The sequence below is a fragment of the Ralstonia sp. R-29 genome, assembly GCF_049913345.1.
Taxonomy (GTDB): Bacteria; Pseudomonadota; Gammaproteobacteria; order Burkholderiales; family Burkholderiaceae; genus Ralstonia.
Genome location: NZ_CP184377.1, coordinates 3,577,770 through 3,633,149, shown reverse-complemented (window position 1 = coordinate 3,633,149; position 55,380 = coordinate 3,577,770). Strand labels below are relative to the sequence as shown.

Annotated in this window: 55 protein-coding genes (2 of these 55 running past the window's edge); 27 read left to right on the top strand and 28 right to left on the bottom strand. The window is 65.0% G+C overall.

Annotated features, from left to right (window positions below; all coding sequences use genetic code 11):
* The 5 genes from ACN9M1_RS17110 to ACN9M1_RS17090 all read left to right on the top strand — a co-directional run.
* Positions 1-368, top strand: the 3' portion of a protein-coding gene (locus tag ACN9M1_RS17110; protein WP_426396263.1) for a helix-turn-helix transcriptional regulator. Its footprint begins 211 nt before the window's first position; only the last 368 of its 579 coding nucleotides appear in the window; its start codon lies off the left edge, out of view; the stop codon is at positions 366-368.
* On the top strand, positions 352-726 hold the full coding sequence (locus ACN9M1_RS17105; protein ID WP_426396261.1) for a hypothetical protein: 375 nt from the start codon (positions 352-354) through the stop codon (positions 724-726). The genes ACN9M1_RS17110 and ACN9M1_RS17105 overlap by 17 nt, the downstream gene beginning before the upstream one ends.
* Positions 727-876: 150 nt before the next feature.
* Positions 877-1,263 carry an NUDIX hydrolase gene (locus ACN9M1_RS17100; RefSeq protein ID WP_426396259.1) on the top strand — a complete coding sequence of 129 codons (387 nt, stop codon included), beginning with the start codon at positions 877-879 and terminating at the stop codon, positions 1,261-1,263.
* A gap of 4 nt (positions 1,264-1,267) precedes the next feature.
* A complete protein-coding gene (locus ACN9M1_RS17095) occupies positions 1,268-1,615 on the top strand; it encodes a low molecular weight protein tyrosine phosphatase family protein (protein ID WP_426396257.1) in 348 nt (115 codons plus the stop codon).
* Between the two features lie 52 nt (positions 1,616-1,667).
* Positions 1,668-2,645 (top strand): metallophosphoesterase, encoded by a 978-nt coding sequence (locus ACN9M1_RS17090; RefSeq protein WP_426396255.1) that lies wholly within the window; start codon positions 1,668-1,670, stop codon positions 2,643-2,645.
* A gap of 22 nt (positions 2,646-2,667) precedes the next feature.
* On the opposite strand, the gene ACN9M1_RS17085 is transcribed toward ACN9M1_RS17090, so the two are convergent.
* Both ACN9M1_RS17085 and rpsU read right to left on the bottom strand, forming a co-directional pair.
* The gene (locus ACN9M1_RS17085) at positions 2,668-2,922 is read right to left on the bottom strand and encodes a hypothetical protein (RefSeq protein WP_426396253.1); all 255 of its coding nucleotides are present in this window, start codon (positions 2,920-2,922) and stop codon (positions 2,668-2,670) included.
* Between the two features lie 439 nt (positions 2,923-3,361).
* Positions 3,362-3,574 (bottom strand): 30S ribosomal protein S21, encoded by a 213-nt coding sequence (gene rpsU, locus ACN9M1_RS17080; RefSeq protein ID WP_003262970.1) that lies wholly within the window; start codon positions 3,572-3,574, stop codon positions 3,362-3,364.
* Positions 3,575-3,799: 225 nt separating this feature from the next.
* Here rpsU and ACN9M1_RS17075 point away from each other — a divergent pair, with 225 nt between their 5' ends.
* On the top strand, positions 3,800-4,885 hold the full coding sequence (locus ACN9M1_RS17075) for a DNA topoisomerase IB (protein ID WP_426396251.1): 1,086 nt from the start codon (positions 3,800-3,802) through the stop codon (positions 4,883-4,885).
* A gap of 37 nt (positions 4,886-4,922) precedes the next feature.
* Here ACN9M1_RS17075 and ACN9M1_RS17070 read toward each other — a convergent pair whose 3' ends face one another.
* The 3 genes from ACN9M1_RS17070 to ACN9M1_RS17060 are packed head-to-tail and all read right to left on the bottom strand — an operon-like array spanning position 4,923 to position 10,888.
* Positions 4,923-6,464: an efflux transporter outer membrane subunit gene (locus ACN9M1_RS17070; protein ID WP_426396250.1), complete on the bottom strand. Its 1,542-nt coding sequence runs from the start codon at positions 6,462-6,464 to the stop codon at positions 4,923-4,925.
* A 2-nt stretch (positions 6,465-6,466) separates the two neighbouring features.
* On the bottom strand, positions 6,467-9,619 hold the full coding sequence (locus ACN9M1_RS17065; RefSeq protein WP_426396248.1) for an efflux RND transporter permease subunit: 3,153 nt from the start codon (positions 9,617-9,619) through the stop codon (positions 6,467-6,469).
* Positions 9,620-9,634: 15 nt separating this feature from the next.
* Positions 9,635-10,888, bottom strand: a complete 1,254-nt coding sequence (locus ACN9M1_RS17060; protein ID WP_426396247.1) for an efflux RND transporter periplasmic adaptor subunit — start codon at positions 10,886-10,888, stop codon at positions 9,635-9,637.
* 581 nt (positions 10,889-11,469) lie between these two features.
* Between ACN9M1_RS17060 and ACN9M1_RS17055 the strand changes: the two genes are divergently transcribed.
* The 4 genes from ACN9M1_RS17055 to ACN9M1_RS17040 all read left to right on the top strand — a co-directional run bounded on the left by ACN9M1_RS17055 (position 11,470) and on the right by ACN9M1_RS17040 (position 15,530).
* On the top strand, positions 11,470-12,129 hold the full coding sequence (locus ACN9M1_RS17055) for a TetR family transcriptional regulator (protein ID WP_426396245.1): 660 nt from the start codon (positions 11,470-11,472) through the stop codon (positions 12,127-12,129).
* Complete coding sequence (locus ACN9M1_RS17050; RefSeq protein WP_426396243.1) at positions 12,126-13,019, top strand: patatin-like phospholipase family protein; 894 nt, start codon at positions 12,126-12,128, stop codon at positions 13,017-13,019. The genes ACN9M1_RS17055 and ACN9M1_RS17050 overlap by 4 nt, the downstream gene beginning before the upstream one ends.
* Before the next feature lie 80 nt (positions 13,020-13,099).
* Positions 13,100-14,518, top strand: a complete 1,419-nt coding sequence (locus tag ACN9M1_RS17045; RefSeq protein WP_426396241.1) for a dihydrolipoyl dehydrogenase family protein — start codon at positions 13,100-13,102, stop codon at positions 14,516-14,518.
* Between the two features lie 109 nt (positions 14,519-14,627).
* A complete protein-coding gene (locus ACN9M1_RS17040; protein ID WP_426396240.1) occupies positions 14,628-15,530 on the top strand; it encodes a DODA-type extradiol aromatic ring-opening family dioxygenase in 903 nt (300 codons plus the stop codon).
* Positions 15,531-15,546: 16 nt separating this feature from the next.
* Here the strand turns inward: ACN9M1_RS17040 and ACN9M1_RS17035 are convergent, their stop codons facing one another.
* Positions 15,547-16,575: a D-2-hydroxyacid dehydrogenase family protein gene (locus tag ACN9M1_RS17035; RefSeq protein WP_426396238.1), complete on the bottom strand. Its 1,029-nt coding sequence runs from the start codon at positions 16,573-16,575 to the stop codon at positions 15,547-15,549.
* Between the two features lie 446 nt (positions 16,576-17,021).
* Here ACN9M1_RS17035 and ACN9M1_RS17030 point away from each other — a divergent pair, with 446 nt between their 5' ends.
* From ACN9M1_RS17030 to ACN9M1_RS17020, 3 genes are all read left to right on the top strand, one after another.
* Positions 17,022-18,890 carry a phosphoenolpyruvate carboxykinase (GTP) gene (locus ACN9M1_RS17030; RefSeq protein ID WP_426396237.1) on the top strand — a complete coding sequence of 623 codons (1,869 nt, stop codon included), beginning with the start codon at positions 17,022-17,024 and terminating at the stop codon, positions 18,888-18,890.
* An 853-nt stretch (positions 18,891-19,743) separates the two neighbouring features.
* The gene (locus tag ACN9M1_RS17025; protein WP_426396235.1) at positions 19,744-20,586 is read left to right on the top strand and encodes a winged helix-turn-helix domain-containing protein; all 843 of its coding nucleotides are present in this window, start codon (positions 19,744-19,746) and stop codon (positions 20,584-20,586) included.
* A 110-nt stretch (positions 20,587-20,696) separates the two neighbouring features.
* A complete protein-coding gene (locus ACN9M1_RS17020) occupies positions 20,697-21,167 on the top strand; it encodes a DUF3617 domain-containing protein (RefSeq protein ID WP_426398891.1) in 471 nt (156 codons plus the stop codon).
* 71 nt (positions 21,168-21,238) lie between these two features.
* Here ACN9M1_RS17020 and otnI read toward each other — a convergent pair whose 3' ends face one another.
* The 6 genes from otnI to ACN9M1_RS16990 are packed head-to-tail and all read right to left on the bottom strand — an operon-like array spanning position 21,239 to position 27,015.
* Positions 21,239-22,033 carry a 2-oxo-tetronate isomerase gene (otnI, locus tag ACN9M1_RS17015; RefSeq protein ID WP_426396234.1) on the bottom strand — a complete coding sequence of 265 codons (795 nt, stop codon included), beginning with the start codon at positions 22,031-22,033 and terminating at the stop codon, positions 21,239-21,241.
* Between the two features lie 32 nt (positions 22,034-22,065).
* Positions 22,066-23,382 carry an MFS transporter gene (locus tag ACN9M1_RS17010; protein ID WP_426396232.1) on the bottom strand — a complete coding sequence of 439 codons (1,317 nt, stop codon included), beginning with the start codon at positions 23,380-23,382 and terminating at the stop codon, positions 22,066-22,068.
* Positions 23,383-23,420: 38 nt separating this feature from the next.
* Complete coding sequence (locus tag ACN9M1_RS17005) at positions 23,421-24,065, bottom strand: aldolase (RefSeq protein ID WP_426396230.1); 645 nt, start codon at positions 24,063-24,065, stop codon at positions 23,421-23,423.
* Entirely contained in the window at positions 24,062-25,375 is a 1,314-nt protein-coding gene (otnK, locus tag ACN9M1_RS17000; RefSeq protein ID WP_426396228.1) for a 3-oxo-tetronate kinase, read from the bottom strand. Before otnK ends, ACN9M1_RS17005 begins: the two co-directional genes overlap by 4 nt.
* On the bottom strand, positions 25,372-26,283 hold the full coding sequence (gene ltnD, locus ACN9M1_RS16995; RefSeq protein ID WP_426396226.1) for an L-threonate dehydrogenase: 912 nt from the start codon (positions 26,281-26,283) through the stop codon (positions 25,372-25,374). The genes otnK and ltnD overlap by 4 nt, the downstream gene beginning before the upstream one ends.
* Positions 26,284-26,298: 15 nt before the next feature.
* Entirely contained in the window at positions 26,299-27,015 is a 717-nt protein-coding gene (locus ACN9M1_RS16990; protein ID WP_426396225.1) for a FadR/GntR family transcriptional regulator, read from the bottom strand.
* A 127-nt stretch (positions 27,016-27,142) separates the two neighbouring features.
* On the opposite strand from ACN9M1_RS16990, the gene denD reads away from it, so the two are divergent.
* Positions 27,143-28,126, top strand: coding sequence for a D-erythronate dehydrogenase (gene denD, locus ACN9M1_RS16985; protein ID WP_426396224.1), 984 nt, complete (start codon positions 27,143-27,145; stop codon positions 28,124-28,126).
* Positions 28,127-28,137: 11 nt separating this feature from the next.
* Here the strand turns inward: denD and ACN9M1_RS16980 are convergent, their stop codons facing one another.
* Positions 28,138-28,770 carry a response regulator gene (locus tag ACN9M1_RS16980; RefSeq protein ID WP_426396222.1) on the bottom strand — a complete coding sequence of 211 codons (633 nt, stop codon included), beginning with the start codon at positions 28,768-28,770 and terminating at the stop codon, positions 28,138-28,140.
* Positions 28,767-30,203, bottom strand: coding sequence for a cache domain-containing protein (locus tag ACN9M1_RS16975; RefSeq protein WP_426396221.1), 1,437 nt, complete (start codon positions 30,201-30,203; stop codon positions 28,767-28,769). The genes ACN9M1_RS16980 and ACN9M1_RS16975 overlap by 4 nt, the downstream gene beginning before the upstream one ends.
* Before the next feature lie 335 nt (positions 30,204-30,538).
* Here ACN9M1_RS16975 and ACN9M1_RS16970 point away from each other — a divergent pair, with 335 nt between their 5' ends.
* Both ACN9M1_RS16970 and ACN9M1_RS16965 read left to right on the top strand, forming a co-directional pair.
* Complete coding sequence (locus ACN9M1_RS16970) at positions 30,539-32,593, top strand: carbon starvation CstA family protein (protein WP_426396219.1); 2,055 nt, start codon at positions 30,539-30,541, stop codon at positions 32,591-32,593.
* A gap of 8 nt (positions 32,594-32,601) precedes the next feature.
* Positions 32,602-32,796 carry a YbdD/YjiX family protein gene (locus ACN9M1_RS16965; protein WP_426396218.1) on the top strand — a complete coding sequence of 65 codons (195 nt, stop codon included), beginning with the start codon at positions 32,602-32,604 and terminating at the stop codon, positions 32,794-32,796.
* 82 nt (positions 32,797-32,878) lie between these two features.
* Here ACN9M1_RS16965 and ACN9M1_RS16960 read toward each other — a convergent pair whose 3' ends face one another.
* The 6 genes from ACN9M1_RS16960 to gabT form a co-directional block, all read right to left on the bottom strand.
* Positions 32,879-33,592: a tetratricopeptide repeat protein gene (locus ACN9M1_RS16960; RefSeq protein ID WP_426398890.1), complete on the bottom strand. Its 714-nt coding sequence runs from the start codon at positions 33,590-33,592 to the stop codon at positions 32,879-32,881.
* A 136-nt stretch (positions 33,593-33,728) separates the two neighbouring features.
* Positions 33,729-34,376: a methionine biosynthesis protein MetW gene (gene metW, locus ACN9M1_RS16955; protein ID WP_426396217.1), complete on the bottom strand. Its 648-nt coding sequence runs from the start codon at positions 34,374-34,376 to the stop codon at positions 33,729-33,731.
* Positions 34,373-35,587: a homoserine O-succinyltransferase MetX gene (metX, locus tag ACN9M1_RS16950; RefSeq protein ID WP_426396215.1), complete on the bottom strand. Its 1,215-nt coding sequence runs from the start codon at positions 35,585-35,587 to the stop codon at positions 34,373-34,375. The genes metW and metX overlap by 4 nt, the downstream gene beginning before the upstream one ends.
* Positions 35,588-35,824: 237 nt before the next feature.
* Positions 35,825-37,210: a GABA permease gene (gene gabP, locus ACN9M1_RS16945; RefSeq protein ID WP_426396213.1), complete on the bottom strand. Its 1,386-nt coding sequence runs from the start codon at positions 37,208-37,210 to the stop codon at positions 35,825-35,827.
* A gap of 112 nt (positions 37,211-37,322) precedes the next feature.
* Complete coding sequence (locus ACN9M1_RS16940) at positions 37,323-38,816, bottom strand: NAD-dependent succinate-semialdehyde dehydrogenase (RefSeq protein WP_426396211.1); 1,494 nt, start codon at positions 38,814-38,816, stop codon at positions 37,323-37,325.
* A 4-nt stretch (positions 38,817-38,820) separates the two neighbouring features.
* Entirely contained in the window at positions 38,821-40,113 is a 1,293-nt protein-coding gene (gabT, locus tag ACN9M1_RS16935) for a 4-aminobutyrate--2-oxoglutarate transaminase (protein ID WP_426396209.1), read from the bottom strand.
* 155 nt (positions 40,114-40,268) lie between these two features.
* On the opposite strand from gabT, the gene ACN9M1_RS16930 reads away from it, so the two are divergent.
* The 6 genes from ACN9M1_RS16930 to ACN9M1_RS16905 all read left to right on the top strand — a co-directional run bounded on the left by ACN9M1_RS16930 (position 40,269) and on the right by ACN9M1_RS16905 (position 47,029).
* The gene (locus ACN9M1_RS16930) at positions 40,269-41,810 is read left to right on the top strand and encodes a PLP-dependent aminotransferase family protein (RefSeq protein ID WP_426398889.1); all 1,542 of its coding nucleotides are present in this window, start codon (positions 40,269-40,271) and stop codon (positions 41,808-41,810) included.
* Between the two features lie 36 nt (positions 41,811-41,846).
* Positions 41,847-42,548, top strand: a complete 702-nt coding sequence (gene creB, locus ACN9M1_RS16925; protein ID WP_426396207.1) for a two-component system response regulator CreB — start codon at positions 41,847-41,849, stop codon at positions 42,546-42,548.
* Between the two features lie 10 nt (positions 42,549-42,558).
* A complete protein-coding gene (gene creC / locus ACN9M1_RS16920; RefSeq protein WP_426396206.1) occupies positions 42,559-44,016 on the top strand; it encodes a two-component system sensor histidine kinase CreC in 1,458 nt (485 codons plus the stop codon).
* A 124-nt stretch (positions 44,017-44,140) separates the two neighbouring features.
* Positions 44,141-45,571: a cell envelope integrity protein CreD gene (gene creD, locus ACN9M1_RS16915; RefSeq protein ID WP_426396205.1), complete on the top strand. Its 1,431-nt coding sequence runs from the start codon at positions 44,141-44,143 to the stop codon at positions 45,569-45,571.
* A gap of 37 nt (positions 45,572-45,608) precedes the next feature.
* The gene (locus tag ACN9M1_RS16910) at positions 45,609-46,229 is read left to right on the top strand and encodes a metal-dependent hydrolase (RefSeq protein WP_426396203.1); all 621 of its coding nucleotides are present in this window, start codon (positions 45,609-45,611) and stop codon (positions 46,227-46,229) included.
* Positions 46,226-47,029, top strand: coding sequence for an N-acetylmuramoyl-L-alanine amidase family protein (locus ACN9M1_RS16905; RefSeq protein ID WP_426396201.1), 804 nt, complete (start codon positions 46,226-46,228; stop codon positions 47,027-47,029). Before ACN9M1_RS16910 ends, ACN9M1_RS16905 begins: the two co-directional genes overlap by 4 nt.
* Positions 47,030-47,077: 48 nt before the next feature.
* Here the strand turns inward: ACN9M1_RS16905 and slmA are convergent, their stop codons facing one another.
* The 3 genes from slmA to argB are packed head-to-tail and all read right to left on the bottom strand — an operon-like array spanning position 47,078 to position 49,587.
* A complete protein-coding gene (slmA, locus tag ACN9M1_RS16900; protein ID WP_426396199.1) occupies positions 47,078-47,737 on the bottom strand; it encodes a nucleoid occlusion factor SlmA in 660 nt (219 codons plus the stop codon).
* 45 nt (positions 47,738-47,782) lie between these two features.
* On the bottom strand, positions 47,783-48,661 hold the full coding sequence (locus tag ACN9M1_RS16895; protein WP_426396197.1) for a pyrimidine 5'-nucleotidase: 879 nt from the start codon (positions 48,659-48,661) through the stop codon (positions 47,783-47,785).
* On the bottom strand, positions 48,661-49,587 hold the full coding sequence (argB, locus tag ACN9M1_RS16890) for an acetylglutamate kinase (RefSeq protein ID WP_426396195.1): 927 nt from the start codon (positions 49,585-49,587) through the stop codon (positions 48,661-48,663). Before argB ends, ACN9M1_RS16895 begins: the two co-directional genes overlap by 1 nt.
* 172 nt (positions 49,588-49,759) lie before the next feature.
* On the opposite strand from argB, the gene ACN9M1_RS16885 reads away from it, so the two are divergent.
* The 3 genes from ACN9M1_RS16885 to ACN9M1_RS16875 are packed head-to-tail and all read left to right on the top strand — an operon-like array spanning position 49,760 to position 50,810.
* Positions 49,760-50,353, top strand: coding sequence for a sigma-70 family RNA polymerase sigma factor (locus ACN9M1_RS16885; protein ID WP_426396193.1), 594 nt, complete (start codon positions 49,760-49,762; stop codon positions 50,351-50,353).
* A gap of 35 nt (positions 50,354-50,388) precedes the next feature.
* Positions 50,389-50,601, top strand: a complete 213-nt coding sequence (locus tag ACN9M1_RS16880) for a zf-HC2 domain-containing protein (protein WP_426396191.1) — start codon at positions 50,389-50,391, stop codon at positions 50,599-50,601.
* Positions 50,598-50,810 carry a cysteine-rich CWC family protein gene (locus tag ACN9M1_RS16875; RefSeq protein ID WP_426396189.1) on the top strand — a complete coding sequence of 71 codons (213 nt, stop codon included), beginning with the start codon at positions 50,598-50,600 and terminating at the stop codon, positions 50,808-50,810. The genes ACN9M1_RS16880 and ACN9M1_RS16875 overlap by 4 nt, the downstream gene beginning before the upstream one ends.
* A 9-nt stretch (positions 50,811-50,819) precedes the next feature.
* On the opposite strand, the gene ACN9M1_RS16870 is transcribed toward ACN9M1_RS16875, so the two are convergent.
* Together ACN9M1_RS16870 and ACN9M1_RS16865 are read right to left on the bottom strand one after the other, a co-directional pair.
* Entirely contained in the window at positions 50,820-51,044 is a 225-nt protein-coding gene (locus tag ACN9M1_RS16870) for a hypothetical protein (RefSeq protein WP_426396187.1), read from the bottom strand.
* A 44-nt stretch (positions 51,045-51,088) separates the two neighbouring features.
* Positions 51,089-51,601, bottom strand: coding sequence for a copper chaperone PCu(A)C (locus ACN9M1_RS16865; RefSeq protein WP_426396185.1), 513 nt, complete (start codon positions 51,599-51,601; stop codon positions 51,089-51,091).
* A 153-nt stretch (positions 51,602-51,754) separates the two neighbouring features.
* On the opposite strand from ACN9M1_RS16865, the gene ACN9M1_RS16860 reads away from it, so the two are divergent.
* Positions 51,755-53,101, top strand: a complete 1,347-nt coding sequence (locus ACN9M1_RS16860; protein ID WP_426396183.1) for an ATP-binding protein — start codon at positions 51,755-51,757, stop codon at positions 53,099-53,101.
* Positions 53,102-53,145: 44 nt separating this feature from the next.
* Entirely contained in the window at positions 53,146-53,724 is a 579-nt protein-coding gene (locus ACN9M1_RS16855) for a response regulator transcription factor (protein WP_426396181.1), read from the top strand.
* Between the two features lie 9 nt (positions 53,725-53,733).
* Here ACN9M1_RS16855 and ACN9M1_RS16850 read toward each other — a convergent pair whose 3' ends face one another.
* From ACN9M1_RS16850 to hslU, 3 genes are all read right to left on the bottom strand, one after another.
* Positions 53,734-53,937 (bottom strand): CsbD family protein, encoded by a 204-nt coding sequence (locus ACN9M1_RS16850; protein WP_426396179.1) that lies wholly within the window; start codon positions 53,935-53,937, stop codon positions 53,734-53,736.
* Positions 53,938-54,009: 72 nt separating this feature from the next.
* Complete coding sequence (locus tag ACN9M1_RS16845) at positions 54,010-54,621, bottom strand: hypothetical protein (RefSeq protein ID WP_426396178.1); 612 nt, start codon at positions 54,619-54,621, stop codon at positions 54,010-54,012.
* Between the two features lie 207 nt (positions 54,622-54,828).
* Positions 54,829-55,380, bottom strand: the 3' portion of a protein-coding gene (gene hslU / locus ACN9M1_RS16840) for an ATP-dependent protease ATPase subunit HslU (protein ID WP_426396176.1). 780 nt of this gene lie beyond the right edge of the window; the window shows 552 of its 1,332 coding nt (coding positions 781-1,332); its start codon lies off the right edge, out of view; its stop codon occupies positions 54,829-54,831.

The following is a 55,380-nucleotide window of genomic DNA, read 5'->3' as shown; positions in this document are numbered from 1 at the left end:
TGTCGTTGAACACACTTCTCAAAGTGGCTGCCTTCTTTGATGTGGCGCTCATAACAAAGATGGTTCCGTACTCCCGTTTCTTAGCCGAAACGCGAGATGTCTCCCCAAAAGCTCTGGTCGCCGAATCGTTCGAGTCGGAAGATGCTGCTGGCGCGATTGAGAATGCGCCTGAATTTCAGTTGATTCGTAGCGCAGCCAGTTCTGGGCATGGCATCACACAGCGTATTCGCGCTTGGCCCGCCAGGCAATCAGCCATCGAAGCCCCAACAAAGGTCATCAGCTTGCCCTTTCGAAGCACGTCGGGCGCAGTGTTTATTTCCCGTTTCAGCCAAATTGAACAGGTGCCTTACCATGCCCCGCAAGATTGAGCATCGCTCCGAAGAAAGTGGTTTCGACTGCTTGGTACCTGACAACTTACCGGAGCTATACGCAGATGGCGTCTCCAGCCTGCAGGTGGGCATGCCAATCTCGCGAATTATGTTTCATGCGACCACCGCCGACGGCGAGCAAGACAAGCCGGAGCAGCGCGTCGCAAAACTTTCGGTTGTCATCCCTACTGTCGCACTTCTGGAACTAGTCGCAAACATTGCGACCGAGACCGGAAGTGACACTGCGGCCGCTACCAATGCGGCCGCAAAGGGATTCGCGGAATCTGTGGCAGCACAAATTCAGCGCTTGGCAGACATCACAGAAATCTACCAGCGAGAAAAAGGCAGCGGCCTGTAATCAGCCCAGAGAAGTCCCAGTTGAACCGGAGGCAGTCCGGCGGCGGATGATGTTTTTAGTACACAAGTTAGTACACACCAGAAGCCGCCACACATTGAAATGGCTTAGATAAGCCATCCCCAACCCGTCACTAGGTTCTGCATCGGCACCATGTCTACCTATCCCGTCTCGGTCAAAGGCGTGCTGCGCGCCCCCAGCGGGGAAGTCGTCCTGCTGCTCAATGAACGCGAAGAGTGGGAGCTGCCCGGCGGGCGCATCGAGCTGGGCGAGTCCTCCACCGAATGTCTTGCCCGCGAGATTGCAGAAGAATTGCACCTGGCCGTGCAGGTCGGCGCACCACTCGATACGTACCTGTTCGAGGTCGTACCAGGCAAGCATGTGTTTATTGCCACATATCGCTGCACGCTGATCAGCGCGTTCGAGCCGGTGCTCAGTCATGAGCACAAGCGGCTGGGGCTGTTCCCGCCAGATGCGCTACCGGACAACCTGCCGGCGGGCTACCGTGCATCGATCGCCGCAGCATCCCGCAGCACCTGACGCCATGAACGCCCTGTTTATCTGTAGCCGCAACCGGCTACGCAGCCCCACGGCGGAGACCGTATTCGCGCAGTGGCCGGGCGTGGAAACGGATTCATCGGGCCTCGCCCCGGACGCCGACGTACCGCTCGACGCCGAGCAGCTCGACTGGGCCGACATCGTTTTCGTGATGGAGCGCAGCCATCAGCGCCGCCTGACTCAACGGTTCGGCCGGCAACTGCGCGGCAAGCGTATCGTGTGCCTCGATATTCCCGATGACTATGCGTTCATGCAGCCGGAGCTCGTTACGCTGCTGGAGCGGCGCGCCGGCCCGCACTTGAAAAGGGCGCAGCAAGTCGAGCGACACCGATAGGCCACCAGCGCGAAACGCGGTCTTCGGTCACGCCCGTCAGAGCTTGCACAACATGGCGGACTCCGGTGGCGGGGTCGATAATCTGGCCACTCTGGCGATGGACAGGCGCGGCGCGTGTTGTGAGTGCAAGCGCCCATCGGCAGTCCGCGCGAATCCTTTCGTTCCATCTCCAACCATGGGCCGAGGCCGGTACTACACCTGGTGGCGCAAGGCAGGCGAATCTGCCGAGGCGCTCTTCTATGCAAACGGCTGGGCCGCCCGCATCGCACATGCACTGCGGCTGCAAGGTCGACTCCACGTCGATCGCCGTGACGTCATGCTGCCTCTGGGCACGTCATGGGCGCAGCCGCTGAAAATCGCGTTCGCCTCCGACTTTCATGCGGGCCCGCTCACCGACCCACGCTTGCTGGATGCCGTGCGCGATGCGATCGCGGACTTTGCACCGCACCTCCTGCTGCTCGGCGGCGACTTCGTCTCGCTGCATCACCGTCACATCACAGGGCTCGCGGCACGCCTGCGCGAGGTGGACGCGCCCGCAGGCAAGTTCGGCGTCTTCGGCAATCACGATCTGTGGGTAGATGACGGGTTCATCCGGACGCAGATGGAAGCCGCTGGCGTGCGCATACTGGTCAACGAAGCGGTGCGCCTGCCCGCGCCCTACGACGCGTTCCACGTCTGCGGGCTCGACGAACCCGGCGTCGGGCAACCGGATGCCGACCGGACATTTGCCGACGCCGGCCCTCGCCGGCTTCTACTCATGCATTCGCCGCTGGGGCTGCGGCACGTAACGGCCCACCCGTTCGATCTGGCGTTCTGCGGCCATACGCACGGCGGACAGATCGCGCGCCCGGACGGACGCCCCATCGTGCTGCCATCAGGTTCCGGCGATCCACGGTTAGCCAGTGGTTTCTTTGCCCTGCCGGACGGTGGCCAGTTGCTCACTAGCCGAGGGGTCGGCATGAGCGATGTGCCGATTCGATTGTTCTCGCCATCGGAAGTGCATCTGTACACCGTCCATGCCGCGTCCTAGCTAGCGTGGGTGACTGAATCAATCAGCCCTTCCCCCACCGCCAGCGCGGCGGCTCGCCCTTCCACCAGCACACCAGCACCAGCAACGCGCTCACGCCGACGACGTACACCACAAACCCGATCGACGACGCCTGCCCGGGGCGCAGCCCGACGATGCCCGCCGCCAGCAGCACAGCGTAGATGGCCAGCACCACCCAGCCCTGCCAGCGCGCAGGCAAGCCCCATCCCCAGCCATAACGTTTGGCGGGAAACCAGTAGTCCTTGGAATCAGTAGGCATGGCGTGAAAGGCCCAGTACGGCCGCAGCTAAGATACCTGCAGCGTAGGGCACCGCCCGTCAAAATGGCGTAAAGAGATGGCGACAACGCCAATCGCTGGCACCCCATGGCCGTGCATAGGATGGAGAAGGCCAACCAAACTCGGACGGCAAACGCCAACAGCCAGCCGGTCAATCACCGCTGGCGGAAGTCGTTTGCAACAGAGATGGCGCACGCAGGCGCGCCGAAGCAGCGGAGAATGGCGCTCAGGCCATCAACCACGTCTTGCTAGCTTCTGTATCGGAGAGTGGAGCATTGGCTGAATCCGGAAAGGGCTTCCGGGTGCGCCTGAAGGCGCGACAAGCCAAGCTCGGCGGAACGGAGGTCGATTGACAGGAATCGACTCACTTCTACCGCCAACGGCAGCACCCAGTTGGTGCTACCGCAACAATCGCGCGATCTTAGTAGAGCTTCTTCGGCAGCATTTGCGAGCGCAGGCGTTTACGCGTACGCGACACAGCAGCAGCCTTCTTGCGCTTGCGCTCGGTCGTCGGCTTTTCGTAGGCGGTACGGGCGCGCAGTTCCTTGATCAGGCCAGTGCGCTCGATTTCACGGCGGAAGCGGCGCAGTGCAACTTCGACCGGCTCGTTTTCTTTCAGACGGATGGTGGTCATCGGGTCCCTTGCTCAGTATTCGGGTGGACGGCGAAACAGCGGATTATATACCGCCCAGAGGGCGTGCAGTGTAGTTGAATTGGTTTACCGATGCAAGACCATTGGTTGCCGTGGCGAAAAGCGCATTCTCTGCCACTTTTCTACGGTGCAGCGTGGCCTTGATGCGACGTCGGCGGGGTGAGGAACATCGCTTGCTGTTGGCCGGCATATCCCTGGACCTCTGCCGTGGAACGCGCTCCCGAACCCGCCCCTGCGCCCGCTGCCACCTGCTTACCCGCCGCCCTTGATGCGCTGCCCGAGGCGCTGCGCTACGTAGACGACACACGCCCCGGCTACACCCGCCGCCGATTACGCGGACGTTTCGTCTACTTCGACACGCGTGGCGAGCGCATCCGCGATCCGGCTGTCATCGCGCGCATCAACAAGTTGGCGATTCCGCCCGCGTACACCGACGTGTGGATCTGCCCGCATGCGAGCGGCCATCTGCAAGCCACGGGGCGCGATGCGCGCGGGCGCAAGCAGTATCGGTATCACGCACATTGGCGCGCCTTTCGCGATGCGGACAAGTACAGCCGGCTGCTGGCCTTTGGCGCGGTATTGCCGCGTGTGCGGGAGGCCATCACCGCGCAGTTGGCGGCACCAGGCCTCTCGCGCAAGAAGATGCTGGCGACCGTGATCTACCTGCTGGACGTCACGTTGGTGCGTGTCGGCAACGCAGCGTATGCGCGCGAGAACCGCTCGTATGGACTGACGACGCTGCGCAATCGGCACGTGGAGGTCCGCGGCAATACGGTGCGCTTTCATTTCCGCGGCAAGAGCGGCGTGGAGCATGACGTGTCGGTATCAGACCCGCGCCTGGCGCGCATCATCCGGCGCTGTGTGGATCTACCGGGGCAGGAACTCTTCCAGTACATCGACGAAGCCGGTGAGCGACGCGCGGTCGACTCCGCCGATGTGAATGCGTACTTGCAGACGATCACCGGGGCGGACTTCACCGCCAAGGACTACCGCACGTGGGCCGGCAGTGTGCTGGCATTGGATCTGCTGCGCGGTCGCACGTCGAGCAGCGCGACCGATGCGCGCCGGCAGGTGGTGGAAGCGATTGCCGCGGTTGCTCAGCGCTTAGGCAACACGCCGGCGGTGTGCCGCAAGTGCTACGTGCATCCCGCGGTGATCGACGCGTTTCTGGCGGGCGAGTTAACTGCGCTGCCGCCCGCTCGCGCCCGCAAGGGACTGCGGCGCGAGGAGGCCGCCTTGCTGCGCTTTCTCGAACGCGCGGCCCAGACTGCGGGCGAAAAAAAGCCCGCCTGAGTGGCGGGCTCGGGGTACGGCAAACGCGCGCTTACTCTTACTTGCTCTGCGGCGTCATGTCCGGCGTGGCGGGCGCAACGCCCGGTGCGGCCGTCGGCTGAGCTTGTTGTGCGGCCACCGTGGTGCTGCGCTCCTGCATGCCGCCGCCCAGCGCCGTGTACAGATCGATGGCGTTGGTCAGGCGTGCCAGGCGCGTCTGCACCAAGGACTGATCGGCGCTGAACAGGTCACGCTGCGCATCGAGCACGTCGAGGAAGCTCGACACGCCGTTGCGGTAGCGCTGGTCCGACAGCGTCAGGCGATCGGCCGTGGCATCACGGAAGCGCTTCTGCGCAGCCACCTGCTCTTCCAGCGTGCCGCGCGCCACGAGGGCGTCCGACACTTCGCGGAAGGCCGTCTGGATCGTCTTCTCGTAGTTAGCGACCGCGATCTTCTGGTTGGTCTTGGTCAAGTCCAGATTGAAGATGTTGGTGCCCCAGTTGAAGATGGGCAGCGTCAGATTCGGCACAAACGACCACAGGCCCGTGCCGCTTTTGAACAGATCATGCAGCGCCGTGCTGGCCGTGCCCACGTTCGACGTCAGCCCGATGCTCGGGAAGAACGCCGCGCGCGCCACACCGATGTTGGCGTTGCGAGCGATCAGCTGCTGCTCCGCCTGACGGATGTCGGGACGCTGTTCCAGCAGGTCTGACGGCAGACCCGGCGGAATGTCGGCCACGATCTTTTCCGACGACACCGTGGTCGGCGCAGGCAGGTCGGCCGGCAGCGGCGCACCCACCAGCAGCACCAGGGCGTTGGTCGCCTGGGCGTACTGGCGCGTGAGCTGCGCCACCGACACGCGGGCCGATTCGACCAGCGTCTCGGTCTGGCGCAGGTCCAGCGCCGACGAGGCGCCCACGTCAAAGCGCTGCTTGGCGAGCTTGTAGTAGTCCTCGCGGCCCTTCAGCGTCTGCTGGGCCAAGTCGAGTTGCTCGGCGTAGGCGCGCTCGTTCAGATAGGCCTTGGCGACTTGCGAGATCAGGCTGATCTGCGCGGCGCGGCGGCCTTCGTCGGTTGCCAGGTAGCTGGCGCGCGCCGACGCGGTGACGTCGCCCACGCTAAACAGGTTGACTTGGTAGTTGCTGACGCCCACGCCCAATTGGTACTGCTTGGTGTAGACGTCACCGCCGGTTTGCGAAATCGACGGCGGCGTGTGGCTACGCGTGTACGTGGCCGATGCGTTGACCGGCGGCAGCAGGTCGGCAATCTGCAGACGGTACTGCGCACGCGCGGCCTCGACGTTGAGCATGGCAACTCGCAGATCGCGGTTGTTTTCCAGCGCCAGGCCGATCAGCTTCTGCAGGCGCGCATCGGGGAAGAACTCGCGCCAGCCGAGGTCGACGGCACGGGGTGCGTTCTCGCCCGGCTTGGCGCTGTCAGCCGGCACGGCATAGCCGGCCGGTGCCTGCGGATACGTACTCGTGAGCGGCGCATCCGGACGCTCGTAAGTCGGCGCCAGCGAGCAGCCGGACAACACGCCGGCCGCCAGCAAGAGCGCCGGCAACAGCGCGGGGGTTCTGAAAGTCATCTTGTTCTGCATGTTCAGATTTCCTCGTCCAGCGGGCGATGTGCGGCATCCAGGCGGCGTTGACGCTCGCTGCCCTTGAAGATGCGGCGGACCACCACGAAGAACACGGGCACCAGCACCACGGCCAGCACTGTCGCGGTAATCATCCCGCCCATCACGCCGGTACCGATGGCGCGCTGGCTGGCGGAGCTGGCGCCGGTAGCGATCGCCAGCGGCAGCACACCCAGGATGAAGGCGAACGACGTCATGATGATCGGGCGGAACCGCAGGTGCACGGCTTCCAGTGTGGCCTCGATGAGGCCCTTGCCTTGCGCCTGCAAGTCCTTCGCGAACTCGATGATCAGAATCGCGTTCTTGGCGGATAGGCCCACCACGGCAATCAGGCCGACCTTGAAGTACACGTCATCGGGCATCGCGCGCAGCGTCACGCCCAGCAATGCGCCGAGCACACCCAGCGGCACCACCAGAATCACCGCAGCCGGGATCGACCAGCTCTCGTACAACGCAGCCAGCACCAGGAACACCGCCAGCAGCGACAGCGCGTACAGCGCCGGCGCCTGCGAGCCGGAGGCCTTTTCCTGCAGCGACTGGCCCGTCCACTCGTAGCCGATACCTGCCGGCAGCTTGGCGGCCAGGCGTTCCATCTCGGCCATGGCGTCACCCGAGCTGGCACCCGGCGCGGCCGCACCCGACAGGCGAACCGCCGGATAGCCGTTGTAGCGCACGAGCTGCACCGGGCCGACGATCCAATGGCCCTTCGCGAAGGTCGACATCGGCACCATGTTGCCCTGCCCGTTGCGCACGTACAGGTTCATGATGTCTTCGGGCTGCATGCGGTTGATCTTGTCCGCTTGCACGATCACACGCTGCTGACGACCATAGTTCGGGAAGTCGTTCGCATACGCCGAACCCAGCGCCGTCGACAGCACGGCGTTGATGTCGGTGAACGACACACCCAGCGCATTGGCCTTCTCGCGGTCGATATCCACCTGGTACTGCGGCGAATCTTCCAGACCTTCCGGGCGCATACCCGTGATGATCTTGCTTTGCGACGCCATCCCCATCAGTTGATTGCGGGCTGCCATCAGGGCGTCGTGCCCCAGGCCACCGCGATCCTGCAAGCGGAAGGTAAAGCCGGTCGCGTTACCCAACTCCGGAATCGGCGGCGGGTTCAGCGGGAACACGATCGCATCGCGAATGCCACCGAACAGCGCGCCAAAGGCACGGCCGGCCACCGCATCGGCGGTCTGATCCTTGCCCTTGCGTTCGCTCCAGTCCTTGAACGGGGTGAACACGATACCGGCGTTCGGACCGTTGCCCGAGAAGCTGAAACCCTGCACGGCCACGATGTTCTCGACCGCCTTTTCCTGCTTGTAGTAGGCCTCGACCTGCTTGATCACTTCCAACGTGCGGTTGGCCGATGCACCCGGCGGCAACTGGATGTTGGTCACGATGTAGCCCTGGTCTTCGGTCGGCAGGAACGAAGACGGCAAGCGCATGAACAGAAGCACCACCGCCGCGATCAGCGCAACATAGATGACCATGTAGCGGAAGGTCTTCTTCAGCATGCGCTCCACGAAGCTTTGATAGCGGTTCGTGGTGCTCGAGAACATACGGTTGAACCAGCCGAAGAAGCCCGTCTTCTCGTGGTGCGAACCCTTCTCGATCGGCTTGAGCAGCGTCGAGCACAGTGCCGGCGTGAGCGTCAGCGCCATCAGTGCCGAGAAGAAGATCGACGACACCATCGACAGCGAGAACTGGCGATAGATCGCGCCCACCGAGCCCGAGAAAAACGCCATCGGGATGAACACGGCCATCAGCACCAGCGTAATCCCGATGATGGCGCCTGTGATCTGGCCCATGGCCTTGCGCGTAGCTTCGCGCGGGGGCAGGCCCTCCTCGCTCATGATCCGCTCGACGTTTTCGACCACCACGATGGCATCGTCAACCAGGATACCGATCGCCAGCACGAGGCCAAACATCGTCAGCACGTTGATGGAGAAGCCCAGCGCATTCATGACGGCAAACGCGCCCAGCAGCGAGATCGGCACCACGATCGACGGCACCAGGGTGTAGCGAATGTTCTGCAGGAACAGCAGCATCACCAGGAACACCAGCACCATGGCCTCGAACAGCGTCTTGACCACTTCTTCGATCGAGATCTGGACGAACTTCGAGGTGTCGTAGGGCACCTTATATTCCACGCCGGCCGGGAAGTACTTCGACAGCTCTTCCAGCTTGGCCTTCACGGCCTTGGCGGTGCCCAGCGCGTTACCCGTGGGCGAGAGCTGCACACCAATGGCCGAGATCGGCTGGCCGTTGATGCGGGCCGACGTCGAGTAGGTCTGGCCGCCCAGTTCCAGGCGCGCCACATCCTTCACGCGCACCAGCGAGCCGTCCGGCTTGGACACCAGCACGATGTTGCCGAACTGCTCGGTGGTCGTGAGCTGGCCTTCCACCACGACCGTTGCCGCGAGGGGCTGGTCGGAGACGGACGGCAGATCGCCGATCGTACCGGCCGAGACCAGCGCGTTCTGCGCGCGGATCGCGTTGTAGACATCCGTGGGCGTCAGCTTGTAGCCGACCAGCTTGGCCGGATCGATCCAGACGCGCATGGCGCGTTCCGTACCGAACAGGATGGCCTGACCGACCCCCGGCACGCGCTTGATTTCGTTCAGCACGTTGCGCGAGATGTAGTCGCCCAGCGCCACCGGGTCCATCTTGCCGTCGGTGGAAGCCAGCGTCGCAAACAGCAGGAAGTTCGAGCGGGCCTTGTCGACCTGCACGCCCTGCTGCGTCACCTGCGAAGGCAGACGCGCTTCCACGCGCTTGAGGCGGTTCTGCACGTCCACCTGCGCCAGCGCAGGGTCCGTACCGGCCTTGAACGTCACAGTGATGGTGGCCTGGCCGTTACCGCCCTGGCTGACCGACTCCATATAGAGCAGGCCATCCGCGCCGTTCATTTCCTGCTCGATGATGCTGGTGACGGATTCGTCCAGCGTCTTCGCGTTCGCACCCGGGTACGTTGCCGTGATGATGACCGACGGCGGCGCAATGGTCGGGTACTGCGAGATCGGTAGCTGGGTGATCGAAATCGCCCCAGCCAGGATGATGAACAACGCGAGCACCCAGGCAAAGACTGGGCGATCGATAAAAAACTTTGCCATGCGATGGCTCCTTGTTTACTGCTTGGCTGCCGGCGAGCTGGCAGCGGGGGCGCTTGCTGCTGGGGCGCTGGCAGCAGGTGCTGCACCCTGACCTTGCTTGGCTTGGCCTTGGCCCGGCGCCGCGCCCGGTTGCCACGGCACGGCCTTCACCGGTGCGCCCGGGCGAACCTTCTGCAGACCGTCGACGATGACCTTGTCGCCCGCCTTCAGACCGCTGGAGACGATCCACTCCGTACCGGTCGAGCGATCTGCCTGAACCGGGCGCACTGCCACCTTGCCGTCGGCATCCACGATCATGACCGTGGCGCCATCCGGGCTGCGCGTCACAGCCTGCTGCGGCACCGTGATGGCCTGCTCGTCCACAGCCTGCTCCAGACGGGCACGCACGTACATGCCCGGCAGCAGCGTGCGGTCGGCGTTCGGAACAATCGCGCGCAGCGTGATCGTGCCGGTGGCCGGGTCGACCGTCAGGTCAGAGAAGTACAGCTTGCCGGGCTGCGCATAGGCGCGGCCGTCTTCCGTGACGAGCGTGACCTTGGCGGCATCGCCGCCGGCCTTGGCCAGCTTGCCGGCCTTCAGCGCTTCCTGCAGGCGCATCACCTCGGTGCTCGACTGCGTGAAGGTCAGGTAGATCGGGTCGATCTGCTGCACGGTCGTCAGCAGCGTCGCTTCACCCTGGCCGACCAGCGCGCCTTCGGTGATCTGCGCCAGGCCGGCACGGCCTGCGATCGGCGAGGTCACGCTGGCGTAGCCGACATTCAGCTTGGCGGTTTCCACGGCGGCACGCGCGGCGGCCACATCGGCGGTGGCCTGCTTGGCGGCGGCCACGGCATCGTCGTAGTCCTGCTTGCTGATGGCGTTGGTGGCCACCAGCGGCTTGTAGCGCTCGGCCTTGATCTTCGCCTGGCTCTGCGTGGCTTCCGAACGCGCCAGTTGCGCCTTCGCGCTGTCGAGCGACGCCTGATACTGCGCCGGGTCGATCTGGAACAGCTGCTGGCCGGCCTTCACGTCGCTGCCTTCGGCATACGTACGCTTGAGCACGATGCCCGCAACCCGCGCCCGCACCTGCGCTACACGCGTAGCTTCCAGGCGGCCCGGCAACTCGCTGGTCAGGCCAACGGCGTGCGGCTGCACGGTGACGACGCCGACTTCGGTCGGAGGCATGCCGGCGCCGCCCGGCCCTTGTGCCTGCTTGTTACCGCAGGCTGCAAGTGCCGCCACCATGAATGCGGCGGCAGCGAGTTGGTGATAACGGCGGGTGTTCGTCATAGATGACCCCATGTGGCGATAAGCGGATGCCGGCGGATACCAGAGACCTGGCGCCACGCAAACGAATGCGGCGCCGGCAAACCGTCAGCGAAACCAAAAAAAACACAAAAACGAAAACGTCCGATGCTAGCCGCATCTGGCGGCATGCGATATGGCCTGTGCGACGAAGTCGCAACAACGCAGGCCAGAAGGCTGAGAAACAGGAGCGATCGGCGAACAGTCTCCGACGCTCTGGGCACCAACGACACGGTGTCGGCCCCAAAGCGCAAGCCCAGCCCGGATGTGGTGCATACGGCCATGGGCAAGCGACGGAGTGCGCGCTATTATAGATACGTTCACGCATGTATGTAAAAAGGGTCCTTCGCGAGCGAAGGGCCTTTATTGCAACTTTTGCGCACTTCGTTGCAATGGCGGAACGGCGCGGGGTCGCGGCACTGCACAACAATTCCCGGGGCCTGTCACCGTAACGGGCAGGTGCAGCGTTGTGCAGTATGAAACACTGCGTTGCGTATATTTGTGCGCCGCACAAAAGCAAATCGAAAGAACGCCAGCGGGGTGTGCGGGCGTTCCTCTGGAACATCATGGTCAGACGAACCAAGGAAGAAGCCCTTGAAACACGCAACCGCATTCTTGATGCGGCCGAAGACGTGTTCTATGCGCGTGGGGTAGCGCGCACATCACTATCCGATATTGCCCAGGCTGCGGGAGTCACGCGCGGCGCCATCTACTGGCATTTCCGTAACAAGGCCGACGTGTTCGCCGCCATGTGCGAGCGCGTGAAATTGCCGATGGAGACGCTGTGCTCGCCGCCGGACGTGGAATCGGACGACCCGCTGGGCGAACTGCGCATGGTGGCCAACTTCGTGCTCCAGCAACTGGTGGAAGACGCGCACTGGCGCAAGGTCTTCGACATCATGTTCAACAAGTGTGAGTTCGTGGAGGACACGAGCCCGATTCTCAAGCGCCAGCAAGAATCGTTTGAAGAAGGCCTGGGTCGGCTGAACAACATGATCGGCCAGGCCGCACGGCGCGGCCAACTGCCGGCTGACTTGGACGTACCACTGGCGGTGGCGCATTTCCACGCATCGTTTGGCGGCATCATGGGCGACTACCTGTTCTACCCGGATGCCTCCAGCCTCGCCACCAAGCGCGAGCGCTTTGTCGATGCGTGCATCGATACGCTCAAGTACTCGCCCGCCCTGCGTCACGCGCAACCCGAGCGCGCGGCGGTCAACGCATGACCGCACCCGTGTTCGACCAGATGGTGTTTGCCGGCGGCGGCAACCGGTGCTGGTGGCAAGCCGGCTGGTGGGATGTCGTGCAGCCGGAATTGAGCCTGGCGCCGCGCGTGATTGCCGGCATCTCGGCGGGCGCATCGACGGCGTGCATGCTGCACGCCTGGAATTCCGCCGACCTGATGGACTACTACGGCGAAGCCCTGCGCCACAACACCCGCAACGCCCACTGGGGCAACCTGCTGCGCGGTGAGCGCGTGTTTCCGCACTACGGCATGTATCGCACGGCGTTGTTGACCGTGTTCGGGGAAGGCCGCTTCGCGCGGCTGGCGCAGGCGCCCGAGATCCGCGTCGGAGTGGCGCACATTCCGCGCTGGATGGGTGCGCGGACCGCCGTGGCAGCCGGGCTGATTGCGTACAACATCGAAAAGCACGTCCGCAAGACGCTGCACCCCACGTTGGGCCGGCGCCTGGGCTTTACGCCCGAGTTCGTGCGCGCGCAGGATTGCGCCTCGCCGGAAGCGCTGGCCGATTTGCTGCTGCAATCGGCCTCCACGCCACCGTTCACGCCGGTGCTGCGCCGCGCGGGGCGGCCGGTGCTGGATGGCGGCATGGTCGACAACGTGCCGGTGCATGCGCTCGACCCCACGCCGGGCGATGTGCTGGTGCTGGTCACGCGGCTGTATCCGCGTCCAACCTATTTCCGCCTGGACACCCCCGTGCCGGAAGGCCTGCAGCGCCGCTTCTACGTGCAGCCTTCGCGCAAAGTGCCGATTTCAAGCTGGGACTACACCCGCCCGGGCGCCATGCGCGACGCCTATGCGCTCGGCCGTCATGACGGCGAAACCTTCTTGCGCGAACTTCCACGCGGGTTCGCCACGCCGGCGGCGGCATAACCATCGCCACTGCGGGGGCGACGAGCCCGCCGGTGCGCCACCATGGCCGTCCGGCCAACGCTTGTTCGACGGACACCGCCATGCCCGCACGCGCGACATCCCCCTTTGACCTGATCGTGATCGGCGCCGGCTCGGCCGGCCTGGCTGCCGCGCATCGCGCCGCGCAATTGGGCGCGCGCACATTGCTGGTCGATCGCGCCCAGCTGGGTGGCACGCGCGTCAACCATGGTTGTGTGCCCAAGCGACTGCTCGGCTACGGCGCAACCTGGTCGCAAGCGGTTGCACGCTGCCTGCGTGTGGTGTCGCCATCCGATGCATGGGCCGACGCCATCGCCCGCACGCGTGCCGAGGTGGCGCGACTGCGGGAAACCCATCTCGCCTATCTGGCCACGGCGGGCGTGCAATGGTTGAGCGGCATAGCGTCATTGCGCGGGCGCGGCATCCTTCGCGTGCACGGCGAGCACGGCAAAACCACGTTGCGCGGCCGGCAGATCGTGCTGGCCACCGGCGCGCATGCCACGCCGCTATCGGTGCCCGGCGGCGAACTCGCCGGCACACCCGACGACGTATTGGGCTGGGACACGCTACCCGCTTCGCTCATCATCATCGGCGGGGGCACGGAGGCGGTGGAGTTGGCCTCGACGCTGGCGCGCTTCGGCGTGCGCGTCACCATGGTGATGCGCGAAGCGCGGCTGCTGCCGAACTTCGATGCGGCAGTATCGGAAGCGGCCATGCTGGCACTGGCCAACTGCGGTGTCGAACACCTCGCTAATGTCGAGGTGGTACGCGTTGAGCGCGATGCCATCCATGGCGATGGTGTCGCGGTCTATGTAAGCGAACTCGGCCATGACATGCCCCGCGTGCTGCGCGCGCAGCGTGTGCTGCGTGCCATCGGTCGCACGCCCAACACCGCTGGACTCGGGCTGGGCGCAGCCGGCGTTTCGCTCGATGCGCGCGGACACATCGCCGTGGATCGCCACTTCCGCACGCGGGTGCGCGGCGTCCATGCCGTGGGCGATGCCAGCAGCGCCATCCAACTCACGCCCGTGGCGGCCGCGCAAGGCCACTACGTCGCCGAACGCCTGTTCGGCAAGGGCGCCAAGCTGCCCGACATGGATGCCGTACCGATGGCAGTGTTCTGCGATCCGGCCATCGCCGCCGTGGGCCTGACCGAGGCCGAAGCCCGTACGCGCTGGCCCGAGCTGGGCAAACGCACCGCCGACACCGACAAACGCGCCACCGCCGAGCGCATCGACGTAGTGGTCCGCCGCTTCGTCTCGCTGGAGCAGCGGTTTGCGGGCACCGGCATGGAATCGCTGATCAAATTAGTGTGCAACGCGCGCAGTGGACGGGTGCTGGGCGCGCACATCGTCGACAACGCCGCGCCCGAAATCATCCAGACGTTGGCCGTGGCCGTGCGCATGGGCGTGCGGCTCAAGCATTTGCGCACGACGGTCGGCCTGCACCCGACCGTGGCCGAAGAACTGCTGGGTGTTTGAGCACCTGGGCGCACTCATTCAACTTTCCTGACGCCCATCGGCAAATCCATGCACGCTGCCTGAACGCCACGGGCGCAGAATGGCATGCATATTCTTCAGGAAATTTGACATGCTTCCCGTGCTCTATCTTTCTCATGGCTCGCCCATGCTGGCGGTTGACCCGGGCCCCGTTGGGCAGGCCTTTGCCGCGCTTGGGCAAGAAATGTCTGCGCTGGCACCCCGCGCGATTGTCGTGGTGTCACCGCATTGGATGACGCGCCGCCCAGCCGTGACAGCCCGCGCGCAGCAGGAGGCGTGGCATGACTTTGGCGGCTTCCCGCCACAGCTTTACGCCTTGGAATATGCCCCGCCCGGCGCGCCGGAACTGGCCGAGCGCATTCGCGCGCTGATCGACGGCCGCGTCGTGCCCGGCCTGGAAGAGCAAGCCTCCACGGCGCTCGACCCGCGCCAGCCGCTGGACCATGGCGCATGGATTCCGCTGATGATGATGTTTCCCGAGGCGAAGATCCCCGTGGTGCAGGTGTCGCTCATGCCGGGCCTGTCGCCCGCCTGCCAGATGGGGATGGGCCGCACGCTGGCGCCGTTGCGCGACGAGGGCGTGCTCATCGTCGGCTCAGGCAGCTTCACGCATAACCTGCGCGCGCTGATGCGTGGCCCCGGCATGGCCCAGCACGGCGTGCCGGTCGAACCGTGGGTAACGGCGTTCCGCGAATGGATGATCGAGGCGATGACCGAGGGCATCCGCACGGGCGACTTCGCTGCCTTCTGCGACTACCGCGCTCAGGCGCCAAACGCCGCCCACGCCCACCCAACCGATGAGCACCTGATGCCGCTGTACGTGGCCCTCGGTGCCGCCATGGGCCAGCCGAGCCAGGCCACGCCAGGCGGCGTGCAGGCTCAGCATGTAGTCGATACGGTCACGTACGGCTCGCTGGCGATGGACAGCTTCCGCTTTGACGGCGCAGGTGCCAATGTGGCCAACCGCGAACCGCAGCTACGCGCTGCGGCTTGATTGATCGAGACTGGCGCTACGCGCGAATCAACGCTGGCGCCAGTGCCGTCGGGTTGACCACGCTGTCGACATTGCCCTGCAGGACATCAAGGATGTTCTGAAACGCGACGCGGAAGTACATCTCATAGCTATCGCGCTCGACATAGCCGATGTGCGGCGTGCAGATGCAGTTCTCCATGCGCAGCAGGGTGTGGCCCTGCAGGATGGGTTCCGTTTCAAACACGTCGATGGCGGCCATGCCGGGGCGCCCCCGATTCAGCGAGGTCACTAGGCCGTTTTCTTCCACCAGCTCAGCACGGCTGGTGTTGACGAAGAGGGCGGTCGGCTTCATGCGCGTGAGGTCGGCCACCGTCACGATGCCGCGTGTCTCGTCATTCAGGCGCAGATGGACGGACAGCACATCGGACTGCTCGAACAGCGCCTCCTTCGATTCGGCCACAGCGTGGCCGTCAGCACGGGCGCGCTCTTGCGAACCTTCGCGGCCCCACACCAGCACATTCATGCCGAACGCCCGGCCGTAGCTGGCCACGAGCTGGCCGATCTTGCCGTAGCCGAAGATGCCGAGCGTCTGGCCCTTCAACACGCGGCCGATGCCGAAGTTGGGCGGCATCGTGGTCGACTTCAGCCCCGACTGCTGCCACGCGCCGTGCTTGAGGCTCGCCACGTATTGCGGGATGCGGCGCTGTGCGGCCATCACCAGCGCCCAGGTCAGTTCGGCCGGTGCCACTGGTGAGCCCTTGCCCTCCAGCACGACGACCCCCTTGTCGGTACAGGCATCCAGATCGATATGGCTGCCGGAATCGCGCGATACGCGACCGGTCTGGCTGATGATCTTGAGTTTGGGCAGGCGATCCAGCAACTGACGCGTCACACGCGTGCGCTCCCGGATCAGCACAATGGCTTCAACGTCCGCCACACGTGCGGCCAATTGCCCCACGCCTTTGACGGTGTTGTTGAACACTTTGACTTCGTGGTCTTGGAGCAGGCTGAAGCAATCCAGCTTGCGAACGGCGTCTTGGTAGTCGTCCAGTACGGCAATCTTCATCGACATCTCACTTCGGACAATGGTGCGCAGCAAAAAACAGCGATCCCTCGCGGTGGTATTCTTCCCATCCCTCGTCGTCCGACCATTGTTGGCAACAATCGGTGTCGACGTTTGGAATTGCCCGCCGCGGGCACGCAAATTGCGCAGCCACGCTGGTGACGAGTCCTTGTTCTTGGTTTGTTACTTCGGTCCCGCCACTTTAGCGCACGCGGCCCCCGCCGCCCGGAAAAACCCACCTTCCGGGGGCGCACCGCTTTGTAACTGAATGTGAAATCAGCACGGCTACTGTCCTTCCGCCTGCGTTGCCCCTCTCTCTGGAAATCGCTGATCCGGCCTGCTTATGACGCGCCGTCGATCGCTTTCCATCCCGCCGCTGGGCGCACTCGCCGAGCCTGCCGTGCTGATCAATCGCCGATTTCTTTTTCACTTCCATTGGAGTTTTGGTCATGAATCAACCCGTGATGCAGGGCGTACCTGCATTGAACGTGCCCGAGTACGTCAAACACCCGCGCCTGATTGCGTGGGTGGGCGAGATTGCCGCGCTCACCAAGCCGGAGCGCGTGGTCTGGTGCGATGGTTCGCAAGAAGAGTACGACCGCTTGTGCGCCGAGATGGTCGGCGCCGGCACGATGAAGCAGCTCAACCCGGCCAAACGCAAGAACTCGTTCCTGGCACTGTCGGACCCGTCGGACGTGGCGCGCGTGGAAGACCGCACCTTCATCTGCTCGCAAAAGAAGGAAGACGCCGGCCCCACCAACAACTGGACGGCCCCGGCCGAGATGCGCCAGACGCTGAACGGCCTGTTTGACGGCAGCATGCGCGGCCGCACGCTGTACGTGGTGCCGTTCTCGATGGGCCCGCTGGGTTCGCCGATCGCGCACATTGGCGTGGAACTGTCGGACAGCCCGTACGTGGCCGTCAACATGCGCATCATGACCCGCATGGGTCGTGCGGTGTATGACGTGCTCGGCACCGACGGCGATTTCGTGCCGTGCGTGCACACCGTCGGCAAACCGCTGGCCGCTGGCGAGAAAGACGTGCCATGGCCGTGCAACCCGACCAAGTACATCGTGCACTTCCCGGAAACGCGCGAAATCTGGTCGTTCGGCTCGGGCTACGGCGGCAACGCGCTGCTGGGCAAGAAGTGCTTCGCGCTGCGGATCGCCTCCACCATGGGCCGCGACCAAGGGTGGCTCGCCGAACACATGCTGATCCTGGGCGTGACCTCGCCCGAGGGCAAGACGTACCACGTGGCGGCCGCCTTCCCGTCGGCCTGCGGCAAGACCAACTTTGCGATGCTGATTCCGCCCGCCGGCTTCAACGGGTGGAAGGTCACGACCATCGGCGACGACATCGCCTGGATCAAGCCGCGCCAGGACGCCGACGGCCAGACCCGCCTGTACGCCATCAACCCGGAATCGGGCTTCTTTGGCGTGGCACCGGGCACGGGCGAAAAGACCAACCCCAATGCAATGGCCACGCTCAAGGAAAACGTCATCTTCACCAACGTGGCGCTGACGGACGACGGCGACGTGTGGTGGGAAGGCATGACCGACGCCGTGCCCGCGCACCTGACCGACTGGCAGGGCCAAAGCTGGACGCCGGAGATTGGCAAGGAAACCGGCCGCAAGGCCGCGCATCCGAACGCCCGTTTCACGGCACCGGCGGCGCAATGCCCGTCGATCGATCCGGAATGGGACAACCCGGCCGGCGTACCCATTGATGCGTTCATCTTTGGTGGCCGCCGCTCGACCACCGTGCCGCTCGTTACCGAAGCGCGCGACTGGACCGAAGGCGTGTACATGGCCGCCACAATGGGCTCGGAAACCACCGCCGCCGCTGCCGGTCAGCAAGGCGTGGTGCGCCGCGACCCGTTCGCCATGCTGCCGTTCTGCGGCTACAACATGGCCGACTACTTCGCGCACTGGCTCAAGCTGGGCGACCAGCTCGCCAAGAGCGGCGCCACGCTGCCGAAGATCTTCTGCGTGAACTGGTTCCGCAAGGACGAGAACGGCAAGTTCGTGTGGCCGGGCTTTGGCGAGAACATGCGCGTGCTGAAGTGGATGATCGACCGCCTCGAAGGCCAGGCGCAGGGCGATGCGCATGCCTTTGGTGTGTCGCCGCGCTATGAAGAACTGCGCTGGGATGGGCTGAACTTCACGGCGGAGCAGTTCGCCAAGGTGATCTCGGTCGACGCTGCCGCGTGGCAGCAGGAACTGGCGCTGCACGATCAGCTGTTCACGCAGTTGGCGCATGGCCTGCCGCAGGCGCTGCCGGAGGCGAAGGCGCGCCTGGAGGGGCGCTTGGCAGGGTGATCCCCCCACCGGCCGCAAAAAGCCCGCCTAGTGCGGGCTTTTTTTTGTTCGCACGCCCGGTCACTGCCTAAACAATGAGCAGTAATCCTAAAGTTTTAAATCGCGCGATTTACCCCTATCCACAAAACGGTCGCTTGATTTAAATTCCGCAATATTCAGCTGTAAAAAATACAACCATCGGAGGCCCGCGTTTCATTATGCCAGCAATAACATAATGAATGCTGAATTATGCCAACAGCGAATCGTCGGGGGCGCGGCACCACGCCAACCCCTTGTCTGGCATAGCTTTGTGAAGCATGCATGTCAATCGAATGCGTACGCAAAGTTCGGTGTCGTCTAAATTTCCAAATTTTAAAAATCCCGCGTGACGAATTCCGGCGGGATTCTTATAATCCGGCAAAACAGAATTCCTTTTCCTTGAGCCGGAGGGGGATTCACTAGAGGAAACGAGAAAGGCAACAAGCCAATGCAACAGGGAGGGTACCCCCTCTTCTCCACGGCGCTCGGGGGGGCGTCGGCTCGGTTTTGCGTGCATGTGGTGTCGAACTTTGTGCAAACGATTGCATAAATGAGGCACCGAATCGCAGCGCCGAGGCTTGTGAACCCATCTCAACACCACACACCCTGGAGTGATCCGGGGGGCTCCGCTGGGGATCGTCCGACCGGGAACGGCAGTACACGACGATCAGCGCCAGGCCTGTCCGGCCGGGCGGCAGCGCCCGCAAGAACGACATGCGAGCAAACGCGCAGCGCTCGCATGCCACTCATAACAACGCGCACCGCAGACAGAAGAGCGCGGCCGCAAGGCTGCTCGCCGGAGTGTGTCGGCTGGTTAGACGGGAGGTATCACAAAGTGGGTATTCAGATCATGCTGGTCGAACAGGACCAGGCAGAGGGGGAGCGTCTGTCGTTTTCCCTGCGTGACGGTGGACACGACGTTCAACGTGTCGGCAATCCAGGGCAGGCGCAGGCGGCCATCCAGGTCGCCATGCCGGAACTGCTGCTCATGGAGTGGACGTGGCCCGAGCGCGAGTCGATCGACATGCTGCTGGCCTTGCGCGCCAACATGCAGACGCGCGGCCTGCCGGTCATCGTGCTATCTCGCCATGGCGATGCGCGCGCCAAGATTGCCGCGCTTGACGCCGGTGCCGATGACTACGTCGTCAAGCCGTGCGACACGGGCGAACTGCATGCGCGCATCCGCGCGGTGCTGCGCCGCCGGGCGCCGCAGCAGCATGGCGATGACGTGCTGCAAGTCAACGGCCTGCGCCTGGATCCGCTCACCTTGGGCGTGATGGCGCAAACCGACACGGGGCCGCGCGCCATTCCGCTCAGCCCGCTGGAATTCCGCCTGCTGCACTTCCTGGTGGCGCATCCGCAACGCGTGCATTCGCGTACCCAACTGCTCGATCGCGTGTGGGGCAATCACGTGTTCGTTGGGGAACGCACTGTTGACGTGCACGTGCGCAAGCTGCGCGTGGCGCTGGCAGGCACGCCGTGCGATGGCCTGATCCAGACAGTACGCGGCGGCGGCTATCGCCTCGTCGTGGGTGCCAGTGGGGCGACCGCCGCGCACACTGCCGACGCCATCAGCATGCAGCTCGAAGCCGCCACCCGCAAAGCCGAACTGCCGTCGTACGGGCCTATCCCAACGGGCCGCTCGCTGGGCACAGGGCCGGTACATCTGGGCGCCTGAGCCCCGGGTCGATCCGGCCTCATCGCATTCTCCACCTGACGACCATCCTGTCGCCCGCATTGCGCGGCGATCGGATGGTCGTGCCATCTCAAGCCATCAAGGAATCGAACATGAAGCTGTGGTGCAGCGGTGTACTGCTGGCTGCTCTGGCCGCACTCTCCCTGGGCGCATACGCGCAGGAAGTCACGCCGGGCCTGTGGGAAAGCACAACCAGCCTGACGCTGAACGGCAAGCCGTTGCCGCACGTTGACGAGCAAGGCCGCCAAGTACCCAGCCGGCCCGAGCGCGGCTGCCTGAGTGCGAACGACGCCAGCGATATCCGGGCCACGTTCGAGCGCAATATCCGCAGAGACCACGGAAGCTGCTCGCTCACGCGCTGGAACTACGCCGTGGGCACGCTGAAGGTCTCGCTGTCGTGTACAGACCCGCAGGGCGGCAAGGGCGTACTCGAAGCCAGCGGCCCGCTCACACCCACCACGTTCAACATCACGGGCAATGGCCAGTACCAGCACCCGCAGTACGGGCCGATGAAGAGCGGCTTCCACTACCAGGGGCGCTACCTCGGCGCGTGCAAGTCGTAAGCGGCGCATCAAGCAAAAACGGCCGGACTGCAGATGCAGTGCCGGCCGTTTTTGCTTTGGAGCAACGCCGATCAGCGCTGGCTTTCGCGCCAGCGCTTGAGCCAGCCCAACCCTTCACTTGTACCTGCACGCGGGCGGTACTCGCAGCCGACCCAGCCGTCGTAGCCGAGCGTATCCATCAGCGCGAAGAGGTGCGGATAGTTCAGCTCACCTGCGTCCGGCTCATGGCGATCGGGCACGCCGGCAATCTGCACGTGGCCGACGCCGCCCTCACCCACATACCGCTTGAGCTTGACCGACAGATCGCCTTCCATGATCTGCGCGTGGTACAGGTCGAATTGCACCTTCACGTTAGACGCGCCCACCTCCTTGCACACGGCATGCGCCTGCGCCTGATGCGTCAGGAAGAAGCCCGGCATGTCGCGCGTGTTGATCGGCTCCAACACGACGGTGATGCCCGCGCCGGCCGCCTCGCGCGCGGCGTAGGCAACATTGCTTACGTAGGTGGCGTGATGGCGTGCGCGGTCGGCATCGGCTGGTATCAGACCGGCCATCACATGCAGGCGCGTGTTGCCGAGCACTTGCGCATACTCCAGGGCCGTCGCAATGCCGCGCTTGAATTCCTCTTCACGTCCCGGCAATGACGCGATGCCGCGCTCGCCGGCGGCCCAGTCGCCCGGAGGCGCGTTGAACAGCGCCTGCTTGAGCCCGGCATCGTCGAGACGCGCGCGGATCTCGGCCTTGTCAAAGTCATAGGGGAAGAGAAACTCCACGCCCTCAAAGCCATCCTTTGCCGCAGCGGCAAAGCGGTCGAGGAAGGCGTGCTCCTGGTACATCATGGACAGGTTGGCGGCAAAGCGCGGCATATCAAACCCTCTGGAAACAATTGCTTGGTTGCTTATTTATTGACCAGCTTGGCAGGCGTGCGCAACACGGCGATGCAGCCGAGCACCAGCACGCCGGCCAGCGCGTACATGCCCGTTGCGGTGCTGCCGGTCATGTCCTTGAGCGCCCCGATCATATAGGGGCTCACGAAACCGGCCAGGTTGCCCACCGAGTTGATGGCGGCGATGCCCGCAGCCGCCGCAGTGCCTTGCAGGAACGCGGTCGGCAGCGACCAGAACAGCGGCGCGCAGGTCAGCACACCAGCCGCCGCCAGCGACAGGAACACGATCGACAACGCCACGTTGTTGCCCGCCGTGGCCACCACTGCAAAACCAACCGCCCCCATCAGCGCCGGCACAACCAGATGCCAGCGGCGCTCGCGGCGCGCATCGGCGCTGCGGCCGATCAGCACCATGGTGATCGCCGCGCAGAGGTACGGAATGGCGGAGAGCACGCCCACCATGAAGGTGTCCTTCACGCCCGCGTTCTTCACCAGCGTCGGCATCCAGAACGTCAACCCATACTGGCCCATGACGAAGGCAAAGTAGATCAGGCTCATGCCCCACACGCGCAAGTCCGAGAACACCTTGCCGATGCCGGGGTGCTCGGTCTTGCCCTTATTGTCCGCAGCGATGTTGGCTTCGAGGATCTGCTTCTCGTCTTCGCTCAGCCACTTGGCTTTGCGGATGCTGTCGTCAAACTTCCACAGCACCAGCAGGCCGACCAGCACAGCAGGAATCGCTTCGATCACGAACATCCACTGCCAGCCCTGCCAGCCGCTGTGGTCATGGAACGCGCTCATGATCCAGCCCGACAGCGGATTGCCGAAGATGCCCGAGATAGGAATTGCCGCCATGAACATCGCCACGATGCGCGCGCGGCGGTGCGACGGATACCAGTACGTCAGGTACAGGATGATGCCGGGGTAAAAACCGGCCTCCGCCAGGCCCAGCAGGAAACGCATCACGTAGAACTGCGTGGGCGTCTGCACGAAGGCGAACGCGCCCGAGATCAGCCCCCACGTGATCATGATCCGCGCGATCCAGATGCGCGCGCCGATCTTGTTCATCAGCAGGTTGCTCGGCACCTCGAAGAGGAAGTAGCCGATGAAGAAGATGCCGGCGCCCAGCCCGTACACCGTCTCGGAAAAATTCAGCGCCTGCGACATCTGCAGCTTGGCGAAGCCCACGTTCACGCGGTCGAGATACGCGACCACGTAACACAGCATGATGAGCGGAACGATGCGGCGCGACACGCGTGCGTAGACGCTGTCCTCTTTTGAAACGGCGTGCGAAGGCAGCGCCGCCGTGGTGGCGGTGGAGGTGTTCATGTGGTCTCCAATCTAGGTTTTATAGGGGCCGTGGTGGCTTACCAGCGGGCCCCGAACGTCTGGCGCAATTCGTCGATTTGCGCATCGGACAGCGGTGCGGGCTTCGGCTCCGTCATCAGCCAAAGCTTGGCGGTTTCTTCCAGTTCTTCCAGGGCGTAGGCCGCGTTCGATACCGAGCCGTGCCACACAACGGGGCCCAGGCGATCAAGCAGCACGGCGCGCACATCAGTCGCCAGTGCGGCGATCTGCGCAGCCACATCCGGGTGCCCCGGACGTTGGTATTGGATGAGCGGTACGTGGCCGACCTTCATCACGTAGTACGGCGTGATCGGCGGCAGCACATCGGCCTCGCGCCAGACACCGGCTAGCGTGAGCGCCACCAGGTGCGTCGAGTGCGTGTGCACCACGGCGTGCGCGTCGGCATTGCGGTCGTAGATGCCGCGATGCAGGGCGAGCGTCTTCGATGGCTTGTCGCCGCTGACCCACTCGCCCGCCGTGCTGACCTTGGCGATGCGCGCAGGGTCCAGCGTGCCGAGGCATGCGTCGGTGGGCGTGATGAGCCAGCCGTCCGGCAAACGCGCGCTGATGTTGCCGGCGGTGCCGACCGTGTAACCGCGCGCATACAGGCTCTGGCCCGCGCGCGCGACTTCTTCGCGCAGCGCATTTTCATTGGCGGTGGTCATGCGACCGGCTCCGTCGTGGCTTGCGCCAATTGCGCCAGCGCTTTCTCGAAGAAATCGACCGTACCGAAGTTGCCCGACTTCAACGCCAGCGCAATGGGGTCATCGCCAATGGTGGCCGTCCAGGGCACGCCCGGATCAATCTGCGGGCCGATGCGCAACGCGCGCACATCGAGCGCCTGCACAACCGCGCCCGAGGTCTCGCCGCCAGCCACCACGAAGCGGCGCACGCCATCGGCATGCAGCGCACGGGCGATGCGGCCGAGCGCCTCTTCGACCAGCTTGCCGGCGCGCTCCACACCCAGCGTCTTCTGCACCTGGGCGACTTGCTCTGGCGCGCTGGTCGCGTAGACCAGCACAGTTTGACCGGCGTGGCGCTGCACGAAATCGAGCGCCTCGACCACCACCGACTGGCCTTCAGCCAGCGCGAGCGGATCAATCTGAAATGCCGGGCGCGACGCGCGCCAGTGCGCCACCTGCGCGTTCGTTGCGCGCGAGCAGCTACCCGACAGCACGATGGCCGAGTCAGCCACGGCGGGCAATTGCGCCGCGTCACCATGCTCGGTGATGAGGCCTGCGCGTCGGTATTGCGCCGGCAAGCCAAGCGCCAAGCCCGAGCCGCCCGTGAGCAGCGGCAGATCGGCAAACGCTTCGCCCAGCACGATCAGATCGTCGTTGGAGATCGCATCGGCAATCGCCAGCTTCACGCCGTCGGCGCGCAGTTGCTGCGCCTGATCGCGCGCGGCTTGCGCACCGCGCATTACCGTGTCGTAACGCAGCAAACCCACCTTGCCCTCGCTCTGGCGCGCGAGCACCGGCACGAGGTTCGGGTCGCGCATCGGCGTGAGCGGATGGTGTTCCATGCCCGACGCGTTGAGCAGCACATCGCCAACGAAGAGGTGGCCACGGAAGATCGTGCGACCGTTCTCGGGAAACGCCGGGCACGCGAGCGTGAAGTCGGTGCCGAGTTCTGCCATCAGCGCCTCGGCCACGGGGCCGATGTTGCCGTCGTCGGTCGAATCGAAGGTCGAGCAGTATTTGAAGAAGAAGCGCGAGCAGCCTTGCGCACGCAGCCAGCGCAGCGCGGCGAGCGACTGCTGCACGGCATCGGCCGCCGGAATCGTGCGCGACTTGAGTGCGACGACGATGGCGTCTGCATCAGCAGCGATGGCTTCATCGCCCGCTTGTGGGACGCCGATGGTCTGCACCGTGCGCATGCCGGCGCGCACGAGCATGTTGGCGAGGTCGGTTGCGCCGGTGAAGTCATCGGCGATACAACCGAGCACGGGGCGGGAGGTCTGCGCTGCGCTCATTTCGATTGACCCTCCGGCAGCGTGATGCCCGGGAAGATCTTGATGACGGCCGAATCGTCTTCCTTCGCATAACCGGCGGTGGACGCCTGCATGAACATCTGATGCGCGGTGGCCGCCAGCGGCAGCGGAAACTTGGTCGCGCGCGCGGTATCGAGCACCAGCCCCAAATCCTTGACGAAGATATCGACGGCGGACAGCGGCGTGTAGTCACCGGCCAGCACATGGGCCATGCGGTTTTCGAACATCCAGCTGTTGCCCGCGCTGTGGGTGATGACTTCGTACAGCGCGTCGGCTGCCACGCCTTCGCGCAGGCCGAGGGCCATGGCTTCAGCAGCGGCAGCGATGTGCACGCCGGCCAGCAACTGGTTGATGATCTTGACCTTGCTGCCCGCGCCCGCTTTGTCGCCCAGGCGATAGACCTTGCCGGCCATGGCGTCGAGCACCTGGCCCGCAGCGGCATAAGCGGCGGGCGTGGCCGAGGTCATCATCGTCATCTGGCCCGAGGCAGCCTTGGCGGCGCCGCCGGAAATGGGGCCGTCCACGTATAGGATGCCCTGCTGCGCCAAGCGCGCCTCCAGCGCGATCGACCAGTTCGGGTCCACGGTCGAACACATGACGAAGGTGCTGCCCGGCTTCATTGCAGCGGCCGCGCCGTTCTCGCCAAACAGCACGGATTCCGTCTGCGCGGCGTTGACCACCACAGAGACGATCACGTCCGCTCCAGCAGCTACCTCGGCTGGCGTTGCACAGGCCACGCCGTCTTCCTTGGCGAAATCTGCGGCGGCGCCGGGGCGCGCGTCGCATGCGAAAACGGTGTAGCCGTTGTGACGCAGGGTCTTGGCAATGCCCAAACCCATGGCGCCGAGTCCGATCACGCCAACCTTCCGGTCAGCCGTCGATTGCGTCATGAAGTGCTCCTGAAATCAGTCTTGCGCAACGTCCCGGCCCTCGGCCAGGCGACGTGCGGCATTGAACATGTGGGTCTGCGCGGCATTGCGCGCAGCGAGTGCGTCGCGGGCGCGGATGGCCTCAACCATCGCGCGGTGCTCGTCGCGCACCTGGCGGGCGAAGTCTTCGCGGCGCGCTTCGTTGCTGCGCGTCACGCCAATCGCTTCTTCCAGGTACTGGCTGAAGAAGCCCAGCGCCTGCACGAGGAACGGATTGCCGCTGGCCGCCGCAATGGCGTGGTGAAAGCGCAGGTCTTCGGCCACGCCGTCGCCGCCGGCCGCCACGGCGGCGTCGATGCCGTCGAGCGCGGCGTCGATCTCGACCATCTGGGCGTCGGTGCGGCGCTGGGCGGCCATCGCCGCGCCTTCGGCTTCCAGCGCGCGGCGCAGTTCGATGATGTGCAGCACGGCATCGATCGACCCGGCCTGCGCTGCGTCGATACGGAGCGGCTTCAGGCCGGCCTGCTGCGTGACGTACACGCCGCTTCCCTGGCGCGCTTCGACCACGCCCTCATGGCGCAGGCGCGAAATCGCCTCGCGGATCACGGTGCGGCTGACGCCAAATTCCTGGCCGAGCACGGTTTCCGACGGCATGCGTTCGCCGCGGCGCAGTTCACCGGCGTCGATCTTGTCCATCAGGGTTTGGGCCACGCGGTCGGATAGGGAGGGCGCGGCGTCGAGTTTTTCAAACATGGTGTGTCGCTTGGCAAGCGTAAATTCGTCGTGTCATCATACAAGTTGAGTCGCAGAGCTTCATCCCTGTTTACCCTAGGCATCGATTAGATCGCCGGGCGATCCACGTTCGGCACAAGGAGACACCATGAACATCGTCATCACCGGCGGCGCCGGTTTTTTGGGCCAGCGCGTGCTGGCGGCATTGCTCCAGCAACCCGGCCTGCCAGGCGCGGATGGCACGGTCCAGCCTGTCGACACCTTCATCGTGCTGGATCAGGTGGCCGGCCAGATTACCGACCCGCGCGTGCGCTATGTGACGGGCGATGCATCGGACCCCGCCCTCATCGCCCAGGTGATCGATGAAAACGTGGGCGGCGTATTCCACCTCGCCGCAGTGGTGAGCGGCACGGCCGAGGCCGATTTCGACCTCGGCATGCGCGTGAACTTGGACGGCACGCGTGCGTTGCTGGATGCCTTGCGTGCGCAGCAGGCCAAGACGGGCCGCGCGCCGCGTGTGCTGTTCGCCAGTTCGGTGGCGGTGTTCGGCGGCCAACTGCCGGCGGTTGTGACCGATGACACGGCGGCCACGCCGCAGGCGTCGTACGGCGTACAGAAGCTGATGGGCGAATTCCTGGTCGGCGAGTATTCGCGCAAGGGCTACATCGATGGCCGCGCGGTGCGCATCCCGACCGTATCTGTGCGGCCGGGCAAGCCGAATGGCGCAGCGTCGAGCTTTGCCAGCGGGATCATCCGCGAGCCGCTGGCGGGCGAAGAAGCCATCTGCCCGGTGGAGGCGGAGACCGAACTGTGGCTGGCATCCCCACGCCAAGTGGTGGCTTCGCTGTTGCATGCGTTCACGCTGCCGGCATCGGCGTGGGGCAACCGCCGTTCGCTGAACTTGCCGGGCATCACGGTGCGTGTGGGGGAGATGGTGGAGGCGCTGCGCAAGGTCGCGGGCGATGCACCGGTCGAACGCATCCGCTGGGAGCCGGACGCGCGCATCAAGGCCATCGTGCAAAGCTGGCCCGCACGCTTCGATACCGCACGCGCGGATGCGATGGGATTCGGGCGCGACACCTCGTTCGAGACGATGGTGCGCGAGTACGTGGAAAGCGTGAAGGCGCGCTGAAGGCTCAGCGCCTAGCGTCCCTTCCCCAACTCCACCGCAAACTTCACCAGTTCCGCCTGCCCCTCGATGCCGAGCTTGCGCTTGAGGTTCAGGCGGTGCGATTCCACCGTGCGCACCGACAAGCCGAGTTCATCCGCAATGCGCTTGTTGGCGTAGCCCTTGGCAATGCCGTCGAGGATGTCGCGCTCGCGCGGCGTGAGGGCTTCCACCGGTGTGGGCATGACGGCCTGTTCGGCCATGCGCATCGCGAGTTGGGCGCTGTAGAACGGGCGGCCGGCCAGCACGGCATCAATGGCTTCGACCAGTTCGCTGGCGGGCGCGTCCTTGAGCACGTAGCCGCGCGCGCCGGCGCGGATCACCTGGCGCACGTATTCCAGGTTGTCGTGCATCGAGAGCACCAGCACGGCGATCTCCGGAAATTCTTCCGCAAACTTTTCGGTGAGCGCGATGCCGTTCATGCCGCGCATGCCGATATCCATCAGCGCCAGGTCGGGCGACAGCGTGCGTGCGGCTTCGAGCGCGGCGGCCGCATCGCCCGCCTCGCCGACGACTTCGAAATGCGGCACGGCCTCCAGCCGCACGCGCACGCCATCGCGCACCAGCGGGTGATCATCAACAAGCAGCAATTTGACGGGCGCGTTCATACAAGTGAAGACGTGGCGGCCGAAGCCAGTTGAGCGATGACAGCGTGGGGCAGCACGACACACACTTCAGTGCCGTGCCGCGTGTCGTCCATGCTGGAGACGATGGTACAGGTGCCGCCCAGCGCGGCCATGCGTTCGCGCATGTTGCGCAGGCCGATGCCGTGTTCGGGGTCCACCTGCACGGACTCGACGTCGAAACCGGGGCCGTTGTCGCGAATGGATAGCCGCACGGCATCGACATTGTTCTCCAACAGCACGCTGATACGCGTGGCTTGCGTGGCATGGCGCTCGATGTTGGAGATGGCCTCCTGCGCGATGCGGAACAGCGCCGTGTTGCAGGCATCCGGCAACTGCACCGGCGGGCCGACACGTTCGAGTGCAATGGCAAAACTGGGCTGACGGTCTTCGTGCGCCTCGCGTGTTTCGCGCACGAGCAACTCCAGTGCCGCAGCCAAACCCAGATCATCGAGCAGTGCAGGGCGCAGGTTGTGCGACACGCGCCGCACTTCACCCAGCGCGCTGTTCAGGCGATCCAGCGCGCGGCGCAGCATGCTGGCCGCCCGTTCGATCGACACCGTCGGCGCGGATGGTGTTTCGAGATGGCCGTGCGCCGTCTCGAGCAGCAGCTTGGTCGACACCAGCACCTGGCTGATCCCGTCGTGCAACTCACGTGAGACGCGCGCCCGCTCGTCTTCCTGAGACCGCACCACCTGCTGCGCAAGCTGCCGCAGCTTGGCGTCGGCCTCGCGGTGGTCGCTCACGTTCAGCGCCAGGCCGCTGCCGGCCACCAGCAGGATGCTGATCGCGGCAATGCCTACCACCCAGGCCAGCGTCTGGTCGATGTTGGCTTGCGCGCGTTGGTCGATCTCGCGCAGGGTCTGCTCGATGTCGTCCAGGTAGAGCCCGGTGCCGACCATCCAGCCCCATTGCGGAATCGGCTCCACATAGCCGAGCTTGGGCACGCTCTGGTGCGTGGAGGGCTTGTCCCACATGTAGCGCACGAAGCCGCCGCCATTCTGGGCCGCAGCTACCAGCTTCTGGATGGTGGGCTGGCCGCGGGCATCGGTGAGGTCCCACAAGTCACGACCGACAAGTTCCGGCTGGCGCGGATGCATGAGATTGCGCCCGCGCAGGTCGTAGAGGAAGAAGTAGCCGTCGGTGCCGAAGTCGAGGCGGGCGAGGGTGCGCATGGCTTCGTCGCGCGTCGCCGCATCATTTTTTTCGGATGCCAGCAGTGGAGCGATGGCGCTCTGCGCGAGCTGGACGTAGGCGCGCAGCTCCGTCTCCTTGGCTTGCAGATAGGCGGATTCCACCAACTGCCGCTCGTGCTTGGCCAGCGCGATCGACTGGTGCCGCACAGTCAGCATGATCGCCAGCATGGCGATGGTCAGCGGTGCGACGGCGAGCAGCAGGATCTTCTGGCGGAGCTTCATGGCGGAGCGCGGCATCTTGCGTTGCAACATCGCAAGGTGGGACGCAATTTCGATTGGAAGTCGCATCAACTGCGTAGTACTACGGACATGTGCTGCGTAGTCCTCCGCTTGTGGCGCGGGCAGGGCTGGCAAATACTACACGCCCCTGTCACGGGGCAGGACGTAGAGCCGCTAACCAAACTGTCCTGGCTAGGCGTGCCGACGCAGACAGTACAAGTGGTACGGCAAGTCGGCGCAACGACGCCAGGGCGGTTTGGTTAGCGGCTCTTACAACAGGGATGAATCCACATCCCGCATTCAGCACATAACTTCGACCAAGGTTCGAGGAGACCGACATGAGCTTCGTCAGGCAACACCTGATCTGGCTGGTCGTCGCCATTCTTGGCGCGTCTGCCTTTGCCACCGTTGCGCTTGCGCGCGGCGAGGCAGTCAGCGCGCTGTGGGTGGTGGTGGCCGCCGTGTGCATCTATCTGATCGCATACCGCTACTACAGCCGCTTCATTGCCGACAAGGTGCTCGGCTTGGACGGCACCCGCAAGACACCCGCCTGGGTGCACAACGACGGGCTCGACTACGTCCCGACCAACAAGAACGTGCTGTTCGGCCACCACTTCGCGGCCATTGCCGGTGCCGGCCCGCTGGTGGGCCCCGTGCTGGCCGCGCAGATGGGCTATCTGCCCGGCATGCTGTGGATCCTGGCCGGCGTGGTGTTTGCCGGCGCGGTGCAGGACTTCGTCGTGCTGTTCATCTCCACCCGCCGCGACGGCCGCTCGCTGGGCGACCTGGTGAAGAGCGAGATGGGCACGGTGCCCGGCGTGATCGCGCTGTTTGGCGCCTTCCTCATCATGATCATCATCCTGGCCGTGCTGGCGCTGATCGTGGTGAAGGCGCTGGTGGGCTCACCGTGGGGCACGTTCACGGTGGCCGCGACGATTCCCATCGCGCTGTTCATGGGCATCTACGTGCGCTACATCCGCCCGGGCCGTATCGGTGAGATCTCCATCATCGGCTTCGTCCTGCTGATGCTCGCCATCATCGGTGGCCAGGCCGTGCACGAGAACGCTGCCCTGGCGCCGCTGTTCACGTTCGACGGCAAGGCGCTCACGTGGATGCTGATCGGTTACGGCTTCGTTGCCTCTGTACTGCCGGTGTGGCTGCTGCTGGCCCCGCGCGATTACCTGTCGACGTTCCTGAAGATCGGCACCATTCTCGCGCTGGCCATCGGCATCCTGATCGTCGCGCCGCAGATGCAGATGCCGCAGCTCACGCAGTTTGCTGCGGGCGGTGGCCCGGTGTGGTCGGGCAACCTGTTCCCGTTCCTGTTCATCACGATTGCGTGCGGCGCGGTGTCGGGCTTCCACTCGCTCATCTCGTCGGGCACCACGCCCAAGCTGCTGGAAAACGAAACGCAGGCGCGCTTTATCGGCTACGGCGCGATGCTGATGGAATCGTTCGTCGCCATCATGGCGCTGGTGGCTGCGTCGGTCATCAACCCGGGCGTGTACTTTGCGATGAACAGCCCGGCGGCACTTGTCGGCGCCACGCCGGATGCGGTGGCGCAGACGCTGTCCACCTGGGGCTTCGTCATCACGCCGGACGTGCTGATCCAGACCGCCAAGGACGTCGGCGAGAACACCATCCTGGCCCGCGCAGGCGGCGCCCCGACGCTGGCCGTGGGCATGGCGCACATCCTGCACCAGGTGGTGGGTGGCCAGGCCATGATGGCCTTCTGGTACCACTTCGCGATTCTGTTCGAGGCGCTGTTCATCCTCACCGCCGTGGACGCGGGCACGCGTGCCGGCCGCTTCATGCTGCAGGATCTGCTGGGCACGTTTGTGCCGGCACTCAAGCGCACGGATTCGCTGGCGGCCAACCTGATCGCCACGGCCGCGACGGTCGCCCTGTGGGGCTACTTCCTGTATCAGGGCGTGGTCGATCCTCTGGGCGGCATCAACACGCTGTGGCCGCTGTTCGGCATCTCCAACCAGATGCTGGCCGCGATCGCGCTGACGCTCGGCACCTGCGTGCTGGTCAAGATGAAGCGCGACCGCTACGTGTGGGTGACGCTGCTGCCGACCGCATGGCTGCTGATCTGCACGCTCACCGCCGGCTGGCAGAAGCTGTTCGATCCGGACCCGAAGATCGGCTTCCTGGCGCACGCCAACAAGTACGCCGGGGCAATCGCTGACGGCAAACTGCTGGCCCCAGCCAAGTCGATGGCGCAGATGCAGCAGGTGGTGCTGAACGACCGTATCGACGCCTTCCTGTGCGGCCTGTTCATCCTCGTCGTGGTCAGCATCGCCTGGTACGGCGTGCGTACAGTGCTCAAGGCGCGCGCCGCGAGCCGCCCGACCGCCAATGAAACACCGTACGAAGCGCTGGGCGCCTGAGCACCACCATGCGCGAAGAACTCGAAACCTTCGGCCGCTACCTGGGCCAGACCCTGCGCCTGATGGTCGGCGTGCCGGACTACGACACCTACGTGCGCCACATGCAGGAGACGCACCCGGACCGGCCCGTCATGACGTACGAAGACTTCTTCCGCGAACGCCAGGACGCGCGCTACGCCGGACGCGTCGGCCGCTGCTGTTGATGCACGGCTGAGCGCGCTACAAAACAAAACCGCCGGTGCATGCGCCATGCCCGGCGGTTTTTGTTTATGTGCATGTGGAGCGCTACATGGACTGCCGTGCCGTCGAGGGCGGGTCGCCATGCTTGGCGCGGTACGTTTTCTCCACCAGCTCGCGCAGCTTGGCCAGCGCCCCCGCATCGCCCTGCGCTGCCGCCTTGCCGTACCAGGTCTTGGCCTGCTCGATATCCTGCGGCACCACGCCGGACTCGCCACGCTCGTAGTAGCTGCCCACGATGTACTGCGACGGCCCATCGCCGCCCTCAGCTGCTTTCTTGTACCAAGCGAAGGCGCGCTTGTAATCGCGCGGCACGCCACGACCGGTGAAGTAGTTGGTAGCCAGCGCGCGCTGCGCCTCGACGTGCCCGCCAGCGGCGGCGCGCTCGTACCACTTGTTGGCGTCTTCCAAGGAGCGCGGCACCAGCTCGCCGCGTTCGAACAATTCGCCGTAGGCAAACTGCGCGTGGGTCATCTGATTGTCGGCGGCGCGGCGCAGCCATTTGACGGCCTCTTCAGGCCGGGCGACGGTGCCTTCGCCGCGCATCAGCATCATCGCGTAGTTGAATTGCGCGAGGCGGTTGCCACGCTGCGCAGCTTCGGCAAATTCGTCGAGGGCGTGGCCGAAGTCGTTGTGCTCGTAGTGCGCGATGGCGATCTGGGTGAGAGCGGCGGCATCGCCCTGCGCATCCTTTGGCGACGGTGCGGCGAGCGCTAACGCGGTAGCCGCGCTCATCGCAACCGCCAACATTGCCCGCAGCATGCGCGGAACCCTGCGCTTGGTCACTCTGCTCATCGCGCGCTCCTCATCGGAAGATGGTCCAGTGTAGCGCGCCCACCTGCTGCGCGTGGGTGCGCTCAAACCGCCACACCTTAGCCGCGCATGGATGCCGAGGCAATCAGCCCGCGCGCACCCGATACACCGCCACACTGCCGCGCCAATTGGCACCCCAGCGCACCACATCGCCATCGTGCAGCACCACGCGATCCAGAATCACCAGCCCCACCTTGGGCGCCAGCGCTTCAAAGTCGCGGATGGTGAGCACGCGCACGTTGGGCGTGTTGTACCACTCGTACGGCAGCGATTTGGACACCGGCATGCGCCCGCGGAAGATCGACAACCGGTGCGGCCAATAACCAAAGTTCGGGAACGACACGATGCACTCGCGGCCCACGCGCAGCATCTCGCGCAGCACTTGCGCGGTGTTGTGGATGGTCTGCAAGGTCTGCGAGAGGATGACGGTATCGAAGCTCTTATCTTCGAACAGCGCCAGGCCGCCTTCCATGTTCTGCTGGATAACGTGCACGCCCTTTTGCGCGGAAGCGAGCACACCCGCATCGTCGATCTCGATGCCATAGGCCAGCACGTCGAGTTCATCCTGCAGCACGCGCAGCAGGCTGCCGTCGCCGCAGCCGAGGTCGAGCACCGTGGAGCGCGGTTCGATCCAGCGGGCGATGGCGCGGAAGTCCGCTCGGTCCGCCAGAATGTTGGGCACCGCCGATGCGGCGGCGGGGGCGGCGATGGCGTTCAGCGTTTGCGTGGTCATACGCCGATCTCCTGGGCGATGCGTTCGTAATAGGCTCGTACCAGCGCGTGGTAGCGCGGGTCTTCCAGCAGGAAGGCGTCGTGGCCGTGCGGCGCGTCGATCTCGCCGTAGGTGACGGGCCGCTTGTTGTCGAGCAGCGCCTTGACCAGCTCGCGGCTGCGTGCCGGGGCGAAGCGCCAGTCGGTCATGAAGCTGACGACAAGGTAGTTGGCCTTGGTGTGTGCAACCGCCTTGGTGAGGTCGCCACCGTAAGCCAGCGCCGGGTCGAAGTAATCGAGCGCACGCGTGATGAGCAGATAGGTGTTCGCGTCGAAGTACTCCGCAAACTTGTCGCCCTGGTAGCGCAGGTAGCTTTCCACCTGAAACTCGACGTCGAACGAGAAGCGGATGTCTTCCGCCTTCAGCTCACGGCCGAATTTCTCGGCCATGTCCTCGTCCGACAGATACGTGATGTGGCCGATCATGCGCGCCACGCGCAGGCCGCGCTTGGGCTTGACGTTGTGCGCGTAGTAATCGCCGCCGTGGAAGTCGGGGTCAGACAGGATCGCGCTGCGCGCCACTTCGTTGAACGCGATGTTCTGCGCGGACAGCTTGGGCGTGGACGCCACCACCACGCAGTGCCGCAAGCGATCGGGATACATCAAGCTCCAGGCCAGCGCCTGCATGCCGCCGAGGCTGCCGCCCATCACCGCTGCGAATTGCTGGATGCCGAAGCGATCGGCCACGCGCGCCTGGGCGTTCACCCAATCCTCCACCGTCACCACGGGGAAGCGCGCGCCGTACGGGGCGCCCGTCTCCGGGTGCGGGCTCATCGGGCCGGTCGAGCCGAAGCACGAGCCGAGATTGTTCACCCCGATGACGAAGAAGCGGTTGGTATCCACCGGCTTGCCCGGGCCGACCATGTTGTCCCACCAGCCAACTTCACCCTCGGCATGCACCCCGGCCACGTGGTGCGAGGCGTTGAGCGCGTGGCAGATCAGCACAGCGTTGGAGCGATCGGCATTGAGCGTGCCGTAGGTCTCGACCATCAGGTCGTAGCCGCTGATTTGTGAGCCGTTGCGCAATTGCAGCGGTTCGGCAAAGTGCATGCGCTCTGGCACGACCAGGCCGAGGGTGTTGGCTGGCTTGTCTTTCTGTGCCTGAGGAGGAGGCTGGATATCGGTACTGACCGTGGCCGCAGCAACTGCGGGGGCCGCCTGAATGTCTGTCATGGCGCCAAAGAAAAAACCCGACCGGCAACGCTGTTCACGCAACCAATCGGGTTCTCTTGTGGCGCACGTCGGGCGGATGCCCACCGTTCTGACCGAACCTCTTTAGCCGCATTTGTAATGAGAGCCCGGCGCCGCATTCGTGTAGCAAGGACTCCCGCGCGCCCGCAAGCCAGTCGTCAAATCGGCGCGCCAGAGATTGGGGATTATAGATCAGACGGCGGCCACTGTGATGCCAGCCTAGGCGCGGGCCCCGGCAGGCTGGGGCATAGCCATCCGCGCCCGCCGGTTCAGCCATGCCGCCAACACGATCAGCAGCGCCAGCAACGCCGTGGCACCCACTTCTGATCGGTGGCCCGGCAGCATCAGCATGGCCGTCAGCACGCCGCAGATAAACAGGATGACGGCCCAGGTCAGCCACGGAAACAGCCACATGCGCAACGGCAGGTCGGTACGCGACGCGCCCAGCGTGGCGCGCATGCGCAGCTGCGAAATCGCGATCACCAGGTAGACCAGCAGCGCAATCGCGCCCGAGGTGGCCAGCAGGAACGCAAACACCTGCTCGGGCATCACGTAGTTGGCGATGACGGTCACAAAGCCGAACGCGGTGGACGCCAGCACGGCCGCGCGCGGCGTGCCGCTGGCATCGGTGCGGCGCAGGGCGGCCGGCGCATCGCCGCGCACCGACAGCGAGAACAGCATGCGCGACGCCGTGTACAGCGCCGAGTTCAGGCAACTCGCCACCGACACCAGCACGATCACATCGACGATGGCCTTGGCATGCGGCACGCCAATCAGTTCCAGCGTGCGCTGGTACGAGCCGTGCGCGGCCAGCAGCGGATCGTTCCACGGCACCAGCGCCGTCACCACGAAGATCGAACCCAGGTAGAACAGGCAGATGCGCCAGATGACGGAGTTGGTGGCACGCACGATCTGCTTGGCCGGGTCCGCCGACTCCGCCGCCGCGATGGTGACGATCTCGGTGCCAAGGAAGGTGAACATGGTCGTCAGCAGCGCAGCCAGCACGGCGCCAAAGCCATTGGGCATGAAGCCGCCCGTATCCATCAAGCGTGCGGCGCCCGACACGCCGGAGCCCGGCAGCAGGCCCAGCACAGCCGCACCGGCCACGCCCAGAAAGATGACGATGGCCACCACCTTGATGAGCGCAAACCAGAATTCGAACTCACCGTAGTTCTTGACGGAGAACAGGTTGGTGAGCGTGAGCACAAACGTCACGCCCAACGCAAACACCCACGTGGCGACACCCGGAAACCACGTGTTCAGGATCAACGCCGCGGCGGTCGCCTCGATGGGAATCACCAGCACCCAGAACCACCAGTACAGCCAGCCGATGGTGAAGCCTGCCCAGTGCCCGATGGCGCGGTCCGCGTAGGTGGAAAATGAACCGGTGTCCGGATGCGCCACGGCCATCTCGCCCAGCATGCGCATCACCAGCACCACCAGCAAACCGGCGATGCCGTAGGCGATGAGCGCGGCCGGCCCGGCCTTGGCAATGGCATGGCCGGAGCCCACAAACAACCCCGCGCCGATCACGCCCGCGATCGACAACATAGTCACGTGGCGCGGCTTCAGGCCCGAACTCAGGCCTGTCTTTGATCCTGTCATGTCTCTTCCTTGTTCCTGTCTTGGTGTTTCCCGCCCCCCGTCGGGTGCTGGAAAAAACGACGGCCGGATTCTCGCGTCCGGCCTGTCGTGAGGGGGTACAGCCTACAAGGCTTTAGCCGAGTCCGGCCATGTTGATGTACTTGATCTCCAGGTATTCGTCGATGCCGTACTTGGAACCTTCGCGGCCCAGGCCCGATTGCTTGACGCCACCAAATGGCGCTTCCGCCGTCGAGATCAGCCCCGTGTTGACGCCGACCATGCCGGACTCCAGCGCCTCCGACACGCGCCACGCGCGGCCCAGGTCACGGGTGTAGAAGTACGCGGCCAGGCCGAACTCGGTATCGTTGGCGGCGGCGACGGCTTCGTCTTCCGTATCGAACGGGATGAGTGCCGCCAGCGGGCCGAAGGTTTCTTCGTGCGTGAGCAGCATGCCCGGCTTGGCATCGACCACGACCGTCGGCTCGAAGAAGGCGCCCCCTTGCGCAGATAGCGCGTGCGGCTTGCCGCCCACCAGCACGCGCGCGCCCTGGGAGACAGCATCGTCCAGGTGCTGCTGCACTTTTTCCATCGCACGCAGGTGAATCAGCGGGCCCTGCTGTACGCCGGGCTCGGTACCGTTGCCCACGCGCAGCGCGCGCACCGCATCGGCCAGCTTGCCGGCAAACGCATCGTAGATGCCGCGCTGTACGTAGAAGCGGTTGGCGCAGACACAGGTCTGGCCGGCATTGCGGTACTTGGCGATCATCGCGCCTTCCACGGCGGCATCGACATCCGCATCGTCGAACACGATGAAGGGCGCGTTGCCGCCGAGTTCGAGCGAAAGCTTCTTGATGTCGTCAGCGCACTGGCGCATCAGCAGACGGCCAACAGCGGTCGACCCCGTGAAGCTGAGCTTGCGCACGATCGGGTTGGAGGTCAGCTCGCCGCCAATGGGTTGCGAATCTCCGGTGATGACGGAGAGCAGCCCCGCCGGCACGCCAGCGCGCGCGGCCAGTTCGGCGAACGCCAGCGCGGAATAGGGCGTCTCAAGCGCCGGCTTGACGACCATCGAGCAGCCGGCAGCCAGCGCCGGGCCAACCTTGCGCGTCATCATCGCGATCGGGAAATTCCACGGCGTGATGGCGGCGGTCACCCCAATCGGCTCCTTCTGCACGACGATGCGGCGATCGCCCTGCGGCGACGGGATCGTGTCGCCGTAGATGCGGCGTGCCTCTTCGGCAAACCATTCGATGAACGACGCAGCGTAGGCGATTTCGCCCGCCGCTTCGGGCAGCGGCTTGCCTTGTTCGGCCGTGAGGATGGCGGCAAGGTCTTGCTGGTGATCCATCATCAGATCGGCCAGCTTGCGCAGGATCTTGGCGCGATCACGTGCCGGCACCTTACGCCACGCACGCTGTGCAACCTGTGCGGCGTCAATGGCGCGGCGCGTTTCAGCGGCGCCCATGCCGGGCACGGTGCCGATCTTGCGGCCCGTGGCGGGGTCAGTGACATCGCGTGTGGCGCCGTCATCGGCATCGGCCCATGTGCCAGCGAGGAAGGCCTGCGTGCGCCACAAGCCGGGGTCTTTCAATGCAATCGGTGCGCTCGGCAAATCGGTGCGGGTCATGGTGTCAGCCCTCCAGTGCGCGTTGCAGGATGGCAAGGCCCTCTTCGAAGATCGCGTCTTCAATCGTGAGCGGGAACAGGAAGCGGATCACGTTGCCGTACACGCCGCACGACAGCAGGAGCAGGCCGGCTTCGAGCGCGCGCTGCTGCACGAGCTTGGTGAAGTCGGCGTCGGGCTTGCCGTCCGGCGTATTGAACTCCACAGCAACCATCGCGCCCACGCCGCGCACTTCGGCGATGCGCGGCTGCTTGGCCTTGGCCGCATTCAATGCATCGACGAGGCGTGCGCCCAGCGCAGCGGAACGCTCACACAGCTTCTCGTCGGCAATGATGTCGAGCACCGCATGCGCCGACGCCACGGCCAGCGGGTTGCCGGCGTAGGTGCCGCCCAGGCCGCCCGGCGCCGGTGCATCCATGATTTCCGCGCGGCCGGTGACGGCGGACAGCGGCAAGCCGCCGGCCAGGCCCTTGGCCATCGTCATCAGATCAGGCAGCACGCCGGTGTGCTCCATGGCGAACAGCTTGCCGGTGCGGGCGAAGCCGGTCTGCACTTCGTCGGCGATCATGACGATGCCGTGCTCATCGCACAGCGCACGCACGGCGCGCACGAAATCAGCGGGCATCTGGTAGAAGCCGCCTTCGCCCTGCACCGGTTCGAAGATGATGGCTGCGACTTGGCGCGGGTCGATGTCAGCCTTGAACAGGCGTTGGATGGCATCCAGCGAATCCTGCGTGCTCACACCATGCAGCGCCACCGGCGCCGGCACGTGATAGATGCTGCCCGGGAACGGCCCGAAGCCCGTCTTGTACGGCACCACCTTGCCCGTGAGCGACATGCCCATGAACGTGCGGCCGTGGAACGCGCCCGTCAGCGCAATCACGCCCGGGCGGCCCGTGTGCGCCCGCGCGATCTTGATGGCGTTCTCGACCGCCTCGGCGCCGGTGGTGAAGAACGCGGTCTTCTTGGCATGCGCACCCGGTGTGATCGCGTTCAGGCGCTCGGCCAAGTCCACCGCTGAACCGTACGGCACGATCTGGAAGGCGGTGTGCGTGAAGTGGTCGAGCTGCTCGCGCACAGCCTGCACCAGACGCGGATGACGGTGCCCCGTATTGACCACGGCAATACCGGCCGCGAAGTCGATGTAGCGACGGCCCTCCACGTCCCAGAACAAGGCGTTCTCGGCACGCTCGGCGTAGCGGTCGGTCATCACACCAACGCCGCGCGGCATCGCGGCCAGGCGGCGGGCGTTCCATTGGGCATTCTGTTGCTGCGCTTGCTGCGGATCTCGGGCGTTCATGGCGGTGGGGTGTGCTGGGTCAAAGAAATGTGCGATGCGAGGCAGTGTGGCAGTCATTGGCCCCGTACAATGAGACCCAATCGTGTTTTTCTAATGGAGCCACTTTGACTCCATTACCTGCCATGGCCGACCATTCCCCCGCCCACCGCGCCAGCATGCTGGTGGACTACCTGCAGCGCCGGTTTGACCGCTTTGACGGTTCCGGCCCAGGCAACGAGCCCGACCACCGCCGCCTGTACCGCGTGCTGCAAGAGGGCATCCTGCGCGATGAACTGCAGCCCGGCACGCGCCTGCCGTCTTCCCGGCAACTGGCAAGTGAACTGGGCATCGCCCGCAACACGGTCATCCACGTGTACGAACAGTTGGGCGTGGAGGGCTACGTCTCCGCAGGCGTGGGCAGCGGCACCTTCGTCGCCGATACCGCACCGGACCGGCTCGACACAGCGCCACCGCCAAGCGCACCCGTTGCTGCGCCGATCACCGAAGCCGCCGTGCCCTCCGCGCCGATGCTCTCCACGCGCGGCCGTGCGCTGGTGCGTGATGCCGGGGCGAGTTCACGCCAGTGGGGCGCCTTCATGCCGGGCGTGCCCGAGGTGCGGATGTTTCCCGCGCGGATCTGGTCACGGCTGCACAACCGGCTGCTGCGTAAGCCCTCGCCCGCACTGCTGACATATCCCGTGGGCGCGGGTTACCTGCCGCTGCGCACCGCGCTGGCCGACTACCTGCGCACCGCGCGCGGCGTGCGCTGCGAGCCGGAGCAGATCATCATCACGGCGGGCATTCACCCGTCGCTCCAGCTCATCGCGCAACTCCTGTGCGACGCGGGCGACAGCGCGTGGATCGAAGACCCCGGCTATTGGGGCGTGCGCAGCGTGCTCACCGCTGCGGGCGTACGCACCGTACCGCTACCAGTGGACGACGAAGGCATGCGCTTCGACGTGCCCACCACACGCGGCCGCCAGCGCAGCAAACCACCGAAGCTGATGGTGGTCTCGCCGTCGCACCAATACCCACTGGGTTCGGTGATGAGCCTCGCACGGCGCCGGGCGCTCCTGGCCACCGCACACGCCACCGACGCCTGGATCGTCGAAGACGACTACGACAGCGAGTTCCGCTACGGCAGCCGCCCGTTGCCTTCGCTGCAAGGCCTGGACGAAGGCGGCCGCGTGCTCTACATGGGCACGTTCTCCAAGGTGCTGTTCCCGAGCCTGCGGATCGGCTACCTGGTGGTGCCACCCGCGCTGGCCGATGCGTTTGCGACCGGGCTGTCAGAGATGTTCCGCGGCGGGCAGATCCTCACGCAGGCAGTGCTGGCGGATTTCATTGCCGAGGGCCATTTCGTCTCGCACATCCGGCGCATGCGCGGCGTGTATGCGGAGCGGCGCGAAACGCTGCTCGCCTCCATCGCCAAGGAGTTCGGCGATGCGCTGCCCGTGCATGACGGCGCATCGGGCCTGCATCTCGTGCTGGGTCTGCCGGCCGGCACCAACGATGTGGCAGTGGTGGAGCAGGCGCTGGCCAACGACGTCGTCACGCGCCCGCTCTCGCGCTATTACCAGGACGATGCGCGCCGCCAGCCCGGCCTCTTGCTCGGCTATGGCCATGTGGAAACCGACACCATTGCCGCGCGCTTTCATACGCTGGCGGAAGCCATCCGCACGCAGTGCCGCCCCGACACCGGCGCGGCACCTTTATGATGTGCAACCGCTGAGACAGCACCCGCAAGCCCCCGCATGACCACACCGCGCATCCTCGTCATTGAAGACGAATCCGCCATCGCAGACACCCTGCTCTACGCGCTGTCGACCGACGGCATGACGGCCGAGCATTGCGCCCTCGGCGGAGACGGCCTCGCCCGCCTGCGCGCGGCGGCGTTCGATCTGGTGATCCTCGATGTGGGGCTGCCCGACATCAACGGCTTCGAAGTCTGCCGAAACCTGCGCACGTTCAGCGATGTGCCGGTCATCTTCCTCACCGCGCGGCACGAAGAAATCGATCGCATCGTCGGCCTGGAGATCGGTGCGGACGACTACGTCATCAAGCCGTTCTCGCCGCGCGAGTTGGCCGCCCGCGTGCGGGTGATCCTGCGCCGCGCCGGCGCGCGTAGCTCGGCACCCGCAGCAGCGCCGTCGCCCACCTCGGTCACCCCGGCCACCTTCACGCACGATGCGGAAGGCGCTCGCCTCGCGTACCTCGGCCAGTGGCTCGATCTCACGCGCTACGAATACCAGTTGCTCGCGCTGCTGCTGCGGCATCCGGGGCGCATCTACTCGCGCGCGCAGCTGATGGAGCTGGTCTGGCACGACGCGGCCGACACCATCGACCGCACCGTCGACACGCACATCAAGACCGTGCGCGCCAAGCTGCGCGCCATCGATGCGCAAGCCGACCCCATCCGCACGCATCGCGGCATGGGCTACTCGCTCGAGACCTGAGCCCCGCGCCATGCACATCGGTCTGCGCATCTTCTTCGGCTTCTTTTTGATCGTCGGCCTGGCCGCCTTCCTGACGCTGCGCGTGTTCGTGCAGGAGGTCAAACCCGGCGTGCGGCAAGCCATGGAAGACACGCTGGTCGATACCGCCAACGTGCTGGCCGTGCTCGCCACCGAGGACATGAAGCAAGGCCATATCGCCAATGGTGCATTCGCGCGCCGGCTCGCCAAGCTGCGTGATGCGTCCACCCAGGCCCCCACCGAGGCCAACATCTGGGGCCTCACCAAGCGCGACCTCGGCTACCGCGTCTACATCACCGACGCCAAAGGGATCGTGCGTTTCGACACGGCCGGCACCGCGGTGGGCAGCGACTACTCGAAGTGGAACGATGTGTACCTGACGCTGCAAGGCAAGTACGGCGCCCGCAGCACACGGGCTATCGAGGGCGATGACAGCAGCACCGTCATGCACGTGGCGGCGCCCATCCGCGATGGCGACCGCATTATCGGCGCCCTGACCGTCGCCAAGCCCAACCTGGCGATGGCGCCTTTCATCGAGCGCAGCCAGCGCAAGATTCTGCTGCATGGCTTGCTGCTGATGGGCGTGGCGTTTGCCATCGGCATCGGCTGCACGCTGTGGCTGGTGCATGGTCTGCGCAAGCTGCAGCGCTACGCGCGCGCGGTCGCGACCGGCGAGCGTGCCGAAATGCCGCTGCAAGGCGGGAGCGAACTCGCCGAACTGGGCCGCGCCGTGGAAACCATGCGGCTGCGGCTGGAAGACAAGCAGTATGTCGAGCACTACATCCACACGCTCACGCACGAGATGAAGAGCCCGCTGGCCGCCATCGGTGGCGCTGCCGAGCTGCTGCAGGAAGACATGCCAGCCGCCGACCGCGATCGCTTCGTCACCAACATTCAACGCCAGACGCAGCGGCTCGAACAGATGATCGGCAAGCTGCTCGCGCTGGCCAGCGTGGAGCAACGCCAGCGCCTCGAAACACGCGAGCCTGTTGCGCTGGTTCCGCTGCTGAGCCAGTTGCTGCGCGAGCTGGAACCGCGCGCGCGGCAACGCGAGCTGACGTTCTCGCTTCGCCCTGAGGATGATGCCTCGTCTGTGCAAGGCGATCCGTTCCTGCTGCGACAGGCCTGTGCCAACCTGATCGAGAACGCGCTCGACTTCGCCCCGGCGGGCAGCACGATCGATGTGACGGTGACGCAAGCCGGTGACGCAGAAACGCGGGCGCTCGTCGTGGAAGTCGCCGATCGCGGCCCGGGCATTCCCGACTACGCGATGCCGCGCCTGTTCGAGCGCTTCTACTCGCTACCGCGCCCCGAGGGCCGCGACAAGAGCACGGGGCTCGGCCTGTGCTTCGTGCGCGAAGTGGCGATGCTGCACCACGGCGCCATCGTGCTCGCCAACCGCAGCGACGGCGGCACGCTCGCCACGCTGACGCTGCCGACCACCGGCTGACGCCCCACTTCACACCGGCTTCACACAGGCGCGATGCCGGCACACATTCGGCACACGGTCGCTTCGTCGTCCACACACATCGGGCACCTACGCTGGCGGCATCGACACTCTCGTGCCCGCCGCTATGAACCGAGCCTTGCTGTACAAGTCCCTGATCACCGGATTCCTGATCCTGCTGATCCTGATCCCGCTGCAGATGGTCAGCGGGCTGGTGCATGAACGCGCCAACTACCGCGATGAAGCCGAGCAGAGCATCTGGAGGAGCTATGCCGGCCCGCAAACCCTCACGGGGCCGGTGATCGTGCTGCCGTACAAAGAGGTCACCACGCAGAAGGTCTCTGAGGGAGCCGACACAGCGGCGGAAGCCAGCGCCAAGAGCGCGGGGGCCGGTGGTTCGGCACGCAGCACCACCCAGTGGACCACCACCGACAACAAGCTGCTGATCTTTCCGCAAACGCTGCACGTCAACGCCGAGGTCACGCCCAGCGAGCGCTATCGCGGCATTCACAAGACGCTCGTCTACGAAATGCAGAGCCACTGGACGGGCACCATCACGTTGCCCTCGCCCAACGGCCTGACGAAATCCGCAGGCCACGTGCGCTTCGAGATCGGCAAACCCTACGTTGTGCTGGGCATTGCCGATACACGCGGGATCCTCACGCCTCCGGTGCTGGATCTCGATGGCAAGCGGCTCGCGCTAGAACAGGGTTCGCAGCTGGACAGGCTGCCCCAGGGGTTGCACGCCGCAATCGACCTGTCGCCCGCCGATGAGCGCACCGTGCCTTTCTCGCTCACGCTGCCGCTGCTGGGTGCGCAGTCGCTCGCCTTCGCACCCATCGGCGATGAAAACGATATTTCGATCCACTCGCCATGGCCGCACCCGAGCTTCGACGGCAGCTTCCTGCCGCACACCCGTACCGTGGAGGCCAGTGGCTTTCGCGCCAACTGGAAGGTCACGGCCTTCAACACAAAGGCCCCGTCCCAACTGGCCGGCAGTGCACCGATGGACACCGGCGTGATGGACACGGTTTCCGTCAAGCTGATCGATCCGGTCAACGTCTACCTGCAGACCGATCGCGCGGTGAAGTACGGCCTGCTGTTCGTGCTGCTGACCTTTGCTGGTTTCTTTGTGTTCGAACTGATCAAGCAGTTGCGCATCCATCCGATCCAGTACCTGCTGGTCGGCCTGGCGCTGGCGCTGTTCTTCCTGTTGCTGTTGAGTTTGTCCGAGCGCATCGCGTTCTGGCAGGCGTACCTGGGTGCCAGCGTCGCGTGCATTGGGTTGCAGGGCTTTTATCTGTCTGCCGTGCTGCATAGCTGGCGACGCGGGCTCACGTTCGCAGCGCTGCTCTCTGCGCTGTACGGTGCCCTCTATGGCCTGCTGCTCTCGGAAGACAACGCGTTGATGCTGGGCTCAGCCCTGCTGTTCGTGATCCTGGCCGCCATCATGGTGCTGACACGCCGTATCGATTGGTATGCGGCGAGCGCCGACTTGCTGCCCAGAGCCAAAACCGCAGCCTCAGCAGAACCGGCGGCGCCAACACCGCAAGCCTAACGCCGCATCGACATCGACAAAACGAGAGAGCCGCATCATGCCCACTTACCTCCATTGCGCACCACCGCTGGCGCTGGCTGTCACGCTGGGCCACCGCCGGGTGCCGGCGAGCCTGCTGTTGACCGGCGTGGTCGCCAGCGTGCTGCCCGATGTGGACATGCTCAACGTCTGGTACGGCGGCGCACGCTACGGCGCCTTGCTGGGCCACCGTGGGCTGACCCACTCGATCGGATTCGCGCTTGGGCTCGGCGTGCTGGCGGCGCTTGCCGCCCGCCGCTGCGGCTGGCGCGCTGGCATCGCGTTCCTGTTCGTGGCAGCCAGTACCGTGTCGCACCCGCTGCTGGATCTGTTGACCGATCATGGTATCGGCACGGCGCTGGTCTGGCCGTTGTCGGAACATCGGATAACGCTGCCATGGCGGCCACTGCCGCTGACGCACGCGGGCCTATTCGGTACAACGCGGTTCTGGTTGGAATGTCAGTGGATCGGCTTACCGCTCGCGTCAATGGCTGCGGGCGGCATGTTGATACGCCGTTGGGTCGATGCCGTGCGCACGCCATCAAACAGCCGGATTGCATCAAAGTCATCCTCCAACCGGCAACCCGATGCTAGATTCACGCGACCATTTCATTCTGTTCAACGTCGCCGATCCCCATGAAATCCTTCCTTTCTGCTGTGCACGGCCGACGCGGCGCGCTACGCCACCTGACCAAGCTCGGCGGCCTATTGCTCACGATGGCGTTGCCCTGGCTGCCGACCGCATATGCGGGTGAGGCCAGCGCGGCAGTGCCGTTGCGCATCGCCGTCGATCCGGGCCACACGCCCGCACAGGGTGGCGCCCTCGGTATTCGCGGGTTGCGCGAGGTGCGCTACAACGATGCGTTTGCCGCCAGACTTTGCGCGGCGTTGGAGGCCGCCGGCTACCCAACGCTGCTGACGCGCGCGCCCGATCAGGAGATGACCCTGGATGCGCGCGCGGCGCGGGCCAACGCCTGGCACGCCGATCTGTTTCTTGCCATCCACCACGATTCGGCGCAGCCGCAGTATCTGGAGAAAATCCAGGCCGGCGCGCTGGAGGCCTATCGCACGCGGCAACCCATCGCCGGCTACTCGCTGTTCGTTTCCAGGCGCAATGCCCAGTTCTCGCGCAGCTACGCCTTCGCGGAACGCCTGGGCGATGCCCTGCACCCGCTTGGCCGAGCCCCGGCGCAGCATCACGCTGAGCCGATCCCGGGTGAGAACCGGGAATGGCTCGACCGCCAACGCGGCATCTACCGCTTTGATGACTTGGTGGTGCTGCGAAAAACAGAGATGCCAGCAGTCCTGCTAGAGGTGGGGGTGATCGTCGATGCCGGCGATGAAGCCTATGTCAGCGACGAAGGTCACCAGCAGCGCATGGTGGAAGCCATCGTCAAGGCGGTGCGGGCCTATGCCGCAGACGGCATCGCAAAGAAATGACGCTGACGATCCAGCCCGGGGTTCAGCGCTCACCCCGGCTGGATGACCTCACATTGCGGCGAGCAACACCCGCAACTGCGCCTCCACACCCTCCATCGGCGACTTGCGGAAGCCGCTCTTGGCATACCGATGCCAGCGCCCCAGCACCGCGCACACGATCAGGTTGGCGCGCGAAGCAATGTCTGCATCCGCCGGCCACGCGCCCTGCGTGACGGCCACGCGCAAGCTCTGTTTGAACGACGCCTCGATGCGGTCCAGGCACTGCGCCATGCGCTCGGGCAGGCGCTCGTCTTCGCCGACGAGCGCGTCGCCCACCAGCACGCGCGTCATGCCGGGGTTCTTGTCGGCGAACGACAGCAGCATGTGCGCGATGGCGTGCGCCTGGCGCAGGCCGTGTTCTTCGCGCAGGGTGATCTGATTGATGAGGCCGAAGACGGTCTGCTCGATGAACTCGATCAGCCCTTCGTACATCTGTGCCTTGCTGGCGAAATGCCGGTAGAGCGCCGCCTCCGATACATCCAGCCTAGCAGCAAGTCCTGCTGTGGTGATCTTTTCGGCACGCGGATGTTCCAGCATGCCCGCCAGCGTTTGCAGAATCTGCACGCGGCGCTCGCCCGGGCGCGGGCGCTTGCGGACGGGTGGCGGTGCTTCCATGACGGCTTCCGTGGCCAGTTCAGCCGTGGAAAACCCGGTTTGCGCGTTGCTCATGACTTCCTGGCCCCTCTCCCGTTGCAAACGCGGAGTGATTCTTGCCTAGCCGCGTCGAACAAGCCTTCGTTTTAGTTGAAGCACCGATTTTACTTTCACGCTCACATAGCCGGGCCGGTTGGCGAACAAAATCGGTGTAGCGGCCGGCCGATGTGGTGAATTTGCACGCGCGCCCATTGCGGTCGCTTGCATGGGGTGCAGGGCATCGGCCGCAGACGTCGGCTGCGCGCCGGGCGCGGCTGTCGTTGCGACCTTCCGCAGGTACCCCGTCACCCAGACGGTGCGGATCCCCAGCCGCCGATAGCGTTTGAGGTGAGAAAGCGTGTCTTCAACGAGGATCGCGCGCGAAGGCGCAATGCGCTCACGTGCCAGCAGCCGGCGCAGCATCAGCGGATCGGGCTTGGGGCGCAGGCGCCGGTGCACCCACATGTGCTCGACGGCAATTTCGCGCATAAACGCGCGTTTCAGGCCGATCAGCCGCAACACTTCACGCGCATAGGCGACGGGCGCGTTGGTCAGCAGGATCTTGCGCCCCGGCAGGGCACGCAGCAGTTGGGCGAGGCCGCGTTCGGCACGCACCATGGCCCGCAGATCGTCAAAGGTATGTGCGTGGGCAAGGAAGTCCGCCGGGTCCACGCCATGGTGGCGCACCAGGCCGAGCAGGGTGGCGCCATAGCGGCGCCAATAGTCCACGCGGACCTGACTGGCCGTGGCTTCATCGGTGCCAAGCACGCGCGCCATGTAGGCCGTCATCAGCCGATTGATCTGCGGAAAGATCGCGTGCGAGGCGTGGTGGAGGGTGTTGTCGAGGTCGAACAGCCAGACCGGCTGCCGGGCGGGCGCATCAGACGATTCGCCCGCCGGCACCTCGCGCGGCCAAGTGCGCGCAGCATGGCGCACCCGGGCCGCTCGGGTATGTCGCATCAGTGCGACCGGATCATCGTGCCGAACGCCTGTTCGGTCAGGATTTCCAGCAGCAGCGAGTGCTCGATGCGGCCATCGACGATGTGCACCGAGTTCACGCCGCTCTTGGCCGCATCCAGCGCGGACGAAATCTTCGGCAGCATGCCGCCCGAGATCGTGCCGTCGGCAAACAGCTCGTCGATCTCGCGCGCCGACAGGTCGGTCAGCAGGTTGCCCTGCTTATCCATCACGCCCGGGATGTTGGTCATCATGACCAGCTTCTCGGCCTTCAGAATCTCGGCCATCTTGCCGGCCACGACGTCGGCGTTGATGTTGTAGGCCTGGCCTTCGTCAGAGAAGCCAATGGGCGAGATGACCGGAATGAACGCGTCATCCTGCAGCGCCTTGACCACGGCCGGGTTGATCGTCTCAATGTCGCCCACGAAGCCGATGTCGATGAATTCGCCCGGTTTTTCGCGGTCCGGCATCTTCAGCTTCTTGGCGCGGATCAGGCCGCCGTCCTTGCCGGTCAGGCCGACTGCCTGGCCGCCGTACTGGTTGATCAGCATGACGATGTCCTGCTGGACTTCGCCGCCGAGCACCCACTCGACCACTTCCATGGTCTCTTCATCCGTCACGCGCATGCCCTGGATGAAGGTGCCTTGCTTGCCGACCTTCTTCAGGGCTTCGTCGATCTGCGGACCGCCGCCGTGCACCACCACCGGGTTCATGCCGACCAGCTTGAGCAGGATCACGTCACGCGCGAACCCATGCTTGAGCTTCTCTTCCGTCATGGCGTTGCCGCCGTATTTGACGACGATGGTCTTGCCGTGGAACTTGCGAATGTAGGGCAGAGCCTGCGCGAGAATTTCAGCCTTCAGCTCCGGGGCGATATGCGCGAGGTCGGGGGCGAGGCCAGCAGGGTCGGGGGCAGCAGAAGCGGTCATGACGGTGACATCCGGTTGGGCAGGTATGATGGAACGCCGAATGTCGCCTGCAACACAAAAACGAAGCAGCCCATTTTCGGCAGGCGCGATTTTACAAGAAAAGCCCGCCCGGTCCTGGCCGCAGCTTGCGTGCCCGGCAAACCGTTGCAAGCGAAGAACACCCTGGGGAAACATGGCCATTGCACCCGAGCAACTCGACGCCCTGCGTCCGCATCTGCTGCGCTTTGCGCAATTGCAATTGCGCGACACCGCGCTGGCCGAAGACACCGTCGCCGACACGATCCTGGCGGTGCTGGAACACCCCGAGCGCTTTGCCGGCAACGCGTCGCTCAAGACCTACGTGATCGGCATTCTCAAGCACAAGATCATCGATGCGATCCGCTCCGGGCGCCGCGAAGTGCGTGTCTCGCTACTCGCCGGTGGTGAATCCGATGACGCCGATCAACGCTCGGACGAAGCGGTCTTCGACAGTCTGTTCGCCGCCGATGGCCATTACGCCAGCCCGCCTTCCGACTGGGGCAACCCCGATGCTGCGCTGTCGCGGCGCGAGTTCTTTGACGTACTGCAGATGTGCGTCGACCGTCTGCCGCCGCGCGTGGGCCGCGTGTTCATGATGCGCGAGTGGCTGGAGCTGGAGACCGACGAAATCTGTAAGGAATTGGAGATCACCGCGACCAATGCCTGGGCACTGCTTTATCGCGCCCGCATGCGCCTGCGCGAGTGCCTCGATCTGCACTGGTTCGGCAATCAGCCGGCCAGCGCCTGAACCGCAGACGCCACAGTCGCATTACCGAGACCAAGATGCCGAACCGCTGGGGATTGCCCACCTGCCGAGAAGCCCACCGCATGCTGGTGGCCAAGATGGACCGCGAACTGCCGGCGGGAGAACGCCTGCGCCTGCGTCTGCACCTGTTTGCGTGCGATGCGTGCACCCGGTTCTCTCATCAGATGGGCGTGTTGCGCCAAGCCATGCACAAGCTCGGCCAAGACGATGACGGAGGCGGCCACCCGTGAGCGGGTCAGCGCCGAATACGGTCTGTGCGGTTTGCGGCGCCAAGTTGCACTGTGGCGCCATCGGCGATGGCAAGCAGCCGGACGCGACGTGCTGGTGCATGGAAGAACCGCAGCTACCCGCCGGCGCGCTGCGCCCGGGACAGGGTTGCCTCTGCCCGCGTTGCCTGCGCGAGGTAATTGCGCAGACACGCGACGCCGAATCTGACTGACTAGCCTAACTAGTCTTTGTCTTCGCCCAGCGTACGCAGTGCGCGACGGACATCGGCCCGCCCGCGCTGGCGTTCAACATGACCGCCCTCAGTGTGGGCACCGGCCTTACGGCCCCGGGCCAGCGGCACGAGGAAATTGCGCGGGCGCGCGCTGCTTGTTCCCGTTCGAGCCTTCGTTGAAGGCTCAATGCGGAAGGTGAGTTTCTGGCGGGTGCCGAGCGTTTTGTTAGCCATGGAATCGTTCCTTACGTGGCTCGCAGCAACACCCGCCGCAGCCATCAATGTTTGTGTTCGCCGCCGCTTTGGTCATGATCGTGCTTCATGGCGGGCATGTTGCCGGCGGTCAGGTCGCGCACCTTGGCGTCCACCTTCTGCTCGACGACGCGCTTGTCGGCGAGTTCCACCTTGAGCGTGAGCGGCACGGTGGTGTCTTTGGCCAGCGGTTGCTTCAGGTCCATCAGCATCACGTGATAGCCGCCCGGCTTCAGTTGCACGGTCTGCCCCTTGGGCAGGTCGAGCGACTGGACGGCGCGCATGCGCATCACGTTGCCTTCCATCTTCATCTCGTGGATCTCGGCCGTACCGGCCACCGGCGTCGACACGCCCACCACCTTGGCACCGTCGGCGGCCTGCAGGGTCATGAACGCGCCACTGGACGTCTGGCCCGGCACCGTACCGCGCACCCACACGTCTTGCACCGTCACCTGCGCAAACGCGGCGGCGCTGGCGAGCAGGCCAGCACCCAGCAACGCCAGACGGACAGAAGTACGGATCGATCGGGACTGCGTCATGAGAGGGCTCCTATCGAGGACTATCGGGGACAAACGTGCTGCGCATTAAAGCACAGGGGGCTTTTGAAGGGTCGTTGGGTGCACAATTGTGCGGCTGATTGACGCATCGTGCCGGCCAGAACCACGCGGTGCGCACGTTTACACTTGTCCGCCATGCTTTCCACCCTGTCTCTTGCCGCTCCGTTGCTGGACGCATCCAGTCTACGCCGCCTGTTCTGGCTGCGATGGAGCCTGCTGGCTACGCAACTCGTGCTGATGTTGCTGGCGCCGATGGTGTTTGGCGTGCAATTGCCCGTGGTGCCGCTGCTGAGCGTGATGGGCATGCACGCCCTGTTCAACGTGGCCACCGGCCTGCGCATGCGCAGCCAACGGCCGGTGCGCCATATCGAGATCACCATCCAACTGCTGGTGGACTTGAGCGCGCTGTCCGCCCTGCTGTATTTCACGGGCGGCGCGACCAACCCGTTCGTCTCGTTCTACCTGCCCGCCCTGGCGATTGCCGCGGCCATGCTGCCGATCGTGCACGTGATTGGCCTGACGCTGTATGCGCTAGCCGCCTACAGCATGATGCTCGGCAACTACATCCCGCTGAAATTGCTGAACCAGGCGGATGCGGTGCCCTATCACTTGGCCGGGATGTGGATCGACTTTGTGGCCAGCAGTGCGATGATCGCCGGCTTTACCGCACGCTTGTCGGCGGCGCTGCGCGAGCGCGATGCCCAACTGACCGAAGCGCGTGAACGCCTGCTGCGCGACCAGCGCATTGAGGCGCTGATGTCGCAAGGCGCCAGCGTGGCGCACGAGATGGGCACGCCGTTGTCGACGGTGGCCGTCATTACCGGCGAGCTGCAGCACGATGCACGGCAACCGTCGTCCCCGCTGGCACCGTACCGCGACGATTTGCGCGCCATCGAGCAGCAACTGGAACTGTGCCGCGCCGCACTCGCCCGCCTGCAGCGCAAGCCCAATGACGGCGCATCCGAGCCGCTGGGCCAATGGTTGCCCGAGTTCACGCAGACCTGGCAATTGCGCCATCCGGACATCCGCCTGCACACCGAGATGTCACCGGCCGCGCAGGCCGTGGAATTGGACGCCGTGAACGTCGGCCAGATCCTGACCATCCTGCTGGATAACGCCGCCCGCAGCCAGCAACACGCGGGGCGCGATCTGGTGCCGCTGCTGCTGAGCGCCAAGATCGACGCGACGCAGGACGTTTTGCGCGATACGCCCCCGCAGATCGTGCTGTCCGTGGTCGACACAGGCCTTGGGTTGCCGGAGGACTTGCGCGCGTCGCTGGGCCGCACGCCCGTGCCCAGCCGGCATGGTGGTCACGGCATCGGCGTGTACCTTGCCGCCACCACGGCGCGCCGCCTGGGCGGCACCGTGGTGCTGCGCCCGAACCCGCCACAGGGCGCCATTGCCGAACTCCGGCTGCCGCTTGGCGGTCCCAAAGAACATGCGGCGCCGCCCATCATCGGCGCCCCCACCCTTTTCACATAAGCGACCGCGTGGGTCATGTCACCCCGCGGCTCGGAGAGAACACCATGCAACAACCCGCCCCCTTCCTGATCCTCGACGACGACGATGTGTTTGCGCAGACGCTGGCACGCGCGCTCACACGTCGCGGCTTCGCCCCGCAGATCGCGCATACCGGTGGCGAAGCGCTGGCACTCGCGCGCCAGACCCGCTTTGCCTACGTCACGGTCGACCTGCATCTCGCCACCAGCGACAAGGGCCTGATGCCCCATGGCGGCACGGACTCCGGCCTGCACTGGATCGCCCCGCTCCGCCAGGCGCTGCCCGACGCGCGCATGCTGATCCTGACGGGCTACGCGAGCATCGCGACTGCCGTGCAGGCGGTCAAGCTGGGCGCGGATGAGTATCTGGCCAAGCCGGCCAATGTGGATTCGATCCTGCTGGCGCTGCAGGTGGGTGTGTCGGAAGCGGTCGCGGAACAAACGATGGAAAACCCCGCGCCGCTGTCGGTCGCGAGGTTGGAGTGGGAACACATTCAGCGCGTGCTAGCCGAGCATGGCGGCAACATCTCTGCCACAGCACGCGCGCTGAACATGCACCGCCGCACGCTACAGCGCAAGCTGGGCAAGCGGCCGGTGGCGAAATGATCCTTAGCCTTACCAGCGCGTATCGCGCTCCCAGGCCTTGAGTTCGTCTTCGGCGCGCTCCTTGGTGTAGCCGTAGCGCTCCTGGATCTTCCCGGCGAGCTGGTCGCGCTTGCCGCGGATCACGGTCAGATCATCGTCGGTGAGCTTGCCCCACTGCTCCTTGACCTTGCCCTTGGCCTGATCCCATTTGCCTTCGATCTGGTCCCAGTTCATCGCATCCTCCGTATCGGTTGAGACAAAAGTGGGGCGACCCGCGGGCCGCCCGTGTGGAAATTTCCGTGCGGGTTACTTCTTGTACTTGGCGGCCACGTCGTTCTGGCACTTCGTCTTGGCATCGCCCGACATGGCGTCGCAGCGCTCCTTGGCGGCCTTGTAGTTGGCGTCGTTGGTGTCCTTGACGGCATCACGGCGCGCTTCGCTCACGTCCTTGGCGTTGCCGGTGGCCTTGGCATGGCTCACCTCTTCACCGCCCTTGGCACGCGTGTAGGCGGCCTTGGCGTCCTTCACACAGGTGTCTTTGTCGTTGCCTTTGAGCGCATCGCACTTGGTCTTGGCGACGTCGTAGTCAGCTTCGGCCTTTTCCTTGGCGGCCTTGTCCCGGGCAGCCTCGGTGCCATCACGTTCGGCCTTGGCATTGGCCTTGGCGACGTTGTAATCGCCCTTGGCCTGCGCGCGGCAGACGTCGCGGTCGTTGCCCTTCATGGCGTCGCATTTGTCTTTTGCGACCTTGTAGTCGGAATCGGCCTGCTTCACGGCGTTGTCATAGGCGGCGCGCTTGGCATCGTTCGGTGCGGAAGTGGAAGCACCCGTGGGCGCAGGTGTGAGCTGAGCGTGCGCCAGCCCCAACGGGGCGCAGGCGAGTACGCAACACAGGGCCAGGCGTTGGATCGGTTTCATTCGCGTTTCTCCTTGTCGTGGTGTTGGAGTCGCGCACGCGGGGTGCACGGCGCGCATTCTCTTGCGGCACCACGATCTTCAGCAGATAACGGACCCGACCCGGCCGGAGTCTGAGCAAACCCTTGTCGCCATTGGCTTGGCGGGCGCCCAAACAAAACGGGCCGCATCGTCTCCGATGCGGCCCGTAGGGCGTTGATGTTGTCGAGATTACAGCACGTAGCGCGACAGATCTTCGTTGCCTGACAGCTCGTTCAGACGCTCGTCAACGTATGCGGCATCAATGGTCACCGTCTCACCCGACGATTTGTGCGCGTGGAACGACAGGTCTTCCAGCAAGCGCTCCATCACCGTGTACAAACGACGTGCGCCAATGTTCTCGACCTTCTCGTTCACCGAACATGCAATCTCGGCCAGGCGGTGAATGCCGTCTTCCGCAAACACGAGGTCGACACCTTCGGTCTTCATCAGCGCCTGGTACTGCTTGGTCAGGCTCGCATCCGTTTGCGTCAGGATTGCGCGGAAGTCTTCCACCGACAGCGAATCCAATTCCACCCGGATCGGGAAACGGCCCTGCAACTCCGGAATCAGGTCGCTCGGCTTGGACAGGTGGAACGCACCCGATGCAATGAAGAGGATGTGATCGGTCTTGATCATCCCGTACTTGGTGTTGACGGTCGTGCCTTCCACCAACGGCAGCAGGTCACGCTGCACGCCCTGGCGCGACACCTCGCCGCCACCGTGTTCGCTGCGGCTGGCAAT

Excerpts from the sequence above, each read along its gene's own strand:
- creC (WP_426396206.1), top strand. The coding sequence starts at position 42,559 with ATGCACATCGGTCTGCGCATCTTCTTCGGCTTCTTTTTGATCGTCGGC.
- ACN9M1_RS17050 (WP_426396243.1), top strand. The coding sequence starts at position 12,126 with ATGACCGCACCCGTGTTCGACCAGATGGTGTTTGCCGGCGGCGGCAAC.
- ACN9M1_RS17030 (WP_426396237.1), top strand. The coding sequence starts at position 17,022 with ATGAATCAACCCGTGATGCAGGGCGTACCTGCATTGAACGTGCCCGAG.
- denD (WP_426396224.1), top strand. The coding sequence starts at position 27,143 with ATGAACATCGTCATCACCGGCGGCGCCGGTTTTTTGGGCCAGCGCGTG.
- ACN9M1_RS16940 (WP_426396211.1), bottom strand. The coding sequence starts at position 38,816 with ATGACCCGCACCGATTTGCCGAGCGCACCGATTGCATTGAAAGACCCC.
- ACN9M1_RS16850 (WP_426396179.1), bottom strand. The coding sequence starts at position 53,937 with ATGAACTGGGACCAGATCGAAGGCAAATGGGATCAGGCCAAGGGCAAG.
- ACN9M1_RS16990 (WP_426396225.1), bottom strand. The coding sequence starts at position 27,015 with ATGTTTGAAAAACTCGACGCCGCGCCCTCCCTATCCGACCGCGTGGCC.
- ACN9M1_RS17005 (WP_426396230.1), bottom strand. The coding sequence starts at position 24,065 with ATGACCACCGCCAATGAAAATGCGCTGCGCGAAGAAGTCGCGCGCGCG.
- ACN9M1_RS16905 (WP_426396201.1), top strand. The coding sequence starts at position 46,226 with ATGAAATCCTTCCTTTCTGCTGTGCACGGCCGACGCGGCGCGCTACGC.
- ACN9M1_RS16865 (WP_426396185.1), bottom strand. The coding sequence starts at position 51,601 with ATGACGCAGTCCCGATCGATCCGTACTTCTGTCCGTCTGGCGTTGCTG.
- argB (WP_426396195.1), bottom strand. The coding sequence starts at position 49,587 with ATGACCGCTTCTGCTGCCCCCGACCCTGCTGGCCTCGCCCCCGACCTC.
- otnI (WP_426396234.1), bottom strand. The coding sequence starts at position 22,033 with ATGCCGCGCTTTGCCGCCAACCTGTCCATGATGTACCAGGAGCACGCC.
- ACN9M1_RS16870 (WP_426396187.1), bottom strand. The coding sequence starts at position 51,044 with ATGGCTAACAAAACGCTCGGCACCCGCCAGAAACTCACCTTCCGCATT.
- ACN9M1_RS16845 (WP_426396178.1), bottom strand. The coding sequence starts at position 54,621 with ATGAAACCGATCCAACGCCTGGCCCTGTGTTGCGTACTCGCCTGCGCC.
- gabT (WP_426396209.1), bottom strand. The coding sequence starts at position 40,113 with ATGAACGCCCGAGATCCGCAGCAAGCGCAGCAACAGAATGCCCAATGG.
- ACN9M1_RS16860 (WP_426396183.1), top strand. The coding sequence starts at position 51,755 with ATGCTTTCCACCCTGTCTCTTGCCGCTCCGTTGCTGGACGCATCCAGT.
- ACN9M1_RS16855 (WP_426396181.1), top strand. The coding sequence starts at position 53,146 with ATGCAACAACCCGCCCCCTTCCTGATCCTCGACGACGACGATGTGTTT.
- ACN9M1_RS16975 (WP_426396221.1), bottom strand. The coding sequence starts at position 30,203 with ATGAAGCTCCGCCAGAAGATCCTGCTGCTCGCCGTCGCACCGCTGACC.
- ACN9M1_RS17090 (WP_426396255.1), top strand. The coding sequence starts at position 1,668 with ATGGCGGACTCCGGTGGCGGGGTCGATAATCTGGCCACTCTGGCGATG.
- ACN9M1_RS16885 (WP_426396193.1), top strand. The coding sequence starts at position 49,760 with ATGGCCATTGCACCCGAGCAACTCGACGCCCTGCGTCCGCATCTGCTG.
- ACN9M1_RS17100 (WP_426396259.1), top strand. The coding sequence starts at position 877 with ATGTCTACCTATCCCGTCTCGGTCAAAGGCGTGCTGCGCGCCCCCAGC.
- creB (WP_426396207.1), top strand. The coding sequence starts at position 41,847 with ATGACCACACCGCGCATCCTCGTCATTGAAGACGAATCCGCCATCGCA.
- ACN9M1_RS17035 (WP_426396238.1), bottom strand. The coding sequence starts at position 16,575 with ATGAAGATTGCCGTACTGGACGACTACCAAGACGCCGTTCGCAAGCTG.
- ACN9M1_RS17065 (WP_426396248.1), bottom strand. The coding sequence starts at position 9,619 with ATGGCAAAGTTTTTTATCGATCGCCCAGTCTTTGCCTGGGTGCTCGCG.
- ACN9M1_RS16880 (WP_426396191.1), top strand. The coding sequence starts at position 50,389 with ATGCCGAACCGCTGGGGATTGCCCACCTGCCGAGAAGCCCACCGCATG.
- ACN9M1_RS17095 (WP_426396257.1), top strand. The coding sequence starts at position 1,268 with ATGAACGCCCTGTTTATCTGTAGCCGCAACCGGCTACGCAGCCCCACG.
- gabP (WP_426396213.1), bottom strand. The coding sequence starts at position 37,210 with ATGACAGGATCAAAGACAGGCCTGAGTTCGGGCCTGAAGCCGCGCCAC.
- rpsU (WP_003262970.1), bottom strand. The coding sequence starts at position 3,574 with ATGACCACCATCCGTCTGAAAGAAAACGAGCCGGTCGAAGTTGCACTG.
- metW (WP_426396217.1), bottom strand. The coding sequence starts at position 34,376 with ATGACCACGCAAACGCTGAACGCCATCGCCGCCCCCGCCGCCGCATCG.
- ACN9M1_RS16930 (WP_426398889.1), top strand. The coding sequence starts at position 40,269 with ATGCTGGTGGACTACCTGCAGCGCCGGTTTGACCGCTTTGACGGTTCC.
- metX (WP_426396215.1), bottom strand. The coding sequence starts at position 35,587 with ATGACAGACATTCAGGCGGCCCCCGCAGTTGCTGCGGCCACGGTCAGT.
- slmA (WP_426396199.1), bottom strand. The coding sequence starts at position 47,737 with ATGAGCAACGCGCAAACCGGGTTTTCCACGGCTGAACTGGCCACGGAA.
- ACN9M1_RS17085 (WP_426396253.1), bottom strand. The coding sequence starts at position 2,922 with ATGCCTACTGATTCCAAGGACTACTGGTTTCCCGCCAAACGTTATGGC.
- creD (WP_426396205.1), top strand. The coding sequence starts at position 44,141 with ATGAACCGAGCCTTGCTGTACAAGTCCCTGATCACCGGATTCCTGATC.
- ACN9M1_RS17040 (WP_426396240.1), top strand. The coding sequence starts at position 14,628 with ATGCTTCCCGTGCTCTATCTTTCTCATGGCTCGCCCATGCTGGCGGTT.
- ACN9M1_RS17070 (WP_426396250.1), bottom strand. The coding sequence starts at position 6,464 with ATGCAGAACAAGATGACTTTCAGAACCCCCGCGCTGTTGCCGGCGCTC.
- ACN9M1_RS16910 (WP_426396203.1), top strand. The coding sequence starts at position 45,609 with ATGCCCACTTACCTCCATTGCGCACCACCGCTGGCGCTGGCTGTCACG.
- ACN9M1_RS17010 (WP_426396232.1), bottom strand. The coding sequence starts at position 23,382 with ATGAACACCTCCACCGCCACCACGGCGGCGCTGCCTTCGCACGCCGTT.
- otnK (WP_426396228.1), bottom strand. The coding sequence starts at position 25,375 with ATGAGCGCAGCGCAGACCTCCCGCCCCGTGCTCGGTTGTATCGCCGAT.
- ACN9M1_RS16965 (WP_426396218.1), top strand. The coding sequence starts at position 32,602 with ATGCGCGAAGAACTCGAAACCTTCGGCCGCTACCTGGGCCAGACCCTG.
- ACN9M1_RS16980 (WP_426396222.1), bottom strand. The coding sequence starts at position 28,770 with ATGAACGCGCCCGTCAAATTGCTGCTTGTTGATGATCACCCGCTGGTG.
- ltnD (WP_426396226.1), bottom strand. The coding sequence starts at position 26,283 with ATGACGCAATCGACGGCTGACCGGAAGGTTGGCGTGATCGGACTCGGC.
- ACN9M1_RS17020 (WP_426398891.1), top strand. The coding sequence starts at position 20,697 with ATGAAGCTGTGGTGCAGCGGTGTACTGCTGGCTGCTCTGGCCGCACTC.
- ACN9M1_RS16895 (WP_426396197.1), bottom strand. The coding sequence starts at position 48,661 with ATGCGACATACCCGAGCGGCCCGGGTGCGCCATGCTGCGCGCACTTGG.
- ACN9M1_RS16970 (WP_426396219.1), top strand. The coding sequence starts at position 30,539 with ATGAGCTTCGTCAGGCAACACCTGATCTGGCTGGTCGTCGCCATTCTT.
- ACN9M1_RS17060 (WP_426396247.1), bottom strand. The coding sequence starts at position 10,888 with ATGACGAACACCCGCCGTTATCACCAACTCGCTGCCGCCGCATTCATG.
- ACN9M1_RS17105 (WP_426396261.1), top strand. The coding sequence starts at position 352 with ATGCCCCGCAAGATTGAGCATCGCTCCGAAGAAAGTGGTTTCGACTGC.
- ACN9M1_RS16960 (WP_426398890.1), bottom strand. The coding sequence starts at position 33,592 with ATGCTGCGGGCAATGTTGGCGGTTGCGATGAGCGCGGCTACCGCGTTA.
- ACN9M1_RS17055 (WP_426396245.1), top strand. The coding sequence starts at position 11,470 with ATGGTCAGACGAACCAAGGAAGAAGCCCTTGAAACACGCAACCGCATT.
- ACN9M1_RS17045 (WP_426396241.1), top strand. The coding sequence starts at position 13,100 with ATGCCCGCACGCGCGACATCCCCCTTTGACCTGATCGTGATCGGCGCC.